The organism is Streptomyces sp. NPDC034103, from assembly GCF_055575395.1.
On sequence record NZ_JBVISS010000001.1, the window covers coordinates 112,348 to 168,811 of the forward strand.

At 71.8% G+C, this 56,464-nt stretch carries 50 protein-coding genes (2 of these 50 running past the window's edge); 21 read left to right on the forward strand and 29 right to left on the reverse strand.

Features of this window, described 5'->3' with window-relative positions:
- Positions 1–2,258, reverse strand: the 5' portion of a protein-coding gene (locus tag ACZ56U_RS00530) for an MFS transporter (RefSeq protein ID WP_469081810.1). 172 nt of this gene lie to the left of the window's left edge; only the first 2,258 of its 2,430 coding nucleotides appear in the window; its start codon is at positions 2,256–2,258; its stop codon lies off the left edge, out of view.
- 144 nt (positions 2,259–2,402) lie between these two features.
- Positions 2,403–2,846: an SRPBCC family protein gene (locus ACZ56U_RS00535; protein WP_469081811.1), complete on the reverse strand. Its 444-nt coding sequence runs from the start codon at positions 2,844–2,846 to the stop codon at positions 2,403–2,405.
- Between the two features lie 157 nt (positions 2,847–3,003).
- Between ACZ56U_RS00535 and ACZ56U_RS00540 the strand changes: the two genes are divergently transcribed.
- The 4 genes from ACZ56U_RS00540 to ACZ56U_RS00555 all read left to right on the forward strand — a co-directional run bounded on the left by ACZ56U_RS00540 (position 3,004) and on the right by ACZ56U_RS00555 (position 6,738).
- Positions 3,004–4,053 carry an Rv2578c family radical SAM protein gene (locus ACZ56U_RS00540; protein WP_469081812.1) on the forward strand — a complete coding sequence of 350 codons (1,050 nt, stop codon included), beginning with the start codon at positions 3,004–3,006 and terminating at the stop codon, positions 4,051–4,053.
- Between the two features lie 134 nt (positions 4,054–4,187).
- The gene (locus ACZ56U_RS00545; RefSeq protein WP_469081813.1) at positions 4,188–5,759 is read left to right on the forward strand and encodes an alpha/beta hydrolase; all 1,572 of its coding nucleotides are present in this window, start codon (positions 4,188–4,190) and stop codon (positions 5,757–5,759) included.
- A gap of 56 nt (positions 5,760–5,815) precedes the next feature.
- Positions 5,816–6,214: a RidA family protein gene (locus ACZ56U_RS00550; RefSeq protein WP_469081814.1), complete on the forward strand. Its 399-nt coding sequence runs from the start codon at positions 5,816–5,818 to the stop codon at positions 6,212–6,214.
- On the forward strand, positions 6,211–6,738 hold the full coding sequence (locus ACZ56U_RS00555; RefSeq protein WP_469081815.1) for a GNAT family N-acetyltransferase: 528 nt from the start codon (positions 6,211–6,213) through the stop codon (positions 6,736–6,738). The genes ACZ56U_RS00550 and ACZ56U_RS00555 overlap by 4 nt, the downstream gene beginning before the upstream one ends.
- On the opposite strand, the gene ACZ56U_RS00560 is transcribed toward ACZ56U_RS00555, so the two are convergent.
- Positions 6,726–7,304, reverse strand: coding sequence for an adenylosuccinate lyase (locus tag ACZ56U_RS00560; RefSeq protein WP_469081816.1), 579 nt, complete (start codon positions 7,302–7,304; stop codon positions 6,726–6,728). The genes ACZ56U_RS00555 and ACZ56U_RS00560 overlap by 13 nt on opposite strands.
- 380 nt (positions 7,305–7,684) lie before the next feature.
- Between ACZ56U_RS00560 and ACZ56U_RS00565 the strand changes: the two genes are divergently transcribed.
- The 9 genes from ACZ56U_RS00565 to pssA all read left to right on the forward strand — a co-directional run bounded on the left by ACZ56U_RS00565 (position 7,685) and on the right by pssA (position 18,660).
- Positions 7,685–9,490 (forward strand): 3-hydroxyacyl-CoA dehydrogenase family protein, encoded by a 1,806-nt coding sequence (locus ACZ56U_RS00565; protein WP_469081817.1) that lies wholly within the window; start codon positions 7,685–7,687, stop codon positions 9,488–9,490.
- 118 nt (positions 9,491–9,608) lie between these two features.
- The gene (locus ACZ56U_RS00570; protein ID WP_469082264.1) at positions 9,609–10,436 is read left to right on the forward strand and encodes a TetR family transcriptional regulator; all 828 of its coding nucleotides are present in this window, start codon (positions 9,609–9,611) and stop codon (positions 10,434–10,436) included.
- Between the two features lie 452 nt (positions 10,437–10,888).
- Positions 10,889–12,232, forward strand: coding sequence for a crotonyl-CoA carboxylase/reductase (gene ccrA, locus ACZ56U_RS00575; RefSeq protein WP_469081818.1), 1,344 nt, complete (start codon positions 10,889–10,891; stop codon positions 12,230–12,232).
- Between the two features lie 17 nt (positions 12,233–12,249).
- Positions 12,250–14,298 (forward strand): protein meaA, encoded by a 2,049-nt coding sequence (locus ACZ56U_RS00580; protein WP_469081819.1) that lies wholly within the window; start codon positions 12,250–12,252, stop codon positions 14,296–14,298.
- Positions 14,295–15,260 (forward strand): HpcH/HpaI aldolase/citrate lyase family protein, encoded by a 966-nt coding sequence (locus ACZ56U_RS00585; RefSeq protein ID WP_391239297.1) that lies wholly within the window; start codon positions 14,295–14,297, stop codon positions 15,258–15,260. The genes ACZ56U_RS00580 and ACZ56U_RS00585 overlap by 4 nt, the downstream gene beginning before the upstream one ends.
- A 2-nt stretch (positions 15,261–15,262) precedes the next feature.
- Positions 15,263–15,769, forward strand: coding sequence for a MaoC family dehydratase (locus ACZ56U_RS00590; RefSeq protein ID WP_007385824.1), 507 nt, complete (start codon positions 15,263–15,265; stop codon positions 15,767–15,769).
- Positions 15,770–15,774: 5 nt separating this feature from the next.
- Entirely contained in the window at positions 15,775–16,989 is a 1,215-nt protein-coding gene (locus ACZ56U_RS00595) for an acyl-CoA dehydrogenase family protein (RefSeq protein ID WP_469081820.1), read from the forward strand.
- 170 nt (positions 16,990–17,159) lie between these two features.
- Positions 17,160–17,819 (forward strand): phosphatidylserine decarboxylase, encoded by a 660-nt coding sequence (locus ACZ56U_RS00600; RefSeq protein ID WP_353692342.1) that lies wholly within the window; start codon positions 17,160–17,162, stop codon positions 17,817–17,819.
- A 22-nt stretch (positions 17,820–17,841) separates the two neighbouring features.
- The gene (pssA, locus tag ACZ56U_RS00605) at positions 17,842–18,660 is read left to right on the forward strand and encodes a CDP-diacylglycerol--serine O-phosphatidyltransferase (protein WP_469081821.1); all 819 of its coding nucleotides are present in this window, start codon (positions 17,842–17,844) and stop codon (positions 18,658–18,660) included.
- Positions 18,661–18,740: 80 nt separating this feature from the next.
- Here pssA and ACZ56U_RS00610 read toward each other — a convergent pair whose 3' ends face one another.
- From ACZ56U_RS00610 to ACZ56U_RS00630, 5 genes are read right to left on the reverse strand one after another with little or no spacing between them, the layout of a single operon-like run.
- Entirely contained in the window at positions 18,741–20,003 is a 1,263-nt protein-coding gene (locus tag ACZ56U_RS00610) for an ABC transporter substrate-binding protein (protein WP_469081822.1), read from the reverse strand.
- Complete coding sequence (locus ACZ56U_RS00615) at positions 20,000–21,094, reverse strand: branched-chain amino acid ABC transporter permease (protein ID WP_469081823.1); 1,095 nt, start codon at positions 21,092–21,094, stop codon at positions 20,000–20,002. Before ACZ56U_RS00615 ends, ACZ56U_RS00610 begins: the two co-directional genes overlap by 4 nt.
- Positions 21,087–21,977 carry a branched-chain amino acid ABC transporter permease gene (locus ACZ56U_RS00620; protein ID WP_469081824.1) on the reverse strand — a complete coding sequence of 297 codons (891 nt, stop codon included), beginning with the start codon at positions 21,975–21,977 and terminating at the stop codon, positions 21,087–21,089. The genes ACZ56U_RS00615 and ACZ56U_RS00620 overlap by 8 nt, the downstream gene beginning before the upstream one ends.
- A complete protein-coding gene (locus ACZ56U_RS00625; RefSeq protein ID WP_469081825.1) occupies positions 21,974–22,738 on the reverse strand; it encodes an ABC transporter ATP-binding protein in 765 nt (254 codons plus the stop codon). The genes ACZ56U_RS00620 and ACZ56U_RS00625 overlap by 4 nt, the downstream gene beginning before the upstream one ends.
- Before the next feature lie 4 nt (positions 22,739–22,742).
- On the reverse strand, positions 22,743–23,537 hold the full coding sequence (locus ACZ56U_RS00630) for an ABC transporter ATP-binding protein (RefSeq protein ID WP_469081826.1): 795 nt from the start codon (positions 23,535–23,537) through the stop codon (positions 22,743–22,745).
- 181 nt (positions 23,538–23,718) lie between these two features.
- Here ACZ56U_RS00630 and ACZ56U_RS00635 point away from each other — a divergent pair, with 181 nt between their 5' ends.
- On the forward strand, positions 23,719–24,915 hold the full coding sequence (locus tag ACZ56U_RS00635) for a PucR family transcriptional regulator (protein WP_469081827.1): 1,197 nt from the start codon (positions 23,719–23,721) through the stop codon (positions 24,913–24,915).
- Here ACZ56U_RS00635 and ACZ56U_RS00640 read toward each other — a convergent pair whose 3' ends face one another.
- Positions 24,916–26,034 carry a glycerate kinase gene (locus ACZ56U_RS00640; protein WP_469082265.1) on the reverse strand — a complete coding sequence of 373 codons (1,119 nt, stop codon included), beginning with the start codon at positions 26,032–26,034 and terminating at the stop codon, positions 24,916–24,918.
- 191 nt (positions 26,035–26,225) lie between these two features.
- Between ACZ56U_RS00640 and ACZ56U_RS00645 the strand changes: the two genes are divergently transcribed.
- Together ACZ56U_RS00645 and ACZ56U_RS00650 are read left to right on the forward strand one after the other, a co-directional pair.
- The gene (locus ACZ56U_RS00645; RefSeq protein WP_469081828.1) at positions 26,226–27,296 is read left to right on the forward strand and encodes an ADP-ribosylglycohydrolase family protein; all 1,071 of its coding nucleotides are present in this window, start codon (positions 26,226–26,228) and stop codon (positions 27,294–27,296) included.
- Between the two features lie 51 nt (positions 27,297–27,347).
- Positions 27,348–27,845 carry an NUDIX domain-containing protein gene (locus ACZ56U_RS00650; RefSeq protein ID WP_469081829.1) on the forward strand — a complete coding sequence of 166 codons (498 nt, stop codon included), beginning with the start codon at positions 27,348–27,350 and terminating at the stop codon, positions 27,843–27,845.
- Positions 27,846–27,863: 18 nt separating this feature from the next.
- Here ACZ56U_RS00650 and ACZ56U_RS00655 read toward each other — a convergent pair whose 3' ends face one another.
- From ACZ56U_RS00655 to ACZ56U_RS00675, 5 genes are all read right to left on the reverse strand, one after another.
- Complete coding sequence (locus ACZ56U_RS00655) at positions 27,864–29,009, reverse strand: RNA polymerase sigma factor (RefSeq protein ID WP_469081830.1); 1,146 nt, start codon at positions 29,007–29,009, stop codon at positions 27,864–27,866.
- Entirely contained in the window at positions 29,002–29,424 is a 423-nt protein-coding gene (locus ACZ56U_RS00660) for a YciI family protein (RefSeq protein WP_469081831.1), read from the reverse strand. Before ACZ56U_RS00660 ends, ACZ56U_RS00655 begins: the two co-directional genes overlap by 8 nt.
- Positions 29,425–29,565: 141 nt before the next feature.
- A complete protein-coding gene (locus ACZ56U_RS00665) occupies positions 29,566–30,048 on the reverse strand; it encodes a methylated-DNA--[protein]-cysteine S-methyltransferase (protein ID WP_469082266.1) in 483 nt (160 codons plus the stop codon).
- A gap of 18 nt (positions 30,049–30,066) precedes the next feature.
- On the reverse strand, positions 30,067–31,548 hold the full coding sequence (locus ACZ56U_RS00670; protein WP_469081832.1) for an AlkA N-terminal domain-containing protein: 1,482 nt from the start codon (positions 31,546–31,548) through the stop codon (positions 30,067–30,069).
- Positions 31,549–31,603: 55 nt separating this feature from the next.
- Positions 31,604–33,643 carry a heavy metal translocating P-type ATPase gene (locus ACZ56U_RS00675; protein ID WP_469082267.1) on the reverse strand — a complete coding sequence of 680 codons (2,040 nt, stop codon included), beginning with the start codon at positions 33,641–33,643 and terminating at the stop codon, positions 31,604–31,606.
- 56 nt (positions 33,644–33,699) lie between these two features.
- On the opposite strand from ACZ56U_RS00675, the gene ACZ56U_RS00680 reads away from it, so the two are divergent.
- Together ACZ56U_RS00680 and ACZ56U_RS00685 are read left to right on the forward strand one after the other, a co-directional pair.
- Positions 33,700–34,056 carry an ArsR/SmtB family transcription factor gene (locus ACZ56U_RS00680; RefSeq protein ID WP_469081833.1) on the forward strand — a complete coding sequence of 119 codons (357 nt, stop codon included), beginning with the start codon at positions 33,700–33,702 and terminating at the stop codon, positions 34,054–34,056.
- Positions 34,057–34,379: 323 nt separating this feature from the next.
- Positions 34,380–34,916, forward strand: coding sequence for a hypothetical protein (locus ACZ56U_RS00685; RefSeq protein ID WP_469081834.1), 537 nt, complete (start codon positions 34,380–34,382; stop codon positions 34,914–34,916).
- 832 nt (positions 34,917–35,748) lie between these two features.
- Here ACZ56U_RS00685 and ACZ56U_RS00690 read toward each other — a convergent pair.
- The 6 genes from ACZ56U_RS00690 to ACZ56U_RS00715 form a co-directional block, all read right to left on the reverse strand.
- A complete protein-coding gene (locus ACZ56U_RS00690) occupies positions 35,749–36,258 on the reverse strand; it encodes an O-acetyl-ADP-ribose deacetylase (RefSeq protein ID WP_469081835.1) in 510 nt (169 codons plus the stop codon).
- On the reverse strand, positions 36,255–37,664 hold the full coding sequence (locus ACZ56U_RS00695) for a phytoene desaturase family protein (RefSeq protein WP_469081836.1): 1,410 nt from the start codon (positions 37,662–37,664) through the stop codon (positions 36,255–36,257). The genes ACZ56U_RS00690 and ACZ56U_RS00695 overlap by 4 nt, the downstream gene beginning before the upstream one ends.
- 258 nt (positions 37,665–37,922) lie before the next feature.
- On the reverse strand, positions 37,923–38,768 hold the full coding sequence (locus ACZ56U_RS00700) for an inositol monophosphatase family protein (protein ID WP_469081837.1): 846 nt from the start codon (positions 38,766–38,768) through the stop codon (positions 37,923–37,925).
- Between the two features lie 117 nt (positions 38,769–38,885).
- Positions 38,886–40,712: a gamma-glutamyltransferase family protein gene (locus ACZ56U_RS00705; RefSeq protein WP_469081838.1), complete on the reverse strand. Its 1,827-nt coding sequence runs from the start codon at positions 40,710–40,712 to the stop codon at positions 38,886–38,888.
- A gap of 226 nt (positions 40,713–40,938) precedes the next feature.
- Positions 40,939–41,598, reverse strand: coding sequence for a response regulator (locus tag ACZ56U_RS00710; protein ID WP_469081839.1), 660 nt, complete (start codon positions 41,596–41,598; stop codon positions 40,939–40,941).
- Entirely contained in the window at positions 41,595–42,698 is a 1,104-nt protein-coding gene (locus tag ACZ56U_RS00715; RefSeq protein WP_469081840.1) for a sensor histidine kinase, read from the reverse strand. Before ACZ56U_RS00715 ends, ACZ56U_RS00710 begins: the two co-directional genes overlap by 4 nt.
- 167 nt (positions 42,699–42,865) lie before the next feature.
- On the opposite strand from ACZ56U_RS00715, the gene ACZ56U_RS00720 reads away from it, so the two are divergent.
- Both ACZ56U_RS00720 and ACZ56U_RS00725 read left to right on the forward strand, forming a co-directional pair.
- On the forward strand, positions 42,866–43,870 hold the full coding sequence (locus tag ACZ56U_RS00720; RefSeq protein WP_469081841.1) for a carboxymuconolactone decarboxylase family protein: 1,005 nt from the start codon (positions 42,866–42,868) through the stop codon (positions 43,868–43,870).
- Positions 43,871–44,023: 153 nt separating this feature from the next.
- The gene (locus ACZ56U_RS00725; protein ID WP_469081842.1) at positions 44,024–44,683 is read left to right on the forward strand and encodes a hypothetical protein; all 660 of its coding nucleotides are present in this window, start codon (positions 44,024–44,026) and stop codon (positions 44,681–44,683) included.
- A 27-nt stretch (positions 44,684–44,710) separates the two neighbouring features.
- Here the strand turns inward: ACZ56U_RS00725 and ACZ56U_RS00730 are convergent, their stop codons facing one another.
- From ACZ56U_RS00730 to ACZ56U_RS00770, 9 genes are all read right to left on the reverse strand, one after another.
- On the reverse strand, positions 44,711–46,267 hold the full coding sequence (locus ACZ56U_RS00730; protein WP_469081843.1) for an NCS1 family nucleobase:cation symporter-1: 1,557 nt from the start codon (positions 46,265–46,267) through the stop codon (positions 44,711–44,713).
- Between the two features lie 176 nt (positions 46,268–46,443).
- Positions 46,444–47,463, reverse strand: a complete 1,020-nt coding sequence (locus ACZ56U_RS00735; protein WP_469081844.1) for a TIGR03842 family LLM class F420-dependent oxidoreductase — start codon at positions 47,461–47,463, stop codon at positions 46,444–46,446.
- 11 nt (positions 47,464–47,474) lie between these two features.
- On the reverse strand, positions 47,475–48,869 hold the full coding sequence (hydA, locus tag ACZ56U_RS00740; protein WP_469081845.1) for a dihydropyrimidinase: 1,395 nt from the start codon (positions 48,867–48,869) through the stop codon (positions 47,475–47,477).
- A 103-nt stretch (positions 48,870–48,972) separates the two neighbouring features.
- Positions 48,973–49,815 carry a nitrilase-related carbon-nitrogen hydrolase gene (locus ACZ56U_RS00745; RefSeq protein WP_469081846.1) on the reverse strand — a complete coding sequence of 281 codons (843 nt, stop codon included), beginning with the start codon at positions 49,813–49,815 and terminating at the stop codon, positions 48,973–48,975.
- Between the two features lie 155 nt (positions 49,816–49,970).
- Complete coding sequence (locus tag ACZ56U_RS00750) at positions 49,971–51,512, reverse strand: PucR family transcriptional regulator (protein WP_469081847.1); 1,542 nt, start codon at positions 51,510–51,512, stop codon at positions 49,971–49,973.
- A 28-nt stretch (positions 51,513–51,540) separates the two neighbouring features.
- Positions 51,541–52,830 carry an aspartate aminotransferase family protein gene (locus ACZ56U_RS00755; protein ID WP_469081848.1) on the reverse strand — a complete coding sequence of 430 codons (1,290 nt, stop codon included), beginning with the start codon at positions 52,828–52,830 and terminating at the stop codon, positions 51,541–51,543.
- A complete protein-coding gene (locus ACZ56U_RS00760; protein WP_469081849.1) occupies positions 52,827–53,669 on the reverse strand; it encodes a nitrilase-related carbon-nitrogen hydrolase in 843 nt (280 codons plus the stop codon). Before ACZ56U_RS00760 ends, ACZ56U_RS00755 begins: the two co-directional genes overlap by 4 nt.
- A 191-nt stretch (positions 53,670–53,860) precedes the next feature.
- Positions 53,861–55,597 carry a hypothetical protein gene (locus ACZ56U_RS00765; protein WP_469081850.1) on the reverse strand — a complete coding sequence of 579 codons (1,737 nt, stop codon included), beginning with the start codon at positions 55,595–55,597 and terminating at the stop codon, positions 53,861–53,863.
- Between the two features lie 168 nt (positions 55,598–55,765).
- Entirely contained in the window at positions 55,766–56,017 is a 252-nt protein-coding gene (locus ACZ56U_RS00770; RefSeq protein ID WP_469081851.1) for a helix-turn-helix domain-containing protein, read from the reverse strand.
- A 32-nt stretch (positions 56,018–56,049) separates the two neighbouring features.
- Between ACZ56U_RS00770 and map the strand changes: the two genes are divergently transcribed.
- Positions 56,050–56,464, forward strand: the 5' portion of a protein-coding gene (gene map / locus ACZ56U_RS00775; RefSeq protein WP_469081852.1) for a type I methionyl aminopeptidase. The gene runs 359 nt beyond the window's last position; 415 of the gene's 774 nt are visible here — the first part of the coding sequence; it begins with the start codon at positions 56,050–56,052; its stop codon lies beyond the right edge, outside the window.

Here is a 56,464-nt window from a genome sequence, read left to right on the forward strand (position 1 = left end):
CCGGCCGCGTCGAGCAGCGTCACGCGCGCGTCCTCGACGGGGCGCCCGCCGCCGGCCCGCACGGTACCGCGCAGCACCGCGCCGCCCGCGAGTTCGACGTCCTGGCGGGTCTCCCGGGAGGCCTGCACGGTGACGGGCAGCGCGGCGGGGCGGAAGGCGGGGGCGCTGGCCGCGAGGGTGTACTCGCCGGCGACGAGTTCGGTGATGACGTAGCCGCCCTCGCGGCCGCTGCGGGTGGTGGCCACGACCTCGCCGTGGACGTTGGTGAGGGTGACGGTGGCCTCGCGCACCGGGGTGCCGTCCGCGGTCCGCACGCTTCCGGCGAGGTGTCCGGCGCCGCCGAGGACGACGTCGAGCTCCACGGGCCGCTCGCCCACGGTCACGGAGACGGCCTGCGGCTGGTGGCCGCCCGCCGCCGCGATCAGGACGTACGCCCCCGAGCCGGGCGTCGACAGCGCGTACCGCCCGTCCTCGCCGCTGGCCCCGCGTCCGATCTGCTGCCCGGCGACGTCGATCAGGGTGAGCGCCGCGCGCGGGACGACCGTTCCGTCCGAGTGCTGGACGGTGCCGCACACCGGGATGCCGGCGACGTGGTGCGAGCGAAGCGCGATGGGGGTCCCCCCGCCCGAAGGGTGGGGGACGGCCTGCGGGATCGGGGTGTTCACGGGTGCGGGCTCGGTTTCGGTGGCGTTGTGGGACACCAGTGGTCTCTCCTTGAGGAAGAAGGCGATGAGCAGGCCGAGGACGAGGACCGGCACGAGGTAGAGGAAGATCCGCGGCATGGCGTCGGCGTAGGCGCGGATGTAGGCGTCGCGCAGGTCGGGCGGCAGCGCGTGGACGAGCTGGGGGGTGATGGACTCGGCATCGGGCAGTCCTGTGGCGGTGGGCAGGCGTTCGGCGAGGGCGTCGGTGAGCCGGTCCGCGAAGAGGGTGCCGAAGACCGCGGCGCCGACGGATCCGCCGATCTGCCGGAAGTAGTTGTTCGCGCTCGTCGCCGTGCCGAGGTCGGCGGGGCGCACGGAGTTCTGCACGGCGAGGATGAGGACGGGCATCACCATGCCGATGCCCGCACCGAGGACCGCCATCCAGAGGCTGTAGTGCAGCCGAGGCGTGTCGACCTCGAGCCGGGAGAGCAGCCACATGCCGAGGACGGACAGGGCGCCGCCGAGGACGGGATAGACCTTGTAGCGGCCGGTGTGGCTGATGAGCTGCCCGGAGATCACCGAGGCGCCGACGATGCCGCCCATCATGGGCAGCATCAGCAGACCGGACTCGGTGGCGCTCGCCCCGTCGACCATCTGCAGGAACGTCGGCAGATAGCTCGCGGCCCCGAAGAGCGCGACGCCGATCACCAGGCCCACGGCAGCGGTGATGTTGAAGACGGAGTCCCTGAACAGCCGGAGCGGGATGAGGGGTTCGGCCGCGAAGTGCTCGGCGACCAGGAAGAGCACGGTGGAGACCACCGCGCCCGCGCCGAGCCCCAGGATGACGCGGGAGTCCCAGGCGTGTTCGGTACCGCCCCAACTGGTCAGCAGCACCAGGCAGGTGGAGGCGGCGGCGAGCAGCAGCGCGCCGAGGATGTCGAGGCGGGGCTTCGCGGTCGGCTTGGGGAGCTTGAGGACGACGGTGACGACGGCCAGCGTGACGAGGCCGAAGGGGACGTTGACGTAGAAGCACCAGCGCCAGGAGAGGTGGTCGGTGAAGTACCCGCCGAGCAGCGGCCCGGCGACGGAGGCGAGGCCGAAGGCGGCACCGATCAGGCCCATGAAGCGGCCGCGCTCCCGGGCGGGCACGATGTCGGCGATGATCGCCTGCACGCCGATCATGAGTCCCCCCGCCCCGACACCCTGCACCGCGCGGAAGGCGATCAGCTGGTCCATCGTCCCGGCGCGTCCGGCGAGGGCGGATCCGACGATGAAGACGACGATCGCGAACTGGAAGACGCCCTTGCGGCCGAGGAGGTCGCCGAGCTTGCCGTAGATCGGCAGACCGATCGTGGAGGTGAGCAGATAGGCGGTGATCGCCCAGGACATCTTGTCCAGGCCATGCAGTTCACCGACGATCTTCGGCAGCGCGGTGGCGACGATCATCTGCTCCAGCGCGGCCAGGAGCAGCGCGAGCATGAGCGCGAAGAAGACCAACCACACCCGGCGGGGGCCGGGTTCGTCGGCCTGGACGGGTGCCGGGGCGGGGAGCGGCGGGGGCTGCTCGGTCGTCGCCTCCCGTAGCCCGTCCTGCATCGCAGTGGTCCCGCCCATGTGCCGCTCCCCTCGTCGCGCCCGCACAATTCCCGCGTAAAGCGACAACTACGAGCAAGCGCGACGAGTTACGGCAGATCGACCAGGGGCGAGGAGATCCACTCGATCCGGTGAGGGGGTCAACGACGCCCGCGCACCGGGGACTTACTTCTCGACCTCGGCGGCGAGCCGGTCCAGGACGAGGTCGTAGATCCGGGCGAGGCCCTTGGGCGCGAAGGTCCTCTCGAAGAACCCGCCGATGCCGCCGGCACCGTTCCAGACGGTCGTCACGACGACGCGGGACTTGCCCTCGCCGGCCGGGGTGACCCGCCAGGTGGTGACCATGGAGGAGTTGCGGTCCTTCTCGACGAGCTCGCCGTCGGTGGGCTCGGTGACCTCCAGCAGGCAGTCACGGATCCGCTTGCTGGTGGCCTGGAGCTTCCAGTGGACGAGGGTGCCCTCGCCGTCGCCGCCCTCGCGCACCTCGTACTCGCTGAAGTGCTCGGGCAGCAGCTTCGCGCGCGTGCCGCTGTAGTCGGCGAGGGCGTCGAACACCTTCTCCGCGTCCGCTGCGACGACCCGTTCCGTAGTGGCCTCGACCTGCGCCATTGATTCCTCCAGGACCTTGGTTCTCGGGGGCTGGGGCAAGCCAACCACCCCGGTCCCCGGCCGCCCAAATCGGGGCCTCGCGCCTTGTCGAAAACACGCTCGCACGATCAAGGGAACATGTGTTCTATTCTGTGGGCAGTGCTACCGAGGAGGCCACATGCGCTGGGAGAACCTCACGACGGACTCCGGCCACGGCCGGGCCGACGACACCGCGCTGTTCGGCGCCGACGCGGTCGTCACCCGCACCTTCGACACCCCGGAGTTCAGCGGGATCACCTTCCACGAGGTCCGGGCCCGGTCGATCATCAACCGGGTGCCCGCGGTCTCCCGCATGTCCTTCCAGTGGACGGTGAACCCCTACCGGGGCTGCACGCACGCGTGCGTGTACTGCTTCGCCCGCAAGACGCACAGCTACCTGGACCTCGACACCGGTCTCGGCTTCGACTCCCAGATCGTCGTCAAGACCAACGCCCCGGAGCTGCTGCGCCGGCAACTGGGCTCGCCCCGGTGGCACGGCGAGCACATCGCGATGGGCACCAATGTCGACTGCTACCAGCGCGCGGAGGGCCGCTACCGCCTGATGCCGGGCATCATCGGCGCCCTGCGCGACCACGCGAACCCCTTCTCGATCCTGACCAAGGGCACGCTGATCCTGCGCGACCTCGACCTGCTGAAGCAGGCGCACGAGGTGACGGACGTCGGCATCTCCGTCTCGGTCGGCTTCACGGACCCCGATCTGTGGCGCACGGTGGAGCCGGGCACCCCCGCGCCGGAGCGGCGCCTGGAGGTCGTGCGGACCCTGTCCGAGCACGGCATCGGGTGCGGGGTGCTGATGGCGCCGGTGATCCCGTTCCTGAGCGACCATCCCGCCCAACTCCGGGCCACGGTACGGGCGATCGCGGCGGCCGGGGCCACGTCCGTGACCCCGCTGGTGCTCCATCTGCGACCCGGGGCCCGGGAGTGGTTCATGGCCTGGCTCGGCGGACACCACCCGCACCTGGTGCGCCGCTACGAGCGGCTGTACGCGGACGGCTCCTACGCGCCGAAGTGGTACCAGCGCCGGATCACCCGCCAGGTCCACGAACTGGCCCGGGAGTACGGCATCGGCCCCGCCGACGGGGGCGTGCCGCGACGCCTGCCCGAGCCCGAGCCGGCCACGCCCGATCTGCCAGATCTGCCCGAAGGGACCCAACTCACATTGATCTGAGAGCATTCGAGGGCATCCCGCGCCCCAATCGGGTCAAGTATTGCCAGAACGCGTTCTTCCAGGCGCACTTTCCGGGACGATGCCGCGTGGACCGTGACACTCGCGGCCCGAAACCTCCGTCCTGGGAGGACTCCATGAGAAAACGCGCAGCCGTGCTGTGCGGCGTCTCCGTCGTCGTGGCCGGATCGTTCACGGCCCTGCCCGCCGACGCGAGCACTCCGCGTACCGCACAGACCGCTCAGGCCGCGAAGCTCACCTGGAAGAGCTGCGGCACCACGAACTACCCGACGCTCCAGTGCGCGTCCCTCAAGGTCCCACTCGACCACCGCCACCCGCGCGGACGGCAGATCACCCTCGCGCTGTCCCGCGTCCCGCACACCGCGAAGAAGTCCCAGGGCCCGCTGCTGGTCAATCCCGGCGGCCCCGGCGGCAGCGGTCTGACGCTGGCCGGATTCGTCGCCGGCGCGCTGCCCGAGGCGGTCGCGGCGCAGTACGACGTCATCGGCTTCGACCCGCGCGGTGTGGGCAAGAGCAAGCCGGCGCTGGACTGCAGGCCCGGCCACTTCAACCCGGTCCGCCCGGACTCGGTGCCGAGCACCCCGGCCATCGAGAAGGCCAACCTCCAGCGGGCCAAGTCCTTCGCGAAGGCCTGCGGCACGAAGTACGCCGATGTGCTGCCGTACATCAACACCGTGCAGGCCGTACGGGACATGGACTCGATCCGCGCGGCCCTGGGCGCGAAGAGGATCAACTACTTCGGCTACTCCTACGGCACCTATCTCGGCGCGGTCTACGCCAAGCTCTTCCCGGAGCGCGTGCGGCGCCTGGTCCTGGACTCGATCGTCGACCCCACGGGCGTGTGGTACGAGGACAACCTCCAGCAGGACCACGCCTTCAACGACCGCCACCGCGCCTTCATGGCCTGGGTCGCCAAGTACGACGCCACGTACAAGCTCGGCACCGATCCGGCGAAGATCGAGGCCACGTGGTACAAGATGCGGGCGGCCCTGGCCAAGACCCCGGCCGGCGGGAAGGTGGGCGCCTCCGAACTGGAGGACACCTTCATCCCGGGCGGCTACTACAACGGCTACTGGCCCTATCTGGCGCAGGCGTTCGCGGCCTACGTCAACGACAAGGACGCCGACCCGCTCGTGGAGGCGTACGAGAACTTCGGCGCCGTCGACGCCTCCGGTGACAACGGCTACAGCGTCTACACCTCGGTGCAGTGCCGTGACGCCGACTGGCCGCGGCACTGGAGCCAGTGGCGCGACGACAACTGGGCGGTGTACAAGAAGGCGCCGTTCATGACCTGGAACAACGCCTGGTACAACGCGCCCTGCGCGTTCTGGCCGACGAGTTCGCTCCAGCCGGTGGACGTGGCCAACGGCCAGCTGCCGCCGGTGCTGCTGTTCCAGGCGACGGACGACGCGGCCACCCCGTTCCAGGGCGGCGTGATGGTCCACCGCCTGCTGCACCGCTCCAGCCTGGTGGTGGAGCAGGGCGGCGGGAACCACGGCATCACGCTGAGCGGTAACGCCTGCCTGGACAAGCACCTGGCGGCGTACCTGACCGACGGCACGGTGCCGCGCGGCGGCGGCGAGGCCGACGCGGTGTGCGACGCGCTGCCCGATCCGAAGCCGCTGAGCCCGGCCTCGGCCTCGTCGCGCGGCTCGACGCTGCACGGCATGCTCGGCTTCCGCGGCTGAGCACCATCTGAGGGCCCGTCGGGGGCGTTGTCAGTGTCATGGTCCACCATGGACGCATGAGTGAGCTGACCAGGATCCCCGCCCCCGACGGGCTCGCCCCCGCTCCCCAGTACGCGCACGTCGTCATGGGCACCGGCACATTTGTCGCGATCTCCGGCCAGCTCGCCCTGGACGAGGACGGCAGGCTCGTCGGCGCGGGCGACCCCGCCGCCCAGGCCCACCAGGTCTTCGAGAACCTGCGCCGCTGCCTGGCCGCCGCGGGCGCCACCTTCGACGACGTCGTCAAACTCACCTACTTCGTCACGGACATGGCGTACATGCCGGCGATCCGCGCGGCCCGCGCCCAGCACATACCCGACGACCGCCTGCCGGCCGCCTCGGCGGTACAGGTCGCCTCGCTGGTGCGGCCGGAGTTCCTGATGGAGGTCGAGGCGTTCGCGGTCGTGGCCCCATGACCGAGGTCCGCGGGATGACCGTGGCCGACTGCCCGCGGGTGGCCGAGATCCGGGTCCGCGGCTGGCAGACGGCATACCGCGGACTCATGCCCCAGCCGTACCTGGACGCGATGGACGTGGCCGAGGAGACCGAACTCCTGCGGACCCGGCTGCGGCAGGGCGACGGCAGCGTGGTGAACCTGGTCGCCGAGCGGGACGGCGAAGTGGTCGGCTGGGCCGCCCACGGACCCCACCGGGACGGCGAACGGCACACCCCGGACGCCGAGTTGTACGCGCTCTACGTCCACCCCGGGCACTACGGCGCGGGCCTCGGACACGCCCTCCTTCAGGATTCGGTACGCCGCTGCACGGCCGCCGGTCACGCCCGGATGTACCTCTGGGTCATCGAGGGCAACCGCCGCGCCCGGAGCTTCTACGAGCGCGGCGGCTTCCACGCGGACGGGGCCCAGGAGCCCTTCGAGGTGGCCGGGGCCCTGGTGCCCGAGGTGCGGTACGTGCGGGCGCTGCCGGTTCAGCGGCGCTGAGCCGGAATCCTCGCCAGCGCCCGCACCGCGGCCTCCGCCAGCACCGGGTGGGCGAGCGCCTCGTTCAGCACGGTCCGGGCGCGGGCGTCCCCCAGGGTGCCGAGGCCCTCCACACAGGCGAGCGCCACCCTGCGGTAGGGGTCGTGGGGGCGCAGTCGGCGCTCCAGGGTGGTGATGAGCGCCGGCACCGACTCGGGCGCGCCCAGTTCGGTCAGCAGCCGGACCGGGTGCAGGGCGTAGGCGACGCGCAGTTCGTTGGTGGCGAGGGCGGCGGCAGCGCGGGCGGTGCGGGGGTCGCCCAGGCGGGCCAGGGCGTGGGCGGCGGAGGCGCAGCGCTGCGGGTCGCGGTGGTTGAGCAGCAGGACGAGGGACTCGAAGGCGCGCCGGTCCCCGGCCACCCCGAGCCGGAAGGCGGCGAGTTCCCTCGCCCACAGCGGCTGCCCGGGTTCGATGAGCACGGCGGCCAGTGCGTCGATGTCCTCGGTCCGCGCCAGCCGCTCGAACGCCGCCGAGGCTCCCGACTCCTGCCGTAAGCGCTCCGTGAGCGATCGCAACTCTTCGTCCATGACACGCAGCCTAGGCGGGCCGCGAGCGGCTCGGGACGTACATCACAAACACGGGGACTGGCGCGCTCGTTACCCGCCGGTTAAGCTCAGACGAGCGAGTTACCCACTCGTGGAACTCCTTGCGGTGGCCTGGTGACGCAGCCGCCGTGAGCGCAGTCGGTTCGGTACCTCAGGTACCAGCACTTCAGTACGGCGTGGCCCCGGGACAGGGCCGGTCGGCTCCACCGTTCGCCGGGCGTGTGCACGCCCGTGACGACGGCATCGCACCACCGGGCGTGTGCGCTAGCAGCCCGGCAACACCCGCACCTTCCACGCACCCGGTGCGCCGTCGGCGTACCGGGTCGCGCTCCCAGTCGTCACCTCTTTCCAGGAGTCCCGCGATGGCCACTCCCCTGTCCGACACCCCTCTGTCCCCGCTCCAGACCATTGCCGTGGTCGGCCTCGGCACCATGGGCACCGGCATCGCCGAGGTCCTCGCCAAGGCCGGCCGCACGGTCGTCGGCATCGACATCAGCGAGGCCGCGGCCGCCAAGGCCGTCGCCGCCCTGGAGAACTCGACCGCCCGCGCCGTGCAGCGCGGCCGGCTGACCGAGCAGGAGCGCGCCGACGTCCTCGCCCGTGTCCGCACGGCCACCGACCTGCGGGCCGCCGCCGACGCGGACCTGGTCATCGAGGTGGCGCCGGAGTCGTACGAGATCAAGCACCAGATCTTCCGGGAGCTCGACGGCATCGTGCGCCCCGAGACGATCCTGGCGACCGGCACCAACGCGCTCTCCGTCACCCGGCTCGCCGCCGACTCGGCCCGCCCCGAGCGGGTGCTCGGACTGCACTTCTTCAACCCGGCCCCGGCGATGAAGCTGGTCGAGGTCGTCTCCTCGGTGCTGACCGCGCCGACCGCCGTCGGCGCGGTCACCGATCTCGCGCTGGCCCTCGGCAAGGAGCCCGTGGCGGTCGGCGACCGGCCCGGGTTCGTCGCCGACGGGCTGCTGTTCGGCTACCTCAACCAGGCGGCCGCGATGTACGAGGCGAAGTACGCCTCCCGCGAGGACATCGACGCCGCGATGCGGCTCGGCTGCGGACTGCCGATGGGCCCGCTGGCCCTGCTCGACCTGATCGGCATCGACACCGCGCGCACCGTCCTGGAGGCCATGTACTCCGAGTCCCAGGACCGGCTGCACGCCCCCGCCCCGATCCTCAAGCAGCTCGCCGAGGCGGGCCTGACGGGCCGTAAGGCGGGCCGGGGCTTCTACTCGTACGAGGCGCCGGGCAGCGCGACGGTCGTCCCGGACGCCCTGACCCCGGCCGCCGACGGGTCCGGGACCGCGGGCCGTCCGGTCCGCTCCGTGGGGGTCGCGGGCTCGGGCACCATGGCGTCCGGCATCGCCGAGGTCTTCGCCAAGGCGGGCTACGAGGTCGTCCTGGCCGCCCGCAGCGAGGAGAAGGCCGAGACCGCCAAGGCCCGGATCGGCAAGTCCCTCGCGCGCTCCGTGGACAAGGGCCGGATGACGGCCGAGGCCGCCGCCGAGACCCTGGAGCGGATCACCGCGGCCGGCTCCTACGAGGCCTTCGCCGACGTCGACCTGGCCGTCGAGGCGGTCGCGGAGGACCTGGAGGTCAAGCAGCAGCTGTTCGCGGCGCTGGACAAGGTCTGCAAGCCGGGCGCGGTCCTGGCGACGACCACCTCCTCGTTGCCGGTGATCGCCTGTGCCCGGGCCACCTCGCGTCCCCAGGACGTGATCGGCATGCACTTCTTCAACCCGGCGCCGGCGATGAAGCTGGTGGAGGTCGTCCGTACCGTCCTGACCACGGAGGACGTCCACGCGACGGTCCGCGAGGTCTGCGTCAGGATCAAAAAGCACGCGGTGGACTGCGGCGACCGCGCCGGCTTCATCGTGAACGCGCTGCTGTTCCCGTACCTCAACAACGCCGTCAAGATGGTCCAGGAGCACTACGCCTCGCTCGACGACATCGACGCCGCGATGAAGCTGGGCGGCGGCTATCCGATGGGGCCCTTCGAACTGCTCGACGTGGTCGGGCTCGACGTCTCCCTGGCGATCGAGAAGGTCCTGCACCGCGAGTTCCGCGACCCGGGCCTGGCTCCGGCGCCGCTCCTGGAGCACCTGGTGGCCGCGGGCTGCCTCGGCCGCAAGACCGGCCGTGGCTTCCGCGAATATGCCCGCCGCTGAGCCGTCCGGCGACTGGTTCAAGGACGCCGAGGACTGGGGCGGACTGCTCGACCCCCACGGAACGCCCCTGCCCGCACCGGGCGGGGGGTCCCTGGGACAGGAGCGCCAACCTGCGCACATGCAGTACGTTCGGGTCATGTCCCAGTCCGCCAAGTCCTCACGTACACCAGCCACGCCCGACGCACCGGAAAGTGCCGCAGGCAGTCGCGCGGCCGCGCAGCGGCTCAAGATGCGCCGAGAACTGGCGGCCGCGGCGATGGAGCTGTTCTCGACCAAGGGGTACGAGGCGACCACCGTCGACGAGATCGCGGCCGCGGCCGGAGTCGCCCGCCGCACCTTCTTCCGCCACTTCCGTTCCAAGGAAGAGGCGATCTTCCCCGATCACGACGACACCCTGATCCGCGCCGAGGCCGTCCTCAACGCCGCGCCCCCGCACGAGCATCCGCTCGACACGGTGTGCAACGGCATCAAGGAGGTCATGCGGATGTACGCGGCCCGGCCGGAGATCTCGGTCGCCCGCTACAAGCTGACGCGCGAGGTACCCACCCTGCGTGAGGCGGAGATCGCCTCGGTGGCCCGCTACGAGCGGTTGTTCACCCGTTATCTCCTCGGCCACTTCGACGAGCACGCGCACGACGACGACGCCAACGACGACCCGCTGCTGGCCGAGGTCGCCGCGTCCGCGGTCGTCACGGCCCACAACCACGTGCTGCGGCGCTGGCTGCGGGCCGGCGGACAGGGCGACGTGGAGGCCCAGCTCGACCACGCCTTCGCGATCGTCCGCAAGACGTTCGGCTCCGGCATAGGAGCCGGCCGCAGCACCGCCGCGAGGACGGCGGCGGCGACGGTCTCCACCCACGGCGAGGTACTGGTCACGGTGGCCCGTACCGACGCCCCCCTCGACCAGGTCATGCGGGCCATCGAGGAGGCGCTCAAGGAGCGCTGAGCCTTACCGCACCGCTGTGACGACGGCCACCCCTCGGGGTGGCCGTTTTCGTCTGCCTCCACCCGATTTCCAGCTGTTCTCCACCCGCGTTCGATCGATCATCGCTCATTTGTTACGTAAAGATTTCACGTGAGAGCAATTCCTGGCACTCAGTGCCTTGCGACGTGACACGCGGTGTCATACGTTGATGGTGTCCGGGCGGCCGGCGTGCAGAGACCTTTCGCACGTCGGCTGTCCCAACAAGTCATCGACTTGCCCGCCCGGACGCCTGCGTCACAGGCACCCTCCCGCGCCACAAAGCGCTGCCGAAGCACCACCCGCCGAACCGACGGCACTTCTCGACACCACCCTCAGCAGCACCGACGAAACCCTCAGCGTCCCTCCCTCAGGACGCTTCCCCAGTTCTCGACTCCGCTCGAACCGGGGAAACCCAAACCGCCGGAGGCAACACCGTGACCGTGAAGGACATCCTCGACGCGATCCAGTCGCCCGACTCGACGCCGGCCGACTTCGCAGCCCTGCCGCTCCCCGAGTCGTACCGCGCGATCACCGTGCACAAGGACGAGACGGAGATGTTCGCGGGCCTTCAGACCCGCGACAAGGACCCGCGCAAGTCGATCCACCTCGACGACGTGCCGGTGCCGGAGCTCGGCCCGGGCGAGGCCCTGGTCGCCGTCATGGCATCGAGCGTCAACTACAACTCGGTGTGGACCTCGATCTTCGAGCCGCTGTCGACCTTCGGCTTCCTGGAGCGCTACGGCCGCACCAACGAGCTGGCCAAGCGGCACGACCTGCCGTACCACATCATCGGCTCCGACCTCGCGGGCGTCGTCCTGCGCACCGGCCCCGGCGTCAACGCCTGGAAGCCCGGTGACGAGGTCGTCGCGCACTGTCTGAGCGTCGAGATGGAGTCCTCGGACGGCCACAACGACACGATGCTCGACCCCGAGCAGCGCATCTGGGGCTTCGAGACCAACTTCGGCGGCCTGGCGGAGATCGCACTGGTCAAGTCCAACCAGCTGATGCCCAAGCCGGGCCACCTCAGCTGGGAGGAGGCCGCCGCTCCGGGACTCGTCAACTCGACCGCGTACCGCCAGCTGGTGTCCCGCAACGGCGCCGGCATGAAGCAGGGCGACAACGTCCTGATCTGGGGCGCGAGCGGCGGACTGGGCTCCTACGCCACGCAGTTCGCCCTCGCGGGCGGCGCCAACCCGATCTGTGTCGTCTCCAGCGACCAGAAGGCGGACATCTGCCGCTCGATGGGCGCCGAGGCGATCATCGACCGCAACGCCGAGGGCTACAAGTTCTGGAAGGACGAGCAGACCCAGGACCCCAAGGAGTGGAAGCGCTTCGGCAAGCGCATCCGCGAGCTGACCGGCGGCGAGGACATCGACATCGTCTTCGAGCACCCCGGCCGCGAGACCTTCGGCGCCTCCGTCTTCGTCACCCGCAAGGGCGGCACGATCACCACCTGCGCCTCGACCTCGGGCTACATGCACGAGTACGACAACCGCTACCTGTGGATGTCCCTGAAGCGGATCATCGGCTCGCACTTCGCCAACTACCGCGAGGCCTGGGAGGCCAACCGGCTCATCGCGAAGGGCAAGATCCATCCGACCCTGTCCAAGGTGTACTCCCTGGAGGAGACCGGCCAGGCCGCCCACGACGTGCACCGCAACGCCCACCAGGGCAAGGTCGGCGTGCTGTGCCTGTCCCCCGAGGAGGGTCTGGGCGTGCGCGACGAGGAGATGCGTGCCAAGCACCTCGACGCCATCAACCGCTTCCGCAACATCTGAGACACCCGGGGTCATAGATGACTGAGCGTCAGCCCGCCGCAGGCAAGCGGGAGAAGGACCGGCCGTGGCTCATGCGCACGTACGCCGGCCACTCCACGGCCGAGGCGTCCAACGAGCTGTACCGGCGCAACCTCGCCAAGGGCCAGACCGGTCTGTCCGTCGCGTTCGACCTGCCGACGCAGACCGGCTACGACTCCGACCACATCCTCGCCCGCGGCGAGGTCGGCCGGGTCGGTGTGCCGATCGCGCACCTCGGTGACATGCGCCGGCTGTTCCAGGACATCCCCCTGGAGCAGATGAACACCTCGATGACGATCAACGCCACCGCCATGTGGCTGCTGGCGCTCTACCAGGTCGTCGCCGAGGAGCAGGGTGCCGACATCACCCAGCTCCAGGGCACGACCCAGAACGACATCGTCAAGGAGTACCTGTCCCGCGGCACGCACGTCTTCCCGCCGGGACCGAGCCTCCGGCTGACGACCGACATGATCGCGTACACGGTCTCCCACCTCCCGAAGTGGAACCCGATCAACATCTGCAGCTACCACCTGCAGGAGGCGGGCGCCACGCCGGTCCAGGAGATCGCGTACGCGATGTCGACGGCGATCGCGGTCCTGGACGCCGTCCGGGACTCCGGTCAGGTGCCGCAGGAGCGCATGGGCGATGTCGTCGGCCGTATCTCCTTCTTCGTGAACGCGGGCGTCCGCTTCATCGAGGAGATGTGCAAGATGCGCGCCTTCGGCCGCATCTGGGACCAGGTCACCCGCGAGCGCTACGGCATCGAGAACCCCAAGCACCGCCGCTTCCGGTACGGCGTCCAGGTCAACTCCCTCGGGCTGACCGAGGCGCAGCCGGAGAACAACGTCCAGCGGATCGTCCTTGAGATGCTGGCCGTGACCCTCTCGAAGGACGCACGCGCGCGTGCCGTCCAGCTGCCGGCCTGGAACGAGGCCCTCGGTCTCCCCCGGCCCTGGGACCAGCAGTGGTCGCTGCGGATGCAGCAGGTGCTGGCCTACGAGAGCGATCTGCTGGAGTACGAGGACATCTTCGAGGGCTCGCACGTCGTCGAGGCGAAGGTCGCCACGCTCGTCCAGGAGTCCCTCGCCGAGATCGACCGGATCCAGGAGATGGGCGGCGCGATGGCCGCCGTCGAGTCGGGCTACCTGAAGTCGCAGCTGGTCTCCTCGCACGCCGAGCGCCGGGCCCGTATCGAGTCCGGCCAGGAGAAGATCATCGGCGTCAACATCTTCGAGACGACCGAGCCCAACCCCCTCACGGCCGACCTGGACACCGCGATCCATACCGTGGACCCGGCCGTCGAGGCCCGGGTCATCGAGGGGCTCCAGCACTGGCGCGACACCCGCTACCAGCCGCCCTTCAACCACCCGCGCCCCTGCAAGGCGCTGGCGAAGCTCAAGGAGGCCGCGCGCGGCACCGCGAACCTCATGGAGGCCACCCTGGAGTGCGCCCGCGCGGGCGCCACGACCGGCGAGTGGGCCGGGGCGCTGCGCGAGGTGTTCGGCGAGTTCCGGGCGCCGACCGGGGTCTCCTCGGCTCCGGTGGCGGTCCCCGCGGAGGAGGGCTCGGCGATGGCCGACGTCCGCCGCAAGGTCGACCTGACCGCCAAGGACCTGGGCGTCGGCAAGCTGCGCTTCCTGGTCGGCAAGCCGGGCCTGGACGGGCACTCCAACGGGGCCGAGCAGATCGCCGTCCGCGCGCGTGACGCGGGCTTCGAGGTGGTCTACCAGGGCATCCGGCTCACCCCCGAGCAGATCGTGGACGCGGCGATCGCCGAGGACGTGCACGCGGTCGGGCTGTCCATCCTGTCCGGCTCGCACGCCCAGCTGGTGCCGGACGTCCTGGACCGGCTCCGTGTGGCCGGTGCCACAGATATACCGGTGATCGCCGGTGGCATCATCCCGAATGGTGACGCCGAACAGCTGCGGGCAGCCGGAGTGGCCGCGGTCTTCACCCCGAAGGACTTCGACATCACCGGAATCATCGGCCGGATCGTCGACGAGATCCGGAACGCGAACAAGCTCGACCCCCTGGAGGTCCCCGCATGACCACGCCCGTCAACCGTTTGCGTCCGCGACGCTCCTGTCTCGCGGTCCCCGGGAGCAACCCCCGCTTCCTGGAGAAGGCGCAGGGCCTCCCGGCGGACCAGGTCTTCCTCGACCTGGAGGACGCGTGCGCCCCGCTCGCCAAGCCCGAGGCGCGGCACACCATCGTCAAGTTCCTCAACGAGGGTGACTGGACCGGCAAGACGAGGGTCGTGCGCGTCAACGACTGGACGACCGAGTGGACGTACCGCGATGTCGTCACGGTCGTCGAGGGCGCCGGTCAGAACCTCGACTGCATCATGCTGCCGAAGGTGCAGACGGCGGAGCAGATCGTCGCGCTCGACCTGCTGCTGACCCAGATCGAGAAGACCATGGGCTTCGAGGTCGGCAAGATCGGCATCGAGGCACAGATCGAGAACGCGCAGGGCCTGAACAACGTCAACGAGATCGCGACCGCGTCCCAGCGCGTGGAGACGATCATCTTCGGCCCGGCCGACTTCATGGCGTCGATCAACATGAAGTCGCTGGTCGTGGGCGAGCAGCCGCCCGGCTACCCGGCGGACGCCTACCACTACATCCTGATGAAGATCCTGATGGCCGCCCGCGCCAACAACCTCCAGGCGATCGACGGACCCTACCTCCAGATCCGCAACATCGACGGCTACCGCGAGGTCGCCCAGCGTGCCGCGGCCCTCGGTTTCGACGGCAAGTGGGTGCTGCACCCGGGCCAGGTCGAGGCGTCCAACGAGATCTTCTCGCCCTCGCAGGAGGACTACGACCACGCCGAGCTGATCCTGGACGCGTACGACTACTACACCTCCGAGGCGGGCGGCAAGAAGGGCTCGGCGATGCTCGGCGACGAGATGATCGACGAGGCCAGCCGCAAGATGGCACTGGTCATCTCCGGCAAGGGGCGCGCGGCCGGCATGCAGCGCACCTCCACCTTCGAGATCCCGGAGGCCTGAGCATGCAGTTCGGACGCACCTACGAGGAGTTCGAGGTCGGGGCGGTCTACAAGCACTGGCCCGGGAAGACGGTCACGGAGTACGACGACCACCTCTTCTGTCTTCTCACCATGAACCACCACCCGCTCCACATGGACGTCAACTACGCCGAGAAGACCACGGACTTCGGCAAGAACGTGGTGGTCGGGAACTACATCTACTCCCTGCTGCTCGGCATGTCCGTCCCGGACGTCTCCGGCAAGGCGATCGCCAACCTGGAGATCGAGTCGCTCAAGCACGTGGCGCCGACCTTCCACGGCGACACGATCTACGGCCAGACGACCGTGCTCGACAAGTGGCCGTCCAAGTCGAAGAACGACCGCGGGATCGTGTACGTCGAGACCAAGGGCTACAAGCAGGACGGCACGCTGGTCTGCGTGTTCCGCCGCAAGGTCATGGTGCCCACCGAGACCTACATCAAGGAGCGCGGCGGCGAGCAGCCCGGCCGCCCGGAACTTCAGGAGGGCTGAGCCCGATGGCACGCCTCGCCCAGACCGCCGGTCTGACCGACATTCAGCAGGAAATCCTCTCCACCGTCCGCGACTTCGTGGACAAGGAGATCCTCCCGGTCGCCACCGAGCTGGAGCACCGCGACGAGTACCCGCAAGCGATCGTCGACGGGCTCAAGGAGTTGGGCCTGTTCGGCCTGATGATCCCCGAGGAGTACGGCGGCCTGGGCGAGTCGCTCCTGACGTACGCGCTGTGCGTCGAGGAGATCGCCCGCGGGTGGATGTCGGTGTCCGGCATCATCAACACCCACTTCATCGTGGCGTACATGCTCAAGCAGCACGGCACGCAGGAGCAGAAGGACCACTTCCTGCCGCGCATGGCGGCCGGCGACATCCGCGGCGCGTTCTCGATGTCGGAGCCGGGCCTCGGATCGGACGTGTCGGCCATCACCTCCAAGGCGGTCAAGGACGGCGAGGAGTACGTCCTGAACGGCCAGAAGATGTGGCTGACGAACGGCGGAACGTCAAGTTTGGTCGCCGTTCTCGTCCGAAGTGACGAAGGCCTCACTCCCGAGGAAGCGGCCGCCAAGCCCCACAAGTCGATGACGACCTTCCTCGTCGAGAAGGAGCCCGGCTTCGGAGAGGTCCGCCCCGGCCTCACCATCCCCGGGAAGATCGACAAGATGGGCTACAAGGGTGTCGACACCACCGAGCTCATCATGGATGGCCTGCGCGTTCCGGCCGATCGGGTGCTCGGCGGCGTCACCGGCCGGGGTTTTTACCAAATGATGGACGGCGTGGAAGTGGGCCGCGTCAACGTGGCGGCGCGTGGCTGTGGCGTCGCTCAGCGTGCCTTCGAACTCGGCGTGTCGTACGCCCAGCAACGCCACACTTTCGGGAAGCCCATCGCCCAGCACCAGGCGATCCAGTTCAAGCTGGCCGAGATGGCTACCAAGGTGGAGGCCGCGCATGCGATGATGGTCAACGCGGCACGCAAAAAGGACTCCGGGGAGCGAAACGACCTTGAGGCTGGGATGGCGAAGTACCTCGCCTCCGAGTACTGCAAGGAGGTCGTGGAAGACGCCTTCCGGATCCACGGCGGCTACGGCTTCTCCAAGGAGTACGAGATCGAGCGCCTCTACCGTGAGGCCCCGATGCTGCTGATCGGCGAAGGTACCGCCGAGATCCAGAAAATGATCATCGGTCGCAGGCTGCTCGAAGAGTATCGATTCCAGGGCTAGATGTCCGGATACGGGGTGTTTTCTTGGAGAAGAAGGTCACACCCCGTCAACGCTCTTCAGCCGCCGACTCGGCTTCCTGGCTTGCCCAGTTGTGGCCAACGACCGGTACGATCCCGGGAAAGCCGCCGTCCCCCGTTACCGTGCGGCGCCATCCGCTACGAAGGTCATCCATGCCCCACAGCCAAACCTCTGCACCACGCGACAGCCAGGTCGGCGGCGTACGCCTCGCGCGCGGAGCATCGCCGTGGCTTCTCCCGACCGTCGCCACCGCAGCCCTCAGCCTCGTGCGCGCGCGCAAGTCCGGCGCCGCCAAGGCCGTGGCCGTGCCCGCCACCGCGCTCGCGGCGGGCATGCTGTGGTTCTTCCGCGACCCCGAGCGCGAGATCGCCACGGGCCGGGTCATCTCGCCCGCGGACGGTGTGGTGCAGAGCATCATGCCGTGGAAGGACGGGCGCACCCGCGTCGCGATCTTCATGAGCCCGCTCAACGTCCACGTCAACCGCGCGCCGCTCTCCGGCACGGTGACGTCGGTCGAGCACATCCCCGGTGGGTTCGTCCCGGCGTTCAACAAGGAGAGCGAGAACAACGAGCGCGTTGTCTGGCACTTCGACACCGAACTCGGCGACATCGAGATGATCCAGATCGCCGGCGCGGTGGCCCGCCGCATCGTTCCCTACATTCCGCAGGGCACGAAGGTCGAGCAGGGCGACCGCATCGGTCTGATCCGCTTCGGCTCGCGCGTCGACATCTACCTGCCGGAGGGCGTGGACGTCGCGGTCGAGGTCGGTCAGAAGACCGTGGCTGGGGTGACTCGCATTGACCGTGATTGATCCTGAGACACAGGCGGGCTGGGTGCCCGAGGCCGCAGAGGCCGACGACGAGGAGGAGATGCCTCTTTCTCTCCGCCTCTCGATAGCGGACACCCTCACCCTCGGCAACGCCACGTGCGGCTTCATGGCGGTGTACTTCACCACCACCGGCATCCTGATCCCGCACCTCACGGACACCCAGGAGTCCGGCATGGCCCGCAACAGCGCGGCCACGGCGGTCATCCTGATGCTCTGTGCGGCGGTCTTCGACCTGTTCGACGGTCTGGTGGCGCGCAAGCTGCGGTCCTCGCCGATGGGCGCGGAGCTGGACAACCTCTCCGACCTGGTCAGCTTCGGCCTGGCACCGGCGTACTTCGTCCTCGTCTACGGCATGGTCGCCGCCGACGCCTCCCAGCGGGTGGCGGCGGTGGGGGCGATCGTGGTGCTCCTGGCGGTGGTGCTCAGACTCGCGCGGTTCTCCTGCGTGACGGTGAAGGACGGCACCTTCCAGGGCATGCCGTCCCCCTTCGGGGCGCTGACCGTGGTCTCGATCGTGCTGCTCGAGCTGCCCTTCGAGGCGACGCTGATGGCGATCCTGGGGACGGCGTGGCTGATGGTGAGCCGGGTCGAGTACCCCAAGCCGCGGGGCATCCTCGCGGTGGCGATGCTCGGCTGGATCGTGTCGGCCATGGGCCTGCTGGCGGCCTGGGCGTTCGACGCCCCGGGCGGACAGCTGCTCCTTCAGACGGGCTGCGCGCTGCAGCTGGTCATGGGCGCGGTCATCCCGCTGTTCGCCACGGCTCGCCGGGTGAACAACTTCCGGGACAACCGTCGTGAGTCGCGGGCGGCACAGCTGCCGTAGGCGGCTGGTGGAAGACCTTCGAGAGGGCCCGAACCGATTTCCCGGTTCGGGCCCTCTGTCGTTGTCGCGCCCCGTCTGGCTCAGGCCTTCGGCGTGTACGCCTCCGCCACCTCGGAGGCGGTCGCCTCCTGTACGACCTTCATGCCGCCCGTCACGCTCTTGTCCGGCTGGAGGATCACGCTCTGCCGGGAGGAGGGGGACTTCGGGTCGGTGAAGTCCTGCTCGGGGCCGAAGCCGACGCTGAAGGAGTCGAGGGTCAGCAGGGCCTTGCCGACGCCCTCACGGGTGAGGTCCTTGCTCGCGCAGGCCTTCTTCAGTGCCTCGCCGAAGGCCGACGCGGCGGTCCAGCCGGCGACGATCCCGTTGTCGAGGGAGTCCTTCGGATAGGCCGCCCGGTAGTCGGCGACGAGCTTCTTCGCCTCCGGGGTGTCCGCGCCGATGGGCAGCGAGGGCGAGGCGACGTAGTAGTTCTTCATCAGGGCCGGTCCCGCCTGGGTGGCCAGCAGCTGGGGCGCGAAGGCGGAGTTGTTGCCGATGATCGGCACGTCGAAGCCGCCGGCCGCCGCCACGCCGACGAGCGAGGCCGCCTGGCGGGGGCCCGCACTGATCACGATCGCCTTGACGCCGGCCTGCTTGAGGGCGGCGACCTGGGCGGTCATGTCGTTGTCGGTGGGCTTGATCTTCTGCTCGACGACGGTCAGCCCCTCCTCCTCGCCGATGTGCCGGGAGCCGGCCAGCGCGCTCTCGCCGTAGTCGCCCTCGAAGTACACGTGGCCGAGCTTGTCGCCCTTCTTGAGTCCCTTCTCCTTGATCAGGAAGTCGACGGCGTTCATCGTCTCGATGTCGTAGGTGGAGCCGATGACCCGGATGTACGGGCTGCCCAGCAGCGCCGAGGACCATCCCTGCGGGAGTACCAGGCCCTTGTCCTGGCCGTCGACGCGCTGCTTGACGGCGGCGACGAACGGCGAACCGATGAACTGCGCGAAGCCCAGCACCTTCGGTTCCAGCTCGGTGTAGCCGGAGATGGCCTTCTGCGGGTCGTAGCCGTGATCGCGGACCGTCAGCTGGACCTTGTAGCCGCAGACGCCGCCCTCGGCGTTCAGCTGCTTCACATACAGCTGCTGGGCCTGGGTGACGCTCTTGCCGAGGGTGGCGTAGACGCCGGTCATGTCGGTGAGGGCGCCCAGCGCGATGGTCTTGCCGGAGACGCCCTCGCCGGTCTTCACCCCGCCCGTGGCCTTGTCGCCGTCGTCGGAGTCCTTGGCCTTGGAGCTGCATCCGGCCAGGACGAGCAGTGCGGCGAGTGCGCCCGCGGCGGCCCTGGCCGCGTACGTCGTGTTCATCGTTCCTCCCCTGAAGGGTTTTCCCCTGAATGGGTTGTGCGGCGCCGGGCGGCCGGTCTGACCAGGCCGCCCGGCAGGAACAGCACCACCAGCACGACGGCGGCGCCGTAGAGGTACCGGGATGCCTCGCCCGGTGCGATCCCGCCCGTACCGGGGGCGGAGACCAGGGGGAGCGCATCGCTGTAGCGGGTGAGCAGTTGGGGCAGCAGCGTGACGAACACGGCCCCGGCGACCGCGCCGGAGACCGAGCCGAGCCCGCCGATGACGATCATGGCGAGGTACTCGAGGGACAGCGTGATGCCGAAGTAGTCGGGCACCGTGCGCTGGAAGACCAGCGCGAGCAGGACGCCCGCGAGTCCCGCGTACATCGACGACAGCACGAAGACGGCGGCCCGGTGCCGGGCGACCGGCACGCCGATCACGCCGGCGGCGATGCGGTGGTCGCGGATGGCGTTCATGGCCCGTCCGGGCCGTCCGGCCAGCACGCCCCGGGCGAACAGCGCGCCCGCGAGGAGCAGGACGAGCCCGGCGTACCAGAGCTTCTCGGCGGAGCCGAAGGGCACGGCGGCGACGAGGAGTTCACGGTCGTCGAAGGTGAGGCCGAAGAGGCTGAGCGGCGGGACGTCGCGGCCGTTGGCGCCGCCGGTCAGGTCGTGGGCGTTGAACATCACGTGCTGGCCGATGAAGACCAGCGCGAGGGTGGCGATGCCGAGGTAGGCGCCGCTGAGCCGCCCGGAGATGGGGCTGAACAGGCCGCCCGCGACGCCCGCGAGGAGGACCGCGAGGGCGGCCGCCAGCCAGGTCGGCAGGCCGAGCCCGGTCAGTCCGTCGCCGCCGTCCGCCGCGAACACGCAGTAGCCGTAGGCGCCGACGGCGAGGAAGAAGGAGTGGCCCATGGAGAGCTGGCCGGTGGCGCCGGTGAGGAGGTTGATGCCGATCGCGCCGATGGCGGCGGCCATGGCGAAGAGGCCGGCTTGCAGCCAGAAGCGGTCGAGGTAGAACGGCAGCACCAGCAGGAGCACGGCGCCGACGGCCCACAGGGCGGTGCGGGTGCGGATCAGCCGCAGCGGTTTCACCAGGACGTCAGACACGGGCGGGCTCCTTCGTGCCGAACAGGCCCGCCGGACGGATCAGCAGGATCGCCACCATCACGAGGTACGGCGCGAGATCCCCGAGACCCCGGCCGAGGAACGTCAGATCGCTCTGGTAGCCGGTCGCCAGCGACTCCGTGACGCCGACCAGCAGTCCGCCCACCAGCGCGCCGGTCGTGGAGTCGAGGCCGCCGAGGATCGCCGCCGGGAAGGCCTTGAGGGCGGCGAGCGAGGTGGCCCGTTCCAGCCCCGGCGTGGGGAAGACGGTCAGGAACAGCGCCGCCACGGCGGCCAGTCCCCCGGCCACGGCCCAGGCGCCGAGCGAGACCCGTCCCAGCCGTACGCCCATCAGGGCGGCCGTCTCCGCGCTCTCCGCGGCCGCGCGCATCGCCACGCCCCAGGAGGTGTACCGGAAGGCCAGCAGGAACACCCCGATGAGCAGGGCCGCCGCCACGAACGCGGCGATCCGGGTGTGGGCCAGCGAGATCGGGCCCAGCCGGAGCACGGAGTCGCCCCACGGGTCGCCGAGGGTCATCACGTCGGTGCCGATACGGCGGGTCAGTTCGGTGGTGAGCAGGATGTCGACGCCGATGGTGACGATGGCCAGCACACTGTGGTCGGAGCCCCGGTAGCGCCGCATCACCAGGAACTCCACCGCCGCCCCGACCACCGCGGCGCCCGCGATCCCGACGAGCAGTGCGGGCCAGAACCCGAGGTCGTCGTGGAGGGTCGCGGTGACATAGCCGCCGGCGAGCAGCAGCGAGGCGTGGGCGAAGTTGACGACCTCGGTGGCCCGGAAGATCACCACGAACCCGAGCGCGATCAGCGCGTACACCGAGCCCAACGAGACGCCGTTGAGAAGGATTTCAGCGAAGGTGCTCATGACGCGTCCCCCAGGTAGGCCCGGACGACGGCCGGATCGTTCTGTACGTCGGCGGGGACCCCGTCGGCGATCCGGCGCCCGAAGTCCAGCACGGTCACGGCGTCCGCGAGCCGCATCACCACCCCCATGTCGTGTTCCACCAGCACGATCGAGATACCGAGGCCGTCGCGAACTCCCGCGATGACGGCGGCCGTTCGGCGCCGCTCTCCGGCGGTCATCCCGGCGACGGGCTCGTCGAGGAGCAGCAGGCGCGGCTCCATGCAGAGCGCGCGGGCCAGTTCCGCGAGCTTCTGCTGCCCGTACGGCAGGGAGCCGGCCGGGCGGTCCAGGCAGTCCGCGATGCCGACGAACTCGGCGATCTCACGGACGCGTTCACGGTGTGCCCGCTCCTCGCGGGCGGCGGAGGGCAGCCGGAGTCCCGCCGCCAGGAAGCCGGTCCGGGTGAGCCGGTAGCGGCCCAGCAGGAGGCTGTCCTCGACCGTGGCGCGGGGCGGCAGGGCGAGGTTCTGGAAGATGCGGGCGACACCGAGGCCGGCGATGCGGTGCGGAGGCATCCCGGTGAGTTCGTGGTCGCCGAAGCGGACGCTGCCCTTCGTGGCCCGGTAGACGCCGGACAGGACGTTGAAGCAGGTGGACTTGCCGGCGCCGTTGGGCCCGATGAGGGCGTGCACGGTGCCGGGGCGGACGGTGAAGCTGACGTCGTCGAGGGCGGTGAGGCCCGCGAACCGGACAGTCAGGCCGCGCACGGCGAGGGTGTCCATCGGTTCACCCCTTCCAGCGGGTCAGCGTGCGGCCCACGACCTGGTCCGCGTCGGCCGCCGCGTCCTCGTCGACCACGCCGAGGTAGCGGCGGCGGACTTCGTCGGAGGCGGCCAGTTCGGAGGCCGGCCCGGACAGGGTCACCTCGCCGACCTCCAGGACGTAGGCGCGGGTGGCGAGGCGCAGGGCGAGCGCGGCGTTCTGTTCGACGAGGAGGACCGCGGTGCCCTGTTCGTTGATCTCGCGGACGGTGTCGGCGATCCGCTGGGCCATGAGCGGGGCCAGGCCCAGGGAGGGCTCGTCGAGGAGCAGCACCTTCGGGGCGGCCATCAGCGCCCGGGCGACGGCGAGCATCTGCTGTTCGCCGCCGGAGAGCAACCCGGCGCGCTGGTGGGCCCGTTCGGCGAGGACGGGGAAGAGTTCGTGCACCCGGGCGAGGGCTTCCGGGCGACCGGAGCGACTGCCGCCGAGGGCGCCCGCGCGCAGATTGTCGGCGACCGTCATCCGGGCGAACACCCGCCTGCCCTCCGGCACCTGGGACACCCCGGCCGCCACCACCCGGTCCGGCGCGAGCCCGTCCAGGCGTCGGCCGCCCAGGCGTACCTCGCCCTCGGTGACGGCACCGCCGTGGAAGGACAGCGTGCGGCTGATCGCCCGCAGCAGCGTCGACTTGCCCGCGCCGTTGGAGCCGAGGACCGTCACCACCGTCCCCTCGGGCACCTCCAGGGACACCCGGCGCAGGGCCCGCACGGGCCCGTATCCGACCGACAGCTCCCGCACCACGAGTCCGGGACCATCCATGGACTTCCCCCCTGTGTTCACTCTGTGTGGCGCTCACCCCAGCACCGGTGCGAGCGCGCGTCCACGGCCCCCGGCGATGTCGCTGCGGGTGCCCAGCGGCCCGGCGCCCGCGTTGTGCGCGCGCACAACACCGCGTGTCAGGGGCCTGTGCGCGGGCCTGTCCCGATGACATCCTCCGGTCATGGGTGGGCGAAGGCTGCGGACCGGCCATGACTGGAAACTGCTCGCGGAGTCCTGCACGGCTCTGCTGGAGGGGGTGCCCGAGCTGGTCGACGAGCACCTACGGCAACTCGCCGAGCACTCCCCCGTCTACGCGGGGGTGCTCGCACCGGACCTCCAGTGGCGGGAGGCCGAGGAGGCGATCCGGATCGGCATCGAGACCCTGGCGGCGCCACGGGAGTCGCCCCGCCGCGACCTGGAGCACGCCGAGGACCTCGGCCGGCGCCGGGCGCATCAGGGGCTGCCGCTGGATCTGCTGGTGCACGCCTACCGCAACGCCGGCTATCTGGTGTGGGACGCGCTGGTGGAGGGTGCCTCGGGGCGGGAGCCGGAGCGGCTCGCGGCGTTGATGCGGTCGGCGACAGTGGTGTGGTCGGCGGTGGACGCGCAGACCCAGACGGCGTCGGAGGCGTACCGGGCGACCGAGGCGGACCTGCGCCGGCGTACCGACGAACAGTTGCAGGCGCTGCTCGACGCGCTGCTGGAGGGGCAGGCGACGCCAGGGCTGGCGGCGCGGGCGGCCGCGGGACTCGATCTGCCGGAGCACGGCCCCTACGCGGTCGTGGTGCTGCGGGCGGTGCGGCGGGACACGCACGGGCAGCCGCTGCGGGGAGCCGGGTTCCGGTTCATCTGGCGGATGCGGGCGGACTGCGAGATCGGGGTCGTCGCCCTCTCGCCCGGTCAGGGGCTGGACGGGGTGGCCCGGGCGCTCGACGGCCGCTGCTCGGGCCCGGGCGGCATCAGTCCGGTGGTGCCGGGACTCGCCGAGCTGGGGCGGGCCCGACGGCTGGCGGAGCTGGCGCTGCGGACGTGTCCGCCGGACGCGACCGCCGTCGTACGGCTGGACCAGCGCATGCCGACGGCGCTCGTGGTGAGCCAGCCGGAGCTGGCCGACCGGCTGGTGACGGACGTGTTCGGCGCGCTGCTGGAGCTGGAGCCCGCCGACCGTGCCGTGCTGCTGGAGACCCTCGATGTGTGGCTGGCGTGCGAGGGCTCCGCGGGGCGGGCCGCGGGACGGCTGTACTGCCACCGCAACACGGTCTTCAACCGGTTGCGGCGGCTGGAGCAGCTGACGTCCCGGTCGCTGGCCCGGCCCCGGGACCTGATCGAGATGACGCTGGCGCTGGACGCCTACCGGCTCTCGGGTGCCCGGCGGTGATCAGGTCAGGAAGTCCCGCGCGATCTGCTCCGCCACCCGCTCCAGGATCGGGCCCGCGTCCGCGATGCACTTGGCCACGTCCGGCTCGATCTCGGTGAGGGGGTACGCCCGCCGGATGCCGGCCCTGCCGAGCGCCTCGGGCGGCAGGGCGAGTCGCCCGCACACCGCGACGACCTCCTTGTCCGCGGCACGGGCCGCGGCGGCGACGCCCGCGGGGGCCTTGCCGTGCAGGGTCTGCTCGTCGAGGGAGCCCTCGCCGGTGATGACCAGCGTGGTCCGCTCCAGCGCGGGGGCGAAGCCCAGGACGTCGAGCATGACCTCGATTCCGGCCCGGAATCGGGCACCGACCAGCAGCGCGCCGTAGCCGATGCCGCCCGCGGCGCCGGCGCCAGGAGCTGCCGCGTACTCGGCGGCCTGGGCGCCGACGGCCGACTCCAGCACGCGCGCGTAGTGCGCGAGCGCCTCGTCGAGGGCCGCCACGTCGTCCGGGGAGGCGCCTTTCTGCGGGCCGTAGACCGCGGGCGCGCCCTTCGGGCCGGTCAGCGGGTTGTCGACGTCGCTGGCGAGGACCAGTTCGACGTCGGCCAGGCGCGGGTCCAGGTCCGAGAGGTCGGCCGTGGCGAGGTCCGCGAGACCGCCGCCGCCCGGGGCGACCGGCTCGCCGTCCTTGTCGAGGAACCGCGCGCCGAGCGCGGTCAGCATGCCGGCGCCGCCGTCGGTGGTGGCGCTGCCGCCCACGCCGAAGACGATCGTGCGGGCGCCCGCGTCGAGTGCGGCCCGCAGCAGCTCGCCGGAGCCGTACGTGGAGGCCGTGAGCGGGGCGAAGACGCCCTCGGGCAGGCGCTGGAGGCCGCTGGCCTCCGCCATCTCCACCACGGCCGTGTCGCCGCGCAGTGCGAAGGCGGCGGTGACCTCCTGGCCGAGCGGCCCGGCGGCCTTGATCTCGTGCCGCTCAAAGCCGGCCGCGACCGCCGCGTCCACGGTGCCGTCACCGCCGTCGGCCACCGGCAGCGCCGCGACGTCGAGTCCCGGCACGACCCGGCGCAGCCCGGCCGTCACCCGCTCGGCGACCTGCACGGCCGTCAGCGACCCCTTGAACTTGTCCGCGGCGATGAGCACCCTCTGGGCACCGTTGCCTGCAGCGTCCGCCACCTTGTATTCCCCTTGCTCTTCGGGCCTGGACGATGTCAGGCCAGTCGCGCCGCTGCGACCATAACCGCAGGCACCCCCCGCCGTCATGCCCCGCCCGGACCGTGAGAACGTGCCGTGACCCCGCTGTGCGCGCCCAGGAAATCGGGTAAACCGGTCCTATGACCCCTGTGGGCACCGCACCAGAGCTCGCCGACCGCGTCCTCGGGGGCTGGCTGGGCCGGATCGCGGGCAACATGCTCGGCAAGCCGGTCGAGCAGGGCGAGGTGTGGACGCGGGACCGGATCGACCGCTATCTGCGGCAGGCCGCCGCACTGCCGCTGACCGACTATCTGCCCGAGCCGGTGAGCGAGAGCGACGGCTTCGAGCTGCGCCCCGAGTGGCGCAGCTGTGTGCGCGGCCGTATCCACGGCAGCTGCCGCGACGACGACGTGGACTACGCCATCCTCGGCCTGGACCTCCTGGAGACCCACGGCTTCGGCTTCAGCACCGAGCAGGTCGGCGACCTGTGGCTGAGCAGGCTGCCGTACCTCCAGACGTTCACCGCGGAGCGCGCCGCCTACCGCAACCTCGCCAACGGGCTGAAACCACCGCTGACGGCGACGTACGACAACCCCTACCAGGAGTGGATCGGCGCCCTGATCCGGGCCGACATCTACGGCTGGACCTGTCCCGGCACCCCGCGCCGCGCCGCCGCGCTGGCCCGCCGGGACGCGGTGCTGTCGCACACCGGCAACGGGGTGTACGGCGCGATGTGGGCGGCCGCGCTGGTCTCGGCGGCGTTCACGGCCCCGACGGTGCGCCGCGCCCTGGACGAGGCGCTGACGGTCGTACCGGCGAGCAGCCGGCTCGCCCGGACCGTGCGCCGGGTGATCTCGCTCCACGACACCCGGATGAGCTGGGAGGACACCCTCGGCACGGTGTCCGAGGAGACCGCCGGGATGAGCTGGATCCACACCGTCCCGAACGCCGCGGTGCTCACCGCCGGGCTGCTGTACGGCGACGGCGACTTCACCCGGACCGTCACGCTCACCGTCCGGGGCGGTCTGGACACCGACTCCAACGGGGCCACCGCGGGGTCGGTGGCCGGTGTGCTGACCGGGGCCGAGGCGATTCCGGCGCGGTGGAAGGACCCGCTGGAGGACACGGTGCGCAGCGCGGTGTTCGGGTTCGACGGGGTGCGGATCAGCGAGCTGGCCGAGCGGACACTGCGGCTGCTGGACGCGGAGTGAGCGGCCCCGGGGCCCTCCTTCTGCCTGGCGGGGGCTGGTTACCCTTCCTGGATGACCAGTGCTCAGGACTTCGCCACCTACATCGCCGGCCTGCCCCGCGTGCTCGCCGGTGCCGCCGCTCTCTTCCGGGACGAGGCGGGCCGGGTGCTGCTCGTGGAGCCCAACTACCGTGAGGGCTGGGCGCTCCCGGGCGGCACCGTCGAGTCCGACGACGGCGAGACCCCGCGCCAGGGCGCACGCCGGGAGACCGCGGAGGAGATCGGTCTGGACCGCCGGCTCGGCCGGCTGCTCGCGGTGGACTGGGTGCACGGGACGACGGCCCGGCCGCCGCTGGTGGCGTACCTCTACGACGGCGGTGTGCTCGGCGAGGAGGACTTCAAGGCGATCCGGCTCCAGGAGGAGGAGCTGCTGTCCTGGCGGCTCGTGCCGCGCGAGGAGCTGACCGCCTACCTCCCGGACGGCCTCGGCCGCCGGGTCCTGGCCGCGCTGGACGTCCTCGCGGGCGGCGCCGGGACGGCCGAGCTGGAGAACGGGCACCGGGTCTCCTGAGGCCGCCGCCGGTGCGCCTCAGTCCTTGCCGCGGGAGTTGAGGCGGGCGGCCTGCCGGGTGAGGTGGTCGCGTTCGGCGAGGTCGGAGGCCTTGCGGGCCGCCTCGGCGTACAGCCGTGCCGCGGTCGTCAGGTCGCCGGCGCGCTCGTGGAGGTAGGCGGTCGCCGCGGTGTGGCGGGGCAGGGAGGCGTCCAGCTCGGCGAGCGCCGCGAGGCCCGCCCGGGGTCCGTCGGCCTCGCCCACGGCGACCGCGCGGTTGAGGCGGACGACGGGGCTGTCGGTCAGGCGCGCGAGTTCGTCGTACCACTGAACGATCTGCACCCAGTCGGTCTCCTCGGCGGTGAGCGCGTCGGCGTGCAGGGCGGCGACGGCGGCCTGGGCCTGGAACTCGCCCAGCCGGTCACGGGCGAGGGCCGCCTGGAGGATCTCGACGCCCTCGGCGATCAGGTCGGTGTCCCAGCGGCCGCGGTCCTGCTCGGCGAGCGGCACGAGGCTGCCGTCGGGCGCGGTACGGGCGGCGCGGCGGGCGTGGTGGAGCAGCATCAGGGCGAGGAGTCCGGCCACCTCGGGGTGGTCGATGACGGTCGCGAGCTGCCGGGTGAGCCGGATCGCCTCGGCGGCGAGGTCGACGTCGCCGGAGTAGCCCTCGTTGAAGACCAGGTAGAGCACGCGCAGCACGGTGGCCACGTCGCCGGGCCGGTCGAACCGTACGCCGGAGACGGTGCGCTTGGCACGGCTGATGCGCTGCGCCATGGTCGCCTCGGGCACCAGGTAGGCCTGGGCGATCTGGCGGGTGGTGAGTCCGCCGACGGCGCGCAGGGTGAGGGCGACGGCGGAGGACGGGGTGAGCGAGGGGTGGGCGCACAGGAAGTAGAGCCGGAGTGTGTCGTCCACGTCGGTGGCCGGGCCGGGCGCGGGCTCCTCCTCGACTCGGTCCTCGCGGCGGCGGCGTGCGGTGTCCGCGCGGGTGGCGTCGAGGAACTTCCGCCAGGCCACGGTGACCAGCCAGCCCTTGGGGTCCCTCGGGGGGTCGGCCGGCCATCCGCGGACCGCCTCGACCAGGGCGTCCTGGACGGCGTCCTCGGCCGCCGCGAAGTCTGCTCCGCGGCGGACGAGGACGCTCAGCACACTCGGCGTGAGGCTTCTGAGCAGCGCCTCATCCACCGGCGTGGCAGTCCGTGACGGTGGGTGACGCGGAGAGGAACGGGCGCAGCTCCAGCCACTCGTGGATCGGCTTGCCGCCGGCGCCGGGGGCGGCCGACAGTTCTCCGGCCACTTCGACGGCCCGCTTGTAGCTGTCGACGTCGATCACCATCCACCCGGCGATGAGGTCCTTGGTCTCGGCGAACGGCCCGTCGGTGACCGGCGGGCGGCCCTCCCCGTCGTACCGCACCCACGTGCCCTCGGGGGCGAGCGCCTGCCCCTCGACGTACTCCCCGGTCTGCTCCAGCCGCTCCGCGAAGTCCCGCATGTACTGCACGTGCGCCGAGATCTCCTCCGGCGTCCACTGCTCCATGGGCACGTCGTTGGCCGGGGCCGGGGCGCCGCGGTAGTGCTTCAGCAGCAGGTACTTGGCCATGGTGGGTCTCCTCGGTACTGGTGCGACCCATTGTGGCCGCGTTCACTGCCGGGACGGAGCCGGTCGCGGGTTCTCGACATCGCCGGTGGAATTTTTTCGGGGGCCGCGGTAGGGCGCGGGGCCGGCGCATGTCGGGCGGCTTCAGAAGAGGGCCGCGCCCCGCTCGAAGTCCAGCAGCCGCTGCTTGCGTTCCACGCCGCCGCCGTAGCCGGTCAGGCTGCCGTCGGAGCCGACGACGCGGTGGCAGGGGACGATGATGCCGATCGGGTTCTTGCCGTTGGCGAGCCCGACCGCGCGAGAGGCGCCGGGCTTGCCGAGAGCGGCCGCGAGGTCGCCGTAGCTGCGGGTCTCGCCGTAGGGGATGCGTCGCAGCTGCTGCCAGACGTCGCGTTGGAACGGGGTTCCGGCCAGGTGGAGTTCGACGGTGAATTCCTTCAACTCCCCTTCGAAGTAGGCCTTCAGCTGGTCGGCCGCCTCCCCGAAGGGGCGGTCGTCGCGGGCGCCGAAGTTCTCCTGGGGCGGGCGGTGGCGCTGCTCGGTCATGTAGAGGCCGCTCAGGGCGCCGTCCGTCGCGACCAGGGTCAGCGGGCCGTACGGGCTGTCGATCACGGTGTGCTGTTTCACGGTGCTCACGGAACGTCCTTATACCGGGAGGAAGTTGATCGGGTGGGTGTCGGTCGCCCACAGGTACTGGACCGCGTACGCCCGCCAGGGGCGCCAGGCCGCCGCCCGCGCGGTGAGGGCGGCCGGGGTCGACGGCAGGCCCAACTCCTGGGCCGCCTTGCGGATGCCGAGGTCGGTGGGGAGGAAGGCGTCGGGGTCGCCGAGTGCGCGCATCGCGATGACGTCGACGGTCCAGGGGCCGAACCCGGGGAGGGCGAGGAGGCGGGCGCGCGTGTCCGCCCAGTCGGCCTCGACACCCAGGTTGAGTGATCCGTCGGCGAGTTGGGTGACGAGTGTGGTGAAGGTGGCGCGCCGGGTGCGGGGCATCGCCAGGGTCCCGGGGTCGAGCGCGGCGAGCGCCTCGGGGGCCGGGAAGAGGTGGGTGAGGCCGCCCTCCGGGTCGTCCACCGCCTCGCCGTGTGCGGCCACCAGGCGGGCGGCGTGGGTCCGTGCCGCCGCCGTGGACACCTGCTGCCCGAGGACCGCCCGGACCGCGAACTCCGCCTCGTCCACCGTCCGTGGCACCCGCCGCCCGGGCGCCTTGTCGACCAGCGGCGCGAGGACCGGGTCGGTGCGCAGCTGGTCGTCGACGGCGACCGGATCGGCGTCCAGGTCGAGCAGGCGCCGGCAGCGGCTGATGGCGACGGTCAGGTCGCGCAGGTCGCCGAGGGTGAGACGGCAGGCGATGTGATCGGGGTTCGGGGTGAGCGTCACGACGCCGTGCCCGTACGGCAGCCGCAGGGTGCGCCGGTAGGCGCCGTCCCGCCACTCCTCCACCCCCGGTACGGCGGTCGCCGCGAGGTGGCCGAAGAGGTTGTCGGGGTTGAGGGGGGCGCGGAACGGCAGTCTCAGGGTCAGGGCGCCGGCCGTGTTCCTGGGTGCGCCGCGGGGCGTGCGGGCGCGCAGGTCGGTCGGGGAGAGCGCGAAGACCTCCCGGACGGTGTCGTTGAAGGTGCGGATCGAGGAGAAGCCGGCGGCGAAGGCGATATCGGCCATCGGCAGCGGGGTCGTCTCGATCAACAGCCGTGCGGTCTGGGCGCGTTGGGCGCGGGCCAGGGCGAGCGGACCGGCGCCGAGCTCGGCGAGCAGCTGGCGTTCGACCTGCCGGGTGCTGTAGCCGAGCCGGGTGGCGAGCCCGGGCACGCCCTCCCGGTCCACGACACCGTCGGCGATCAGCCGCATCGCCCGGGCGACCAGGTCGGCGCGCTGGTTCCACTCAGGGGAACCGGGACTGGTGTCCGGGCGGCAGCGCTTGCACGCCCGGAACCCGGCCTGCTGACAGGCGGCGGCGCTCGGGTAGAACGTCATGTTCTCGGGTTTGGGCGGCACCACCGGGCAACTGGGCCGGCAGTAGATCCGGGTCGTCAGGACCGCCGTGAAGAACCACCCGTCGAAGCGGGCGTCCTTCGACTGGACGGCGCGCACGCAGCGCGATGTGTCGGTGTGCATCCCCTTCTGCATGCGTCCAGCATGGGGCAGCCACCGGGGCCGGGCTGGCGGGAATCCGACGTCAACCTCACGCTTCCTGCGTCGTTCCGGATCGCCACGCCGCCTCGCGCAGCAGCCGCAGCCCGTTCAGGCCCACCAGCACGGTGGAGCCCTCGTGACCGGCGACGCCGAGCGGCAGCGGGAGGTGGCCGACGAGGTCCCAGACGACGAGGACGGCGATACAGCTCCCGGCGATGGCGAGGTTCTGCACCACCAGCCGCCGGGCCGCCCGGGACAGCCGTACGACCGCCGGTACGGCCGCCAGTTCGTCCCGCACGATCACCGCGTCCGCCGTCTCCAGCGCCAGGTCCGAGCCCGCGCGGCCCATCGCGACACCGGAGTGCGCGGCGGCCAGGGCAGGCGCGTCGTTGACCCCGTCACCGACGAACAGCACCTTGCGGCCCGCGTCCTGCATCTCGCGTACGGCGTTCACCTTGTCCTCGGGGAGCAGGTCCGCCCGGACGTCGGTCAGCCCGGTGGCCTCGGCGACCCGGGCGGCGGCACCGGCGTTGTCCCCGGTGAGGAGAACGGGGGCGGTGCCCGTCAGGGCGGTGAGCGCCGCGGTCGCGGCGGGAGCCGCGGGACGCAGCCGGTCGGCGAGGGTGAGGGTGCCTACGGGGGTGTCGTCGCGGGTGACGAGGACGACGGTGGCGCCGGTGGGGGTGGGGGTGGGCGGGGTGGTGCCGGGGGTAGAGGCGGCCGGGGTGGTGTGCCCGGGGTCAGCGGTCCCCGGGGTCGTACCGGGCTCGGTGTCGGCGGTGGCCGTGTCCGCCCGGCCGACCCGGACCAGTCGGCCCTCGATCCTTGCCGTCACCCCACGCCCCGGCTCGGCCACGAACCCCTCCGCGCCCGCGATCCGCAGCCCCCTCCCCCGCGCCGCGCTCACGATGGCTCGCGCCAGCGGGTGCTCGCTGGATCGTTCGACCGCGGCGGCCAGCGCCAGCACCTCGTCCGCGTCCAGCCCGGAGCCCGGCAGCGGCCGTACGTCCGTCACCTCCGGCGCGCCCTCGGTGAGCGTGCCCGTCTTGTCGAGGGCGGTCGCGTCGATCTCGCCCAACCGCTCCATCGCGACGGCCGACTTGACCAGCACACCGTGCCGGCCGGCGTTGGCGATGGCGGACAGCAGAGGCGGCATCGTCGCGAGCACGACCGCGCACGGGGAGGCGACGATCATGAAGGTCATCGCGCGCAGCAGCGCGTCCCTGAGGTCGGCGCCGAACATCAACGGCACGGTGAACACGGCGATCGTGGCGGCCACGACGGCGACCGAGTAACGCTGTTCGACCTTCTCGATGAACAACTGGGTCGGCGCCTTGGTGCGGGACGCCTCCTCGACCAGGGTCACGATCCGGGCGATGACCGAGTCGGCGGGGTCGCGCTCGACGCGGACGCGCAGGGCGCCGGTGCCATTGAGGGTGCCGGCGAAGACCTCGTCGCCGGGGCGCTTCGGCACCGGCAGCGGCTCGCCGGTGATGGTGGCCTGGTCGGCCTCGCTGACGCCGTCCAGCACCCGACCGTCGGCGCCGATGCGCTCACCCGGGCGGATCAACAGGACGTCGCCTACGGCGAGTTCGGCGGTGGGCACGGTCTCCTCGGCGCCGACCGAGTCGTCGCCTGGAACGCGCGTCGCCGTCGTCGGTGCGAGGTCCAGCAGACCCCGTACCGAATCCGCGGTGCGGGCCGTGGCCAGGGCCTCCAGGGCGCCGGAGGTCGCGAAGATGACGATCAGCAGACCGCCGTCGAGGACCTGGCCGATGGCGGCGGCGCCGAGTGCCGCGACGATCATCAGCAGGTCGACGTCGAGGGTCTTCTCGCGCAGCGCCCGCATGCCTTCCAGCGCGGGCTCCCAGCCACCGGCCACATAGGCGATCGCGTACGCGGGCCCGTACACCCACGCCGGAGCACCGACGACGGTGTCGAGGAACAGGCCGATCAGGAACGCGGCCGTCGCCACCGCCGCCCAGCGGGCCTCGGGCAGGGCTAGGACGCGGGTGCGGCGGCGGGGGGCCGTCGGGGCGGGCGAAGGGGCACGGCTGGGGATGAGAGTCGCAGACACCCGCCACACCATACAGGAACACATGAAGACTCATTCATCTGTTCATGTGTGAGGGGTAAGATGCCCGCATGGGTCATGGAGCCGTCACCACCACCGCCGAGGAACGCGTACGCCTCGACGCGGACAACGTCGCGAAGGTCGCCACCACGCTCCAGGCCCTCTCCACCCCCTCCCGGCTGCTGATCCTGGCGCGACTGCGTGAAGGCCCGCTGCCCGCCACGGAGTTGGCGGCCGAGGTGGGGATGGAGCAGTCCGCGTGTTCGCACCAGCTGCGACTGCTGCGCAACCTCGGTCTGGTCGTCGGGGAACGGCGTGGCCGGTCCGTCGTCTACGCGCTGCACGACCACCATGTCGCCGAGCTGCTCGACCAGGCCGTCTACCACGTGGAACACCTGCGCATGGGTCTCAGCGACGCCACCGACTGAGACGCCCGCGCCGGATGTGACCGCTGTACTCGGCCGGTGTCAGCACCGCCTTCCGGCGCGCGCGGCATCGCCGCGGACCTCGGTGGGGACACGGAGGGCGCGGTCACCTCGCTGCCTGGGCCCCCCTGACGGCGCAACGGGCGGCCGGTTTCCGTGAGGAGGCGAGCGCGGCGGAAGAGCCTGGTCAGCGTCATCGCGGCCGGGGCGGGGTGGTGCGCGCCGGGCGTGGGACCGGTTGCGGGACGTCGGGGCCGTTTCCACCGTGGGCGCATGAACAGCGGCTGACAACAGCAGCTGGCGTTTCGCGTTTCGGAAGGAATTCAATGCGCGCCCTCGTCTCCCGCGGCCTCCTCGTGCCGCCCCTGGTCTGCGCCGCGCTGGTCTTCGGCCCGGCCGGCACCGCCGCCGCCATCGGTGACTCGGGGCGCGAAGTCCCGGGCCTGAGCGTCACCGAGGCCACGCCCCGGTCCGGCGCCGCCACGACCTCTCTCGATCACGATCGCGTCCTGGCGCCCCTGTTGGACACGGTGGCCGGGCCCGGCGCGGTGGCGGGCACCCGGCTCGACCCGGACGCGGCCGCCGCGTACGCGGAGGAACTGCGGGCCTGGAACGCCTCGGTCCAGGAACGTCTCAAGGACGCGGCTGCCCAGCGGTCCCTGGCCGCCGACCCCGTCGGTGACCTGCTGACCTCGCTGACCTCCGCCGTGCAGAGCCTGATCAGCTCGCTGACCTCGCTCGACCTCGGCGGAGTACTGAGCTCGGTGACCGGCCTGCTCTCCCCGGTACTCAACCTGGTCACCGGACTGCTCGGCGGCGGCGTACCCCAGGTCCCCGCACCGACGCTGCCCTCGACGCAGTAACGACGGGCACCGCCCGGGCCGCGCGGGCCGCTCGGCTCCTCGGGGCGGCCCGGTGCGGTGGGTCGCCCCGAGTCGTGCGGGGCGAACCGGGTGCGTCAGGCGACGCCGGGCGGCCGGGATCGGGTGTGCGGGCGCCCCGGGGGTCGAGCCGGTGTCGGTGTCGGTGTCGGTGTCGGTGGTCGGGCGACCCGGCGGGCAGGCCGGTGTGCAGGCGACGCGGCGGACCAATCCGGCCTCAGGTGACCTCGACGGGTCGGTCCGTGTCGGGCGACCCGGCGGGCCGACCGGGGTCCGACCCGGGTGAAGCGACGCGGCGGACCAATCCGACCTCAGGTGACCTCGACGGGTCGGTCCGTGTCGGGCGACCCGGCGGACCGGTCCGGGCGTCAGCCGACCCGGAAGGGCCGACCCGGGCGGGCCGCTCTGGGCGGGCCGCTCTGGGTGGGCCGCCTTCGGGGTCAGGCAGTCCCGGCGGTCCGATCCCGGGCATCAGCCGACCCGGATGGGCCGACCCGGGCGGGCCGCCCTCGGGGTCAAGCAGTCCCGGCGGGCCCGATCCCGGGCGTCAGGCACCCTCAACGGGCCAATCCCGTGAGGTCAGCCGCCCCCCGGCGGCCACTACGGGGTGTCAACCCACCCGGCAAGCCAACTCAGGGGGCCCCAACGACGGCAGCCCAATCCGGCGCTCAGCCGACCCCCATGCCCAGCCGACCCCAGTCCCCAGCCGACCCCAATCCCCAGCCGACCCCAGTCCTCAGCCGCCCCCAGCGCTCAGCCGACCTCAGTACCCTGCCGACCCCGGCGGCCCGGCCCTGCGGCCCGGTCCCGCCGCTCAGTCGGCCTCCGTGGCGAACGCGTCGTACGACCGCTCGTCGAACAGGACGAACCTGACCTCCTCGACGTCCGTCTCCGTGGCCCGGACCGTCGCCACGGCGATGCGGGCGGCGTCCCGCATCGGCCAGCGGTAGACGCCCGTGGAGATCGCGGGGAACGCGACCGTGCGGGCGCCGAGTTCGTCGGCGACGCGCAGGGACTCGCGGTAGCAGGAGGCCAGCAGCTCGGAGCGGTCCTCGTCCGGGCTGTACACGGGGCCGACGGTGTGGATGACCCAGCGGGCGTCCAGGTCGCCCGCCGTGGTCGCGACCGCGCGGCCGGTCGGCAGGCCCTTGCCGTAGTGGGAGGCGCGGAGCCTGCGGCAGTCCTCCAGGATCGCCGGGCCGCCGCGCCGGTGGATGGCGCCGTCCACTCCTCCGCCGCCGAGCAGCGAGGAGTTGGCCGCGTTCACGATGGCGTCGACCGACTCGCGGGTGATGTCGCCCTGGACGAGCGTGAGGGTGGTCATGTCTGCCGCAGCCTCCTCCAGACCGCCTTCGCCGCGTTGTGCCCGGACATGCCGTGCACGCCCGGACCCGGCGGGGTGGCGGACGAGCAGATGTAGACGGCCGGATGCGGGGTGCCGTAGGGGAACAGGGAGAGTTTCGGGCGCAGCAGGATCTGGAGTCCGGTGACCGCTCCGGTGCCGATGTCGCCGCCGACGTAGTTGGCGTTGCGGACCGCCATCTCGGGCGGCCCGGCGGTGGCGCGGGCCAGGACCCGGTCGCGGAACCCCGGGGCGAAACGCTCCAGTTGGCGCTCGATGGCGTCGGTGAGGTCCCCGGTCCAGCCGCTCGGGACATGGCCGTAGGCCCAGAAGACCTGCTTGCCCTCGGGCGCGCGGGTGGGGTCCATGACACCGGGCTGCACGGTGATCATGAACGGCTTCTCGGGGGCCCTGCCCTCACGGGACGCCGCGCGCAGGGCGGTGCCGATCTCGGCGGCGTTCGCACCGATCTGCACGGTGCCGGCGGCGCGGGCCTCGGGCGCGGTCCAGGGCACCGGTCCGTCGAGGGCGTAGTCGACCTTGAAGACGCCCGGGCCGTACCGGTAGCCGTCGTAGTAGCCGCCGAAGCCGGCGATGCGGGCCAGGGCGGTGGGTGAGGTGTCGAAGACGTACGCGCGGGCGGGCGGCAGGTCGTCGAGGCGCTTGACCTCGTAGTCGGTGTGGATGGCGCCGCCCAGGTCCTTGAGGTACGCCGCGAGCGCGTCGGAGATCGCCTGGGAGCCACCGCGGGCCACGGGCCAGCCTCGGGCGTGCGCGGCGAGGGCGAAGACCAGGCCGATGGCACCGGTGGCGAAGCCGGACAGGGGCGCCATCACATGGGCGACCAGGCCGGCGAACAGGGCCTTGGCGCGCTCGTCGCGAAAGCGCCGCAGCAGCCAGGTCGACGGGGGCAGGCCGACGAGCCCGAAGCGGGCGAGGGTGACCGGGTCGCGGGGCAGCGCGGTCAGCGGCAGCGACATGAAGTCCCGTACCAGGGCGTCCCACTTGGGCAGGAACGGCTCGACCAGTCTGCGGTAGGCGCCCGCGTCGCGCGGTCCGAACGAGGCGGCCGTCTCGGCGACCGACCGGGACAGTACGGCGGCGGTCCCGTCGGTGAAGGGATGCGCCATGGGGAGGTCGGCGTGCAGCCACTCCAGGCCGTACCGCTCCAGGGGGAGGGCTCTGAACGCCGGGGAGTTGATGCCGAGGGGGTGGGCGGCGGAGCACGGGTCGTGCCGGAAGCCCGGCAGGGTGAGCTCCTCGGTGCGGGCGCCGCCGCCGACCGTGTCACGGGCCTCGAAGAGGGCCACGGAGAAGCCGCGGCGGGCCAGCTCCACGGCAGCCGTCAGTCCGTTCGGTCCCGCACCCACCACGCACGCATCGAGCATCGACGGCACCTTCGGACTCCTTCGTCAGCCGATGGCCACTGGATCAGGATAGGACGGGGCACGGACGGCACCGGGTCGCGGGGGACTCGAGCGACGGTGGGTGTCCGGGCGGTCACCGCCCGGCGGCCCGCCGGCGCCCGCGCGGTCTCTGTCCGAGCCACGGCCGTAAGACCGCCCGCCGCCCCTCGGTGCCTTGGCGTACGACACCCCGCCCCCTGCCGACGCCTCAGCCTCCGCGACCCGCCCCGCGCCCTCGCCTCAGACCCCGCCCGCCAGCAGCGTCATGATCCGCCGTGCCGTCGCCGCGTCCCGTGCCGTGGTGAACGGCAGGGTGTTGCCGCCGGTGATGCGGAACGGCTCGCCGGTGACGGTCAGATGGGCGCCGCCCGCCTCCTCGACGATGAGCAGGCCGGCCGCGTGGTCCCAGGCCGCCTCCCAGGAGAAGGCGGTGGCATCCGACTGACCGCGCGCGATGGCGAGGTACTCCAGACCGGCCGAGCCGCAGGCGCGCGGCGCGATGCCGTCCGTCCACAGAGCCAGCAGGGCGCGCTTCTGCTCGTCCGTCGTGTAGTCCGGGTGGGAGGTGGCCACTTCGAGGTCCCGGCCAGGCTCGGGCGGACCGGCGAAGAGCCGCTCGCCGTCGAGAAAGGCACCCTGGCCCCGTACGGCCGTGGCGAGTTGGTCGCGGGCGGCCGCAAAGATCCACGCGGCGTGCACCACACCGCCCTGCGCGAGCGCGACCAGGGTGCTGAAGCCGTCCTCGCCGCGCACGAACTGCCGTGTCCCGTCGACCGGGTCGACGATCCAGACCGGGGCGTCGCCGCGGATCGCCTCGTAGGAGGCCGGGTTGGCGTGCACCGCCTCCTCGCCGACGACGACGGAGCCGGGCAGCAGGCGGCCGAGTTCCTCGGTGAGGTACTGCTCGGCCAGCCGGTCGGCGTCCGTGACCAGGTCGTGCGGGCCGGCCTTCTGGTCGACCTCGTGCGCGGCGAGCCGGCGCCAGCGCGGCATGATCTCGGCCGCGGCGGCCTTGCGGATCGCCTCCTCCACGTCGGTCGAGTGGCGGGCGAGAAACTCGTCGATGGTTTCCATGTCTTCGATCATGACTCCATGAGAGCACGCGCCACTGACAATCCCCACCCGGTGGGTGGATCCCGGGTGGAATCGGCGTGAACAACCGACCCCTCCACCGACGGGTGGGCCGGCCCTCCGACCGACGGGTCAGCGGCCCACCGCATACCCCTGCATCCCCCGAGGATTGGCCGCCGCCGACAGGATGCCCGTCTCCGGGTCCCGGGCGACCGCGCACAGGCGCCCCTCCGACCAGGCGTCGCCCACGGTGACGTCATGCCCCCGCCGCCGCAGCCCCTCCACGACCGCCGGGTCCGTGCGGGCCTCCACCGTGACGCTGCCCGGCCGCATGCCGCGCGGGTAGAAGGAGCCCGGGAAGCTGTCGTTGTGCCAGTTCGGGGCGTCGATCGCGCCCTGCAGGTCGAGGCCGCCGCGGACCGGGGAGCGCAGCGCGACGGCGAGGAAGAAGTGCAGCTGCCACTGGTCCTGCTGGTCGCCGCCGGGGGTGCCGAAGGCCATGACGGGGACGCCGTCGCGCAGGGCGATCGAGGGGGTGAGCGTGGTCCGGGGGCGGCGGCCGGGGGTCAGTGAGTTCGGCAGCCCCTCCTCCAGCCAGGTCATCTGGAGCCGGGTGCCGAGCGGGAAGCCCAGTTCGGGAACGACGGGGTTGGACTGGAGCCAGCCGCCGCTGGGCGTGGCGGCGACCATGTTGCCCCAGCGGTCGACGACATCGAGGTGGCACGTGTCGCCGCGGGTGGTGCCGTCGGCGGTCACCTCGGGTTCGCCGGGCACCGGGGAGGCCGGGCTCTTGGCGACGGTGGGCTCCCCCGCCCCCATGGGGCTGAAACCGGGCTCCGCCGGGGCCACCACGTGCGCGTGCGCGCTCAGGCGGGGCGCGCGGCCGCCGGGGCTGCCGGGGCGCAGCTCGTAGGAGGCGCTGTCGCCGACGAGGGCCCGCCGCTCGGCGTTGTACGCGGGTGACAGCAGGTCGTCGAGCGGCACCTCGGCCGCGTCGCCGTACCAGGCCTCCCGGTCGGCCATGGCGAGCTTGCAGCCCTCGATGAGGAGGTGGAGGTAGTCGGCGGACCCGTGGGCGGGCAGTTCCGCCGGCAGCAGGGCGAGCTGCTGGAGGAGCGCCGGGCCCTGGCTCCAGGGGCCGGCCTTGCAGAGCGTCCAGCCCTTCCAGTCGTACGTCGCCGGGGTCTCGTACGTCGCGGACCACCCGGCGAGGTCGTCGGCCGTCAGCGTGCCGGTGTGCCGTTCCCCGCTGGTGTCCAGGGTCGGACGTGCCGCCTGCCGGACGAGCGCCTCGGCGATGAACCCGGAGCGCCACACCTCCCGCGCGGCGTCGATCTGCGCGACCCGGTCCCCCGCGCCCTCGACCTCGGCGAGCAGCCGCTTCCAGGTGGCGGCGAGGGCGGGGTTGCGGAACAGCTCGCCGGGTCGCGGGGCCTTCCCGCCGGGCAGGTAGACCTCGGCCGAGGAGGTCCACTCGGTCTCGAACAGCTCCCTGACGGTCTCGACGGTCGCCCCGACGTTCTCCACGGGCGCGTGCCCGTTCTCGGCGTAGTCGATGGCATGGGCGAGCACGTCGGCGAGGGGCTTGGTCCCGTGGTCGCGGAGCAGGAGCATCCAGGCGTCGAAGGCGCCGGGGACGGCGGCGGCGAGCGGTCCGGTCCCGGGGACCAGGTCCAGGCCGAGCTCCTTGTAGTGCGCGACGGTGGCACCGCCCGGGGCGACGCCCTGACCGCACAGCACCCGGACCTCGCCGCCCGCCGGTGCGAGCAGGATCGGCACCTCGCCGGCGGGTCCATTGAGGTGCGGTTCGACGACGTGCAGCACGAACGCGCCCGCCACGGCCGCGTCGTAGGCGTTGCCGCCGGCCTCCAGCACAGCCATCGCCGACTGCGAGGCGAGCCAGTGGGTGGAGGACACCATGCCGAAGGTGCCCTGGAGGGTGGGTCGGGTGGTGAACACGGGCGGGCTCCTCACGGCACGACGACGCTCACGTGATCGTACGCACGCGCGTGGCGGGGCCTCCGACGCCCGTACGTACGGGCGCGACCGGACGCCGAATCACCGTACGCAGGCGCGCGATCAGGGCTCCGACGACCGTACGAAACACAGGTGACGACCGCGCGGGACACTGGTGACGACCGCGCGGGACACTGGTGACGACCGTACGCGCGCCCCCGGCCGCCGGTCATTCGCGCGGCCGGACCAGCCCCGACTCATAGGCGAACACGACCAGTTGGGCCCGGTCGCGGGCGCCGAGTTTCGTCATGGCGCGGCTGACGTGCGTCTTGACGGTGAACGGGCTGATGACCATGTGCGCGGCGATCTCCTCGTTGGTCAGTCCTCGCGCCGCCAGGGCCGTGACCTCGATCTCGCGGCGGGTGAGGCACTCCAGGCCGGGGGCGGTGGCGCGGTCCGGGGGTCTGGAGACGAACTCGCCGATCAGGGTGCGGGTGACCGCCGGGGACAGCAGTGCCTCGCCGGCCGCGACCACCTCGATCGCCTGCAACAGGTCGGCCGGATCGGTGTCCTTCAGCAGGAAGCCGCTGGCGCCCGCGCGCAGTGCCTCGAACACATAGCTGTCGAGGCCGTAGTTGGTGAGGATCACCACGCGCACGCCCGTCAGGTCCGGGTCGGCCGCGATGTGACGGGTGGCCTCGATGCCGTTCATCACCGGCATCTGGACGTCGACCAGGGCGATGTCCGGCACCTCGGCCCGCACCAGCGCCAGACCCTGCTTGCCGTCCGCCGCCTCACCTACCACCTCGATGCCGTCCTCGGCCTCCAGCAGGGCCCGGAAGCCGGCCCGCATCAGCGCCTGGTCGTCGACGAGCGCCACCCGGATCACGCGGCGCCCCCCACCGGCAGTTCGGCCCGCACCGCGAAACCGCCCTCCGCGCGCGGGGCGGCGTGCAGGGTGCCGCCGAGGGCCGTGACGCGTTCGCGCATGCCGGTCAGGCCGATGCCCGGCGCGAAGGGCCGGTCGGGGGCCGCGCTGCCGTCGTCCTCCACGGTCACCGTCACCCGGCCGTCGTCGTAGGCGAGCCGCACCCGCACCTTCGCCGATCCGGCGTGCCGTGCCGCGTTCGTCAGCGCCTCCTGGACGGTGCGGTAGACCGCCTTCTCGACGGTGGCGCCCAGGGCGCGCTCCTCGCCGCTCACCGTGAGGTCCACCGCGAGCCCGGCCGCCCGCGCCCGCTCCACCAGCAGGGCGGGGGTGCCCATGACCTCGTCGGTGCGCAGCACCTCCAGTGTGGAGCGCAACTCCCGCATCGCCTCGCCGCTCGCCTCCTGGATGGCGAGCAGGGCGGGCGGTACCTCCTCACCCCGCTTGCGGGCGAGGTGCACGGCGACGCCCGCCTGGAGCTTGACGATCGAGATGCTGTGGGTGAGGGAGTCGTGCAACTCGCGGGCGATACGCAGGCGTTCCTCGCCGGCCCGGCGCAGCGCCGCTTCCTCGCGGGTGCGTTCGGCCTCCAGGGCGCGCTGTTCGGTCTGGCGCAGATAGGCCTGCCAGTTGCGGTCGGCGAGGCCGGTGACCGCCGCGAACAGGAACCAGCCCGCGAGCAGCGCGGCGTTCTCGACGATGTCCCGGGTCGTCGGTCCCGTCACCACATAGGCCGTCAGGTACAGCGCGCTCGCCGCGAGGGCCCAACCCCGGTGCCCGACCCGGGCGGCGGTGTGCACGGCGGCCAGGACGGGGAGGGCGGCGGGCAGTCCGGGCTGCGCGTGCAGGACATGGGCCGCCCCGAAGGCGGTCGAGACGGCCAGTACCGCTCTGGGGGCCGCCCGGTGGAAGGCCAGCGCGGCGGAACTCACCGTCACCAGGACGTAGTCGAGTAACGGCGTGTCGCCGTCGAGGGCGACCGTGGTCATCGCCAGAGCGCCGACCACGACCGCCAGTGCCGCGTCGGAGAGTTGCCTGCGTGTGACCATGTGCCCGCTCATGTCCGCACAGTAGAGGCCCGCGCCGACAGCCGCGTCACCCCTGTGGACAACTCTGCGGCTACTCCCGGGGTAGTAGGTGGCGGACCGGTCCGGCTCCACCGGCGCAGCGGCGACTGCCTTCGGCCGTACGACGACCGCGGGCCGCCGCGCGGGGCACGCTGCTGCCCATGTCCACACCCTTCCGCTACACCGAGCCACTGCCGCCCAAGGCGGCCACCGGTCACGTCGCCGAGGTCTACGCACAGCTCGCCCGCGACTTCGGCATCGAGGAGCCGGTCACCTTCGTGGTCCTGTCCTCGGCCCCCGAACTCCTCGCCCCCGCCTGGGCGCTGATGCGTGAGTCGCTGATCGCGGGCCCCGGCGACCGCACCGGCAAGGAGCTGGCGGCGCTCGGGGTGTCGCTCGCCAACCGGTGCCCGTTCTGCGTGGACGCGCACACCGTGCTGCTGCACGCCACCGGCGACCATGCCCTCGCCGAGCGTCTCGCGCGCGGGGAGCGTCCGGGGAACGAGGAGCACGCGCGCGTGCTCGACTGGGGCAAGCGGACCCGGGTCCCGGGCGGCCTCGGCCATGAGCCGTACCCGTTCCCGGCCGAGCACGCCCCCGGTTATCTCGGCACCGCGCTCGCCTTCCACTTCATCAACCGGATCGTGTCCGCGCTGCTCACCGAGAGCCTGTTGCCGGCCGGCGCGCAGCGGTTCCGCGCGGTCCGCAGCCTCGCGGGGCGCGCCCTGTCCCGGACGGTACGCCGTCCCGCCCGGCCCGGTGCCGCGCTCGCCCTGCTCGACCTCCCCGACCCCGGCGAGTCCCCGGCGTGGGCGGGCGGCACAGCCGTAGGTCCGGCGTACGCGGCGCTGCTCAGGGCGGCCATGGCGGGGAGCGGCCTGCTCGACGCCGACGACCAGGACCTGGTGGAGGAGGTCCTCCTGGACTGGGACGGCACGCACCCCAGCCTCGGCTCCTCGGTCTTCCCCGACCGGCGCGAGCGGCCTGGGGCCCGGCTCGCGCTGCTGGCCGCGCTGGCGCCGTACCGCATCACGGACGAGGACGTGGCCGCCTGGCGCCGTCCCGAGCACTCCGACCACTGTCTGGTGCATCTCGTGGCATACGGGGCGTTCCTGGCGGTCGACCGGATCGAATCGGCGTTCACGCGCAACTCCGTGCGGACATAACAGGACACACGACACGTCAGGACCCGGCCACAGTCACCGCACATGCACGGAGCGAGTTGGCACTACCGCACCACAGGGAGTCGTGTGACACTGGCGTCCCGTCCGCAGTGCGGACACCTCCTCCGCACCGTCCCCCACGGAAAAGTGCGCCCGATGCGTTCCCTGCCTCTGCCGCTGGCCCTGACCGCGCGGCTGTCCCCGGTCGTCGTGCTCGCCGTCGCGGGCTGGTCGCTCTCCTCCGGCCCCGCGCCGAGCGCCGACCGCGACTCCGCGGCGAAGGAGGGCGGCGGCACCCGGTCCGCCTCGGCCCCGGCGACGGCCGCGGCCTCGAAGACGTACGCCTCCGCCCCCTCGCCGTGCGGCAGCGTCTCCGTGAAGACCGTCAAGTCGCTGGTCCCGGGCGCCAAGACCGCCGGCAAGGAGATCCCGTCGACGGACACGAAGCTGCGCCGCACCTGCTCCTGGAACGCCCTCAAGGGGTACGACTACCGCTGGCTGGACGTGTCCTTCGAGCTCATGGACTCCGACGACGCGGCACAGTCGTCGTTCACAGAGCGCGTGCGGGAGAGGAGCGGCGGCGGGGACGTCCCGGGCCTCGGCGACCAGGGCTACTCCGTCGTGAACCTCACCACGGAGGACAAGCAGCAGACACGCGAGGGCGTGGTGCTGGTACAGGCCTCCAACGCCCTGGTGATCGTCACCTACAACGGCAGCGACTTCGAGTCGAAGCAGGCGCCGAGCACCGATCTGATCAACAAGGGCGCCATCAAGGCGGCGAAGGACGCGGTGGCGGCCCTGGAGAGCGGTCAGTAGCACCGACCGCCCTCCCCCTCGCGCGGGTCAGACCTTGACGCCCTCCTGCTCGCGGCCCTTCGGCAGCATCAGCGCGACGTAGAGCAGCATCGAGGTGCCCAGGCCCACGGCCCAGCCGTAGTCGGCCAACGGCTTGAGGAACGGGATGAGTCCGTCCGTCGGGAACGGCCCCGACTTGGTCCCGTCCGCGCCGACGGCCGAGTACGATCCGCCGACCGCGAGCACACCGCCGACCACGAAGGCCGCGATCGCCCGCCAGTTCCAGCCGTTGGTGTACCAGTAGCGGCCGCCGGGCGTGTACAGGTCCGCCAGGTGCAACACCGTCCGCCGCACGATCCAGTAGTCGGCGATGAGGATGCCCGCCACCGTGCCGAGCAGACCCCCGACCACGCCGAGCCAGGTGAAGATGTAGAACTCGGGCGTGGAGATCAGCTTCCACGGGAAGATCAGGATGCCGACGACACCCGTGATCAGCGCGCCCGTACGGAAGTTGATGAGCTTCGGCGCCAGGTTCGCCAGGTCGTACGCCGGTGAGACGACGTTCGCCGCGATGTTCACGGAGACGGTCGCGACCAGGACGATGACCAGGGCGAAGAGCAGCCCGAAGGCGTTGTCCGTCTTGGCGGCGAGCTCCACCGGGTCCCAGATGGCGGTGCCGTAGACGACCTCGGAGCCGGAGGTGACCAGCACGGCGAGGACCGCGAACAGCGTCATCGTCGTGGGGAGTCCCAGGGTCTGCCCCCAGGTCTGCGCCTTCTGGCTGGCGCCGAAGCGGGTGAAGTCGGGGATGTTGAGCGACAGCGTGGCCCAGAAACCGATCATGCCCATCAGCGACGGGAAGAAGACCGGCCAGAAGTCCGGGCCCCAGCCGAGCTTGGAGGGCTGGTCGAGCAGGGCGCCGAAGCCGTCCGCCTTGACGGCGATCCAGATCAGCAGCACGAGCGCACCGACGATGACGAACGGCGCGGCCCAGTTCTCGAAGTGCCGCAGGAAGTCCATGCCGCGGTAGATGATGGCGATCTGCACCGCCCAGAAGAGCAGGAAGCACAGCCACAGCGGCCACGGGTTCCCGGCGATCTTCCCCGCGTTCTCCCAGTGCCCGCCGGTGAGTTTGGAGCCCAGCGCGAAGATGCCGCTGCCGCCGATCCAGGTCTGGATGCCGAACCAGCCGCATGCCACGGCCGCCCGGATCAGCGCCGGGATGTTGGCGCCGCGCAGTCCGAACGAGGCACGGGCGAGGACCGGGAAGGGGATGCCGTACTTGGGCCCGGCGTGCCCGGTGGCGAGCATCGGCAGCAGCACGATGACGTTGGCCAGGGCGATGGTGAAGACGGCCTGCTTCCAGTCCATGCCGAGCGCGACCAGGCCGGAGGCCAGGGTCCAGCTGGGGATGCAGTGGGCCATGGAGATCCACAGGGCCGCGAAGTTGTACGTCGTCCACTTGCGCTCGGAGACCGGTACGGGCCGCAGGTCCTCGTTGGCGAAGGGGCTGTCGGCGGGGTAGGCGCCGGGGGTGAGTTCGATCCGGCCGTCGGGGCCGGCGTACTGGGATATGGGCGACCCCGTGGGGACTGTGTCGGTCATGGGCAGGCCAATCGATCAGAGCGGGACGGGAAAGGCCGTGCGGGGGCCTTGGGCGGAGCCGGGACGGGCAGGTGCCCCGGCTCCGCCACCCCTCCCCGGGACGGCGGGAAGGGGGGACAAGGTGTGGGGGGTCTGGTGGACGGGTTGACCGGGCGTGGGGAACGGGCTGACGGGGTTCAGGAGTTGACGGCGGGGATCACCTTGGTGCCGTAGGCGTCGATGACGGCCTCCTGCGCGTCGTGCATGTCGTAGACGGCGAACTGGTCCACGCCCAGCTCGCGCAGGGCGTTGAGCTTCTCGATGTGCTTCTCGACGGGGCCGATGACACAGAACCGGTCGACGATCTCGTCGGGCACGAAGGCGGTGTCGGGGTTGTCGGCGCGGCCGTGGTGGGAGTAGTCGTAGCCCTCGCGGGCCTTGATGTACTCGGTGAGTTCCTGCGGGACCACGCCGCCGCCGGAGCCGTACTTGGAGACCAGGTCGGCCACGTGGTTGCCGACCATGCCGCCGAACCAACGGCACTGCTCGCGTGCGTGGGCCAGCGCCTCGGGCGAGTCGTCCTCGGTGACGTAGGCGGGGGCGGCGACGCAGATCTTGACGTCGTCCGCCGAGCGTCCGGCGGCGACGGCCGCGTCCTTGACCGCCTTCACCATGTACTCGGTGAGGTACAGGTCGGCCAGCTGGAGGATGAACCCGTCGGCCTCCTCACCGGTCATCTTCAGCGCCTTCGGGCCGTACGCCGCCATCCATACGGGAAGTCGGGCGTCCTCCTTGATCCACGGGAACCTGACCACCGTGCCGCCGAGATCGGCCTCCTGGCCCGAGCCGAGCGCCCGGATGACCTTCATGGCCTCGCTGATCCGGGCCAGTGTGTTCGGGGTGCGGCCCGCGACGCGCATCGCGGAGTCGCCGCGGCCGATGCCGCACACCGTGCGGTTGCCGAACATGTCGTTGAGGGTGGCGAAGGTGGAGGCGGTGACCTCCCAGGTGCGGGTGCCCGGGTTGGTGACCATCGGCCCGACCGTCAACCTGGTGGTGTTCGCGAGGATCTGACTGTAGATCACGAACGGCTCCTGCCAGAGCACGGCGGAGTCGAAGGTCCAGCCGTACGTGAAGCCGTTGCGCTCGGCCCGCTTCATCAGGCTGACGACCTTCGAGGCCGGCGGGTCGGTCTGCAGGACGAGTCCGAAGTCCATGGGCGCCACTCCTAGTTGAGGTACTGACAGGTGGAGCGCGGGGTGTACGTGCCGTGTCCGGCGTGCCCGGTGTACTCCCGCTCGGTGATGACGAGTTCGCCGCGCGAGAGGACTGTCTCGACCCGGCCCGTGAGGCGCTTGCCCTCGTACGCCGAGTAGTCGACGTTCATGTGGTGCGTCTCGGCGGAGACGACCTGCTCGGCGTGCGGGTCGTAGATGACGACGTCGGCGTCGGCGCCGGGGGCGATGGTGCCCTTCTTCGGGTACATGCCGAACATGCGGGCCGGGGTGGCGCAGGCGATCTCGATCCAGCGGCGGCGCGTGATGTGCCCGTCGACGACGGCCTGGTGGAGCAGGTCCATGCGGTTCTCCACGCCGGGGAGGCCGTTGGGGATCTTGGAGAAGTCGCCGCGGCCGAGTTCCTTCTGGCCGACGAAGCAGAAGGGGCAGTGGTCGGTGGAGACGACCTGGAGGTCGTTGGTCCTCAGGCCCTGCCACAGCTTGGCCTGGTGCTCGCGAGGCCGCAGAGGTGTGCTGCACACGTACTTCGCGCCCTCGAAGTCGGGTTCGGCGAGGTTGTCGGTCGACAGGAACAGGTACTGCGGGCAGGTCTCGCCGAAGACGTTGAGCCCCTCGTCGCGCGCTCGCGCCAGTTCGGCCACCGCCTCCATGGCCGAGACGTGCACGACGTAGAGAGGCGCCCCCGCGACCTGCGCGAGCTTGATGGCGCGGTGGGTGGCCTCGGCCTCCAGCAGGGCCTTGCGCACCTCGCCGTGGTAGCGCGGATCGGTCTCGCCGCGGGCCAGCGCCTGTTCGACGAGCACGTCGATCGCGATGCCGTTCTCGGCGTGCATCATGATCAGGCCGCCGTTCTCGGCGGAGCGCTGCATGGCGCGCAGGATCTGGCCGTCGTCGGAGTAGAAGACGCCGGGGTAGGCCATGAACTGCTTGAAGGAGGTGACCCCTTCCTCCACCAGCAGGTCCATCTCCTTGAGCGTCTCCTGGTTCACATCGGAGACGATCATGTGGAAGCCGTAGTCGATCGCGCAGTTGCCCTCGGCCTTGGCGTGCCAGGCGTCCAGGCCCTCGCGCAGGGAGTGGCCCACGCTCTGCACGGCGAAGTCGATGATGGTCGTCGTACCGCCCCAGGCGGCGGCCCGGGTGCCGGTCTCGAAGGTGTCGGAGGCGAAGGTGCCGCCGAAGGGCAGCTCCATGTGGGTGTGGGCGTCGACACCGCCGGGGATGACGTACTTCCCCGTGGCGTCGATCGTGCGGTCCGCGGTCCAGCTCTGGGTACCGGGCACGGCGAGGGCGGCGATCCGGCCGTCCTCGATCAGCACGTCTGCGTGGATCTCGTCGGACGCGGTGATGACGAGACCGCCGCGGATGAGGGTCCGGCCGACCATGGGTTCACGCTCCAATCGGTTGTCGGAAAGGTGCCGGTCGTCGATTGCTGGTCACGCGGTCTCCCCCGCGCCCTGAGGGGGCGCGGGGGTGCCGGTCGCCCCCTCAGGGAGCCGTCAGCGGCTCGTACGCGTCCGGACGGCGGTCGCGGTAGAACTGCCAGCGGTCGCGGACCTCCCGCAGCTTGGCCAGGTCCAGGTCGCGGACGACGAGTTCGGTCTCCTTGTCGGAGGCCACCTCGCCCACGAACTGGGCCTCGGGGTCGACGAAGTACGTCGTCCCGTAGAAGTCGTTGTCGCCCAGCTCCTCGACGCCGACCCGGTTGATCGCGCCGACGAAGTACTCGTTGGCGACAGCCGCCGCGGGCTGCTCCAGTTGCCACAGGTAGGCCGACAGACCGCGCGAGGTGGCCGACGGGTTGAAGACGATCTCGGCGCCCTCTAGCCCCAACGCCCGCCAGCCCTCCGGGAAGTGGCGGTCGTAGCAGATGTAGACGCCGATCCTGCCGACGGCCGTGTCGAAGACCGGCCAGCCCAGGTTGCCGGGGCGGAAGTAGAACTTCTCCCAGAATCCCGGCACTTGGGGAATGTGGTGCTTGCGGTACTTGCCGAGGTAGGAGCCGTCCGCGTCGATCACCGCGGCGGTGTTGTACAGGACGCCCGGCTGCTCCTCCTCGTACATGGGCAGGATCAGGACGATGCCCAACTCCTTGGCCAGCGCCTGGAAGCGCTGGACGATCGGCCCGTCCGGGATCGCCTCGGCGTACTCGTAGAACGCCTTGTCCTGGACCTGGCAGAAATACGGCCCGTAGAACAGCTCCTGGAAACACAGGACCTGAGCACCCTGCGCGGCCGCGTCCCGGGCCGCCTGCTCGTGCACCTGGATCATCGATTCCTTGTCGCCCGTCCACGCGGTCTGGAAGAGGGCGGCACGGATCACTCTGCTCATCGGGACCTCCGGTCGCTCGGTGTGCGAGAAGACTAGGAAGTCCGAAAACCGGCTTTGAGTTGCACACTGTCACGTCTGCGGGCGTGCGGCGTGCCACGGTGTCACCCTGTCGTGGGCCCATGTTTCACCGCCGTTTTCCCAGGTCGTAGCGTGTTTCAGCTCTGTTGCGCGTCGTGCGCGAGGAGTGCGATGTGCACGGAGGCGGCCTGTTCGAAGTCGTCGAGGTCCACCCCGAGCCGGGTCTGTATCGCTTCGAGGCGCCGGTACAGCGCGGGGCGCGATACGTGGTGGAGCTGGGCGGTGCGGGACTTGTTGCGGCCGGTGGCGAGATAGGTCCGCAGGACGGCCAGGAGGTCGTCCTCGCCGCCGCGCAGCAGGCCGTTCAGTTCCCGCTCGGCGAAGGACTGGACGTGCGGGTCGTCGCGCAACAGCCGTACCAGGCCCCGCAGATGGACGTCCTTCAGGCGCACCACGGCCGGCAGGTCGAGGGCGCCCGAGGCGACGGCGTCCGCGACGTGCCGGGCCTCGCGCAGACCGGCGGGGACGTCGTCCCAGGCGGTCCTCGGATCCGCGGCCGCCACCACGGTCTGGGCGAGCCGGGCCGCGAAGTTGGCCGTGAGCACGGCGGCGTCCTGGTCCCGGGCAAGACTGAGGAGCACCGCCACCGTCCCGTCGGCCAGCTCGGCGACCAGGCCCGGCAGGCCCAACAGCCTGAGCACGCGGTCGAGTTCGGCGGGATCGGCGTCCCGTACGACCAGCGGCACGAACGTCCGCCGGTTCACCGGCAGTCCTGCGGCCCGCGCCCTCGGCAGCAGCTGCCGCGCCGGTACGACCCCGCTGACGAGGTCGGTCAGCAGGCTCTGCGCGGACTGCTCCTCCCAGGTGTGGGTGGAGTTCCCGGCGAGCATGCGGTGCAGGACGAGGGCCTCGGCGGCCCGGTCGGCGAGCAGCCGTCCGGCGGCGGTGTCCCCGCGGTACCCGCACAGCAGGATCTGCCCCCACCGCTCTCCGCGCCCGCCCAGCTCGGCGCGGATCCAGCCGTCGCCCTCGCTGCCGCCGGCCTGCCGGGCGATGCGCTCCCAGTCCCGCAGCACGTCGTCCACGGCCGGCCGCTCCCCCGCCGTGGCGAGGACGCGGTGGGCGAGGTTGGTGACGACGACCGGACAGGCGCTGTGCTGGGCGACCTCGTCGAGCAGCCGTTGCAGCGGGGCGCCCGCGGTGATGAGGCCGGTGAGGGTGGTGCGTACGGCCTCGGAGAGGCTGACGGCGGCGAACTTCCGCCGTACGAGCCGGGATTGGACCTCCTCCGTCAACTCCGCGAAGGGGAACGGGCGGTGCAGGACGACCATGGGCAGCCCGCACCGCTCGGCCGCCCGGCGCATCACGTCCGGCGGGGCCGGGAACGCCCGCCCGAGGCCCAGGACGACGGCGGCCGCCTCCGCCCGGTGCAGGGACTGGATGTACTCGGCCTGCGCCGCCTCGTCGCCGGCGAGCAGCACCCCGGTGGTGAGGACCATCTCCCCGCCGGTGAGCATGACGCCGACGTCGGGTGCCTCGGCGACGTGCACCCAGCGCACGGCACGGTCGAGCTGGGCCGCTCCGGCCACCACCTCGGGCTCCCCGGCGAGCACCCGTTCCAGGGTCAGGACCTGGCGGACGGACAGGGCCGGTTCCAGGTGGTCCAAGGTGGTGGTCATGGCGGTCGTTCCCTTGGTCAGGGTGCTGCTACCGGATGCTCCTCAGAGCGTTCTCGAGGATCGCGGCGCCCTCCTCGGCCTCCGCGACGGTGAGGGACAGGGGTGGTGCGATGCGCAGGGCGCTGGTGTCGTGGCCGCCACCCTTGCCGAGCAGCAGCCCGCCCTCACGGGCCGCCTCCAGCACCGCGGACGCCGCGTCCGGGTCGGCCTGGTCGGTGCCGGGCCTGGTCAGCTCGACGCCGATCATGAGCCCGCGTCCACGCACCTCCCGTACGCCGGGAACCTGCGCGGCGACCGCCCTCAGCCGCTCGATGAGGAGCCCGCCGACCCGCCGGGCGTTGCCCTGGAGGTCGTGCTCCAGCAGGTACGCCAGGTTGGCGAGGCCGGCCGCCATGGTGACCTGGGTGCCACCGAAGGTCGAGATGCTGTTGGCGTCCAGGCAGTTCATGATCTCGGCGCGGGCGACGACCCCGCCGATGGACATGCCGTTGCCGATGCCCTTGGCGAAGGTGAGGATGTCCGGCGGACCCGACTGGCCGTGCGCCTGCCAGCCCCAGAAGTGGTCGCCGGTGCGGCCCCAGCCGGTCTGCACCTCGTCGGCGATCCACAGGATGCCGCGCTCGGCGAGCACCTCACGGAAGGCCGCGTACAGACCGTCCGGGGGCGAGGTGAAGCCGCCGACACCCTGGACGGGTTCGGCGATCAGGGCCGCGGGCGGCCGGGTGTGGCCGAGCAGGTCCTTGAGGTCGTCGACGCAGGCCGCGATGAACTCGTCGTCGCCGAGGGAGGCGTACGGGCCGCGCGTCCGCACACCGCCGTGGACGTAGAGCGTCTGCAACGGCGACAGCGAGGTCGGCGACCAGCCGCGGTTGCCGGTGATGCCGACCGCGCTGAAGGAGCGGCCGTGGTAGCTGTTGCGCATCGCCAGGATCGTGTTGCTGCGGCGGTACGTCGTCGCCAGCATCAGGGCGGTGTCGTTGGCCTCGGTGCCGGAGGTGGTGAAGAAGACACGGGCGTCCGGGATGCCGGACAACTGGGCGACGCGCTCGGCGAGTTCGACCATCGGACGGTTCAGGTACAGGGTCGACGAGTGGATGATCCGCCCGGCCTGCTCGCTCACCGCCTTGGTGACCTCGGGCAGCGCGTGCGCGGTCATCGTGGTGAGGATGCCGCCGAAGAAGTCGAGGTACCTGGTGCCCGCCGCGTCCCAGACGTACCGGCCCTCCCCGTGCGTGATCTCCAGCGGGTCCTGGTAGTAGAGGGCGAGCCAGTCGGGCAGGACGACGCGGTGGCGGCCCAGCAGGTCCTTGTCGGTCACGGCTGCACCAGCCCTTCGTAGGCGTCGGGCCTGCGGTCGCGGTAGAAGGCCCACTGCTGCCGTACCTCGTCGATGAGGTCGAAGTCGAGGTCCCTGACGACGAGTTCCTCGTCCTTGTCGCTGGCGGTGTCCCCGACGAACTGGCCCCGCGGGTCGACGAAGTACGAGGTTCCGTAGAAGTCGTTGTCGCCCAGCTCCTCGACGCCGACCCGGTTGATCGCGGCGACGAAGTACTCGTTGGCGACGGCCGCGGCGGGCTGTTCCAGGCGCCACAGGTAGGAGGAGAGCCCGCGGTGGGTGGCGGAGGGGTTGTAGACCAACTGGGCTCCGTTGAGGCCGAGTTGCCGCCAGCCCTCCGGGAAGTGGCGGTCGTAGCAGATGTAGACGCCGACCTTGCCCACGGCCGTGTCGAAGACCGGCCAGCCGATGTTGCCCGGCTTGAAGTAGTACTTCTCCCAGAACCCCTTGACCTGGGGGATGTGGTGCTTGCGGTACTTGCCGAGGAAGGTGCCGTCGGCGTCGATCACGGCGGCGGTGTTGTAGTAGAACCCGGACTGCTCGACCTCGAAGACCGGCACGATGATCACCATGCCGGTGTCACGGGCGAGCTGCTGCATACGGACCACGGTCGGCCCGTCGGGCACCGGCTCGGCCCAGCGGTAGTGCTCCGGGTCCTGGACCTGGCAGAAGTAGGGGGCGTTGAACACTTCCTGGAACCCGATGATCTTCGCGCCCTGCCGGGCCGCCTCCCGGGCGTGCTCCTCGTGTTTCGCCACCATGGACTCGGTGTCGCCGGTCCAGGTGGCCTGGACCAGGGCGGCACGTACGACGTTGGCCATGAGCTGCTCCTTCGACGGGACCTCAGAGCCTCTACGCCCGTAGACGCAGGTCGTAGAGGGTCGAAAGTAAGCCTCCCCGGCGGCCTTGCCAAGACCATCGTCGTTAACCCGCTGAGTCGATCACGTTTCACACTCTCGTGGGTGAGCGGCCGGGCCGCTGAGAGATCTATCGGCACAGCGGTTCGGGCGGCTCAGGCGCTGAATCCGGCGACCCTGAGGGCGTGGACGAGATCCCAGTGACGCTCCTCCGAAACGCCCCGGGCCGCCTCCAGCAGCAGCGGTACGAGCGTCCCCGGACCACAGGCGGCGCTGCGGGCGGCCTCCTCGGGGGTGCGGACCCGGACGTAGGCGTCGAGCAGCGCGCGCACCTCGCGGTGGCGGTCCGCGGCGGCCAGGGCCATGACGGCGGCGCCGATCTCCTCGGCGGGCCGGGCGACACCCTGGCGCAGGATCTGATCCCCGTCGGTGCCGCGCCCGGCCTCGACCAGCGCATCCGCCGCCGCGACCAGCCGCTCGGCGGGCAGCGAGGCGGCCTCCCAGAGCAGGGTGGCCCAGTCGTGCCCGAGCCCCGCGCGCTGGAGCTCACCGGCGAGCAGCGGGAAGCGGGCGGCGGGCCAGTGGGCGGCCTCGACGAGCAGCGCGTGCGCCTCCCCGCTGCGCCCCTGCGCGCGCAGCCGCACCAGCGTCTCGACGGCTCGTACGACCTCCTGCCCGGCCACCGCGTCCACCGGTTCGGCCCGCGGCTGGGGCCGCGCCTCGACCGGCTCGGCGGCCCCGGCGAACCGGGCACCGCGCGGGGTACGGCGGGTCCGGGGGGCGGGCGCGGGCAGCGTGGGCATGACGGCGGGCGGTACGACGTCGGGGGCGGCCTCCTGCGCGGCGCCACCGGCGAAGCGGGCACTGCCGCGGCGACGCTTGCGCTGCTTGGGGGTGGGATCGGGGGCGGCAACGGGGCTGGGTGCCGGGACGGCGGCGGGGTTCTGGGGGCCTGCCTCGTCGGCGGGGTCGGGCCCGCGCGTCACGGCCCATTCGGGGACGTCGGCACGCACCGGTCCTGCCGTTCCTGCCGGTCCTGCCCACCCCGCCCCTTCCGCCGCTCCGGCCGGTCCCGTCGGCTCCCCGGCCGCCGCGACTCCCCCAGGGCCCAGGGGTCCCCCGGGCCCCGTGTGTCCCGCCCGGGAGTCACCACGCCCCGCGTCCTCACGCCAGCCCGCCGCCTCCGCCGTCGCACGCGCGTCGCGCTGCTGCGGCACGCTCGGGGGCCAGCCGTCGCCCTGTCCTGCGCCGCCCGAGGCATCCACACCGGTCGTGTCCTCGGCGGCAGCCGCGTCACCCGCGTCGCCCGGCCCGTACGCGCTCTCGATGCGGAACACCCCGCCGCTGCGGCCGCGTCGGATCGCCTGCGCCTGCCCCTCCACCGAGCGGTCATCCAACTGCCGCATACGGCTGCGGAGTTCGGCGCACCGGGCGGTCGCCCGCTCATGGTCGTCGCGGGCCCAGGCGAGGTCGAGGCGGAGGGCGTCGGCCTCCTCGCCGGAGGTGGCGACGGCCAAAGCGTGCCCCAACTGGGCCTGGCGTTCGGCGGCGTACCGCTGTTCGCGGAGCATCACGTCGAGCCGGTCGCCGAGGGCGTCCCGGCCGCCGGGCCGGGCGTCGAACGCGGCCAGCGCCTCGGCGTGCAGGGCGCGGGCCCGTCCGGCCTCGGCGGCGACGGCGCCCACGCCGTGCTCGGTGGCCAGGTCCTGCAGCAGCGCCTCCACCACGTCCCAGGGCGGCATCTCGCGCCCTTCGAGGCAGGCCCGCATGCCGTCCGGGTCGCGTTGCCAGAACACCGCGCACCAGCCGCCGCCCTGGTCCAGGCGCGCCAGCAGACCGTTCAGATAGTTCGCGAACTCCCGCACTCGACCTGGGAGTTGATCCACTGCCATCGTTCAACTCCCGCCAGACCGGAGCACTCCGGTCCGTAGAAAACACCAGTTGTGTTACGGCGCGGCTACGGAGGCTTTTCGAACCGGACGCAAAGATCCCTTCCCGCTCGGCGCGAGGCTGTGCGCCGTCGCGGAGTCAGGCCCCCGGCCGGACGGGGCGGGGCGGGGTCAGACCGGCACCAGCGCACACCGGACGACGAGGTCGTCCATGGAGAGTCCGAGAGCTGCCGCCAGGGCGGCGACCGTGAAGAAGGCGGGCGTCGGCGCCCGGCCGGTCTCGATCTTGCGGAGGGTCTCGGCGGAGACGCCCGCGCGAGCCGCGATCTCGGCCATGCTGCGGTCGCCGCGCGCCGCACGCAGCAGCCGGCCGAGCCGTTCGCCGCGTTCGCGCTCTTCCGGGGTCAAGGGGGTACGCACCATGACCCCATTCTAATACCGGTATAGTAATTGGCATGGTGGAGCTGAAGACAGACGCATCGATCGACGCCATGTACGAGGCCGGACAGGTCGTCGCACGGGCCCTCACAGCCGCGCGCAAGGCCGCCGACGTGGGCGTCTCCCTGCTGGAGCTGAACGAGGTCACACACGAGGTGCTGCGCGAGGCGGGCGCCTCCTCCCCCTTCCTCGGCTACCGCCCCTCCTTCGCGCCGACCCCGTTCCCGGCCGTCCTGTGCGCCTCCGTGAACGACGCGATCGTGCACGGCGTCCCGACCCGTTACCGGCTGCGCGACGGTGACCTCGTCTCGCTCGACTTCGGCGCCGAACTCGGCGGCTGGGTCGGCGACTCGGCGCTGAGCTTCACGGTGGGCACCCCGCGCCCGGCCGACCTGCGCCTGATCGACACCGCGGAGCGCGCGCTGGCCGCCG

Excerpts from the sequence above, each read along its gene's own strand:
- ACZ56U_RS00535 (WP_469081811.1), bottom strand. The coding sequence starts at position 2,846 with ATGGCGCAGGTCGAGGCCACTACGGAACGGGTCGTCGCAGCGGACGCG.
- ACZ56U_RS00540 (WP_469081812.1), top strand. The coding sequence starts at position 3,004 with ATGCGCTGGGAGAACCTCACGACGGACTCCGGCCACGGCCGGGCCGAC.
- ACZ56U_RS00545 (WP_469081813.1), top strand. The coding sequence starts at position 4,188 with ATGAGAAAACGCGCAGCCGTGCTGTGCGGCGTCTCCGTCGTCGTGGCC.
- ACZ56U_RS00550 (WP_469081814.1), top strand. The coding sequence starts at position 5,816 with ATGAGTGAGCTGACCAGGATCCCCGCCCCCGACGGGCTCGCCCCCGCT.
- ACZ56U_RS00555 (WP_469081815.1), top strand. The coding sequence starts at position 6,211 with ATGACCGAGGTCCGCGGGATGACCGTGGCCGACTGCCCGCGGGTGGCC.
- ACZ56U_RS00560 (WP_469081816.1), bottom strand. The coding sequence starts at position 7,304 with ATGGACGAAGAGTTGCGATCGCTCACGGAGCGCTTACGGCAGGAGTCG.
- ACZ56U_RS00565 (WP_469081817.1), top strand. The coding sequence starts at position 7,685 with ATGGCCACTCCCCTGTCCGACACCCCTCTGTCCCCGCTCCAGACCATT.
- ACZ56U_RS00570 (WP_469082264.1), top strand. The coding sequence starts at position 9,609 with ATGCAGTACGTTCGGGTCATGTCCCAGTCCGCCAAGTCCTCACGTACA.
- ACZ56U_RS00580 (WP_469081819.1), top strand. The coding sequence starts at position 12,250 with ATGACTGAGCGTCAGCCCGCCGCAGGCAAGCGGGAGAAGGACCGGCCG.
- ACZ56U_RS00585 (WP_391239297.1), top strand. The coding sequence starts at position 14,295 with ATGACCACGCCCGTCAACCGTTTGCGTCCGCGACGCTCCTGTCTCGCG.
- ACZ56U_RS00590 (WP_007385824.1), top strand. The coding sequence starts at position 15,263 with ATGCAGTTCGGACGCACCTACGAGGAGTTCGAGGTCGGGGCGGTCTAC.
- ACZ56U_RS00595 (WP_469081820.1), top strand. The coding sequence starts at position 15,775 with ATGGCACGCCTCGCCCAGACCGCCGGTCTGACCGACATTCAGCAGGAA.
- ACZ56U_RS00600 (WP_353692342.1), top strand. The coding sequence starts at position 17,160 with ATGCCCCACAGCCAAACCTCTGCACCACGCGACAGCCAGGTCGGCGGC.
- ACZ56U_RS00610 (WP_469081822.1), bottom strand. The coding sequence starts at position 20,003 with ATGAACACGACGTACGCGGCCAGGGCCGCCGCGGGCGCACTCGCCGCA.
- ACZ56U_RS00620 (WP_469081824.1), bottom strand. The coding sequence starts at position 21,977 with ATGAGCACCTTCGCTGAAATCCTTCTCAACGGCGTCTCGTTGGGCTCG.
- ACZ56U_RS00625 (WP_469081825.1), bottom strand. The coding sequence starts at position 22,738 with ATGGACACCCTCGCCGTGCGCGGCCTGACTGTCCGGTTCGCGGGCCTC.
- ACZ56U_RS00630 (WP_469081826.1), bottom strand. The coding sequence starts at position 23,537 with ATGGATGGTCCCGGACTCGTGGTGCGGGAGCTGTCGGTCGGATACGGG.
- ACZ56U_RS00635 (WP_469081827.1), top strand. The coding sequence starts at position 23,719 with ATGGGTGGGCGAAGGCTGCGGACCGGCCATGACTGGAAACTGCTCGCG.
- ACZ56U_RS00645 (WP_469081828.1), top strand. The coding sequence starts at position 26,226 with ATGACCCCTGTGGGCACCGCACCAGAGCTCGCCGACCGCGTCCTCGGG.
- ACZ56U_RS00650 (WP_469081829.1), top strand. The coding sequence starts at position 27,348 with ATGACCAGTGCTCAGGACTTCGCCACCTACATCGCCGGCCTGCCCCGC.
- ACZ56U_RS00660 (WP_469081831.1), bottom strand. The coding sequence starts at position 29,424 with ATGGCCAAGTACCTGCTGCTGAAGCACTACCGCGGCGCCCCGGCCCCG.
- ACZ56U_RS00670 (WP_469081832.1), bottom strand. The coding sequence starts at position 31,548 with ATGCAGAAGGGGATGCACACCGACACATCGCGCTGCGTGCGCGCCGTC.
- ACZ56U_RS00675 (WP_469082267.1), bottom strand. The coding sequence starts at position 33,643 with ATGGTGTGGCGGGTGTCTGCGACTCTCATCCCCAGCCGTGCCCCTTCG.
- ACZ56U_RS00680 (WP_469081833.1), top strand. The coding sequence starts at position 33,700 with ATGGGTCATGGAGCCGTCACCACCACCGCCGAGGAACGCGTACGCCTC.
- ACZ56U_RS00685 (WP_469081834.1), top strand. The coding sequence starts at position 34,380 with ATGCGCGCCCTCGTCTCCCGCGGCCTCCTCGTGCCGCCCCTGGTCTGC.
- ACZ56U_RS00690 (WP_469081835.1), bottom strand. The coding sequence starts at position 36,258 with ATGACCACCCTCACGCTCGTCCAGGGCGACATCACCCGCGAGTCGGTC.
- ACZ56U_RS00695 (WP_469081836.1), bottom strand. The coding sequence starts at position 37,664 with ATGCTCGATGCGTGCGTGGTGGGTGCGGGACCGAACGGACTGACGGCT.
- ACZ56U_RS00700 (WP_469081837.1), bottom strand. The coding sequence starts at position 38,768 with ATGATCGAAGACATGGAAACCATCGACGAGTTTCTCGCCCGCCACTCG.
- ACZ56U_RS00715 (WP_469081840.1), bottom strand. The coding sequence starts at position 42,698 with ATGAGCGGGCACATGGTCACACGCAGGCAACTCTCCGACGCGGCACTG.
- ACZ56U_RS00720 (WP_469081841.1), top strand. The coding sequence starts at position 42,866 with ATGTCCACACCCTTCCGCTACACCGAGCCACTGCCGCCCAAGGCGGCC.
- ACZ56U_RS00725 (WP_469081842.1), top strand. The coding sequence starts at position 44,024 with ATGCGTTCCCTGCCTCTGCCGCTGGCCCTGACCGCGCGGCTGTCCCCG.
- ACZ56U_RS00730 (WP_469081843.1), bottom strand. The coding sequence starts at position 46,267 with ATGACCGACACAGTCCCCACGGGGTCGCCCATATCCCAGTACGCCGGC.
- ACZ56U_RS00735 (WP_469081844.1), bottom strand. The coding sequence starts at position 47,463 with ATGGACTTCGGACTCGTCCTGCAGACCGACCCGCCGGCCTCGAAGGTC.
- hydA (WP_469081845.1), bottom strand. The coding sequence starts at position 48,869 with ATGGTCGGCCGGACCCTCATCCGCGGCGGTCTCGTCATCACCGCGTCC.
- ACZ56U_RS00745 (WP_469081846.1), bottom strand. The coding sequence starts at position 49,815 with ATGAGCAGAGTGATCCGTGCCGCCCTCTTCCAGACCGCGTGGACGGGC.
- ACZ56U_RS00750 (WP_469081847.1), bottom strand. The coding sequence starts at position 51,512 with ATGACCACCACCTTGGACCACCTGGAACCGGCCCTGTCCGTCCGCCAG.
- ACZ56U_RS00760 (WP_469081849.1), bottom strand. The coding sequence starts at position 53,669 with ATGGCCAACGTCGTACGTGCCGCCCTGGTCCAGGCCACCTGGACCGGC.
- ACZ56U_RS00765 (WP_469081850.1), bottom strand. The coding sequence starts at position 55,597 with ATGGCAGTGGATCAACTCCCAGGTCGAGTGCGGGAGTTCGCGAACTAT.
- ACZ56U_RS00770 (WP_469081851.1), bottom strand. The coding sequence starts at position 56,017 with ATGGTGCGTACCCCCTTGACCCCGGAAGAGCGCGAACGCGGCGAACGG.